Genomic DNA, 57,671 nt, shown 5'->3' on the forward strand with positions numbered 1-57,671 from the left:
CCAGGAAGACATGGACATTGTTTCATTAACATCCGGTAAGAAGAATTTCGCGAGACATGTGAGCTACATGGGAATCGATGGACAATTAACCATCAATGAACCTACTGCTGTCCATAATGAACATGTACATAAAGGCAAAAATGGCCCTAACAACCTGAGGACCATGAGTGAGGTCCGTGCCATTGGGGATTACTTCGTTGCTGTTGGTATGAGACGGCAGGTTTATAGCAGAAAGATCATGAATGGGAAATGGACCCGGCTGGATGCAGGAGTGATATTGGAAGAAGATTCCCTGGAGATCGCAGGCTTTTTAAGTGTTGATGGTATTGATGATAATGAAATCTATGCTGTTGGTTATCGCGGAGAAATCTGGATGCGTCAGGCAAAACAATGGCAGCAAATTGATAGCCCTGTAAATACCCGCCTGGAATGTGTGCGTTGCGGAGCCGATGGTACTGTGTTAATCTGTGGCGATAATGGGATAGTGCTGAAAGGAAGAGGTACACAATGGAAGGTGATTCAGACAAATGAAACAGGGACATTCAAAAGCGCTACACAATTCAGAGGCCAATGGTATGTAGCTGATGAAGAAGGTCATCTGTATATAGTGATGGACGATGGGCTTCATCCTGAACCTGGTTTTGAGAAACTGGGTGTTACCAGTGGTGTCATAGACTCAAATGAAAACACCCTGCTCTCAGTTGGAGAAGAAGATATTGTGTTATTTGATGGCAAAAAATGGCAGCGACTGAAGCATCCACCTTTTAAGTAAAAATCTATAAATAATGAATGAACACACTCCGGCTGAGGAATTCGCCAGCAATTTTCATGGTAATAAGCTCCCTGATGAGTTATCCCTGTTATTTGAATTTGAACAGGAACATGGCACTGAAAGCTATTCGGAATGTTTTTATCTTGACAGCGATGGAGAGTCAGCTCTTTCTTCCTGGTCAACAGATAAGGGTTTTTTAAAGATGCTGATGCCATTTGCTGTTGCAAATGGTTCCGGCTCTGTTTATGCATTTTGGGATGAGGGAAAAGGTAAATCCTTAAAAGAAATGCCTGTTGTGGTATTCGGTGATGAAGGCGGGGTTCATGTTGTGGGAAAGAATATCCTTGAATTAATGCAATTGCTGACATACGATACAGAAATCTCTGTATATCATGATGAAGCCTATTTTTATAAAGATGAAGAGGAGTATCAGGAAAGCGAGTATGCGGAAGCCTATAAAAACTGGCTGAAGGAAACATTTAATATCAATCCTGTAGATAAGCCCGGTGAAATAATTAAAAGCGCACAGGATGAATTCAAAGCTTTATTTGATGTGTGGTTCGCACAATACTATAATGAATAGTCTACATGACCAACTCTGAGAAAATTCTTGCATTTAAACGCCTGTACGTAGCTGCTTATACATTGTGTGCTAATACCGAAAAGCTTATTTCAGAGAATAAACTGAATGAGCAGGATGTAGATAAGGCCATTACCTGCATGGATGAAATGATAGCCCTGTTACCCATCAGCTTTCCGGTAAATGGGATGGCATTTACGTCCGCTGCGTTAATGATCAATCTTAAAGACCCTGAAGATGAACCCAAAGAAACAATGGTACAGAATGATGGTGGAACGCGATATATCCGTCCGGAGAACATCGTGGTAGTGTATGAGTCAACATTATCGTTGGTATTGGAGGACTGGAAATTTTCACACTGGAATTATATTGTAGTAAACGCTCAGGAAAAAAGCAGCAGAACGAAATATAAACCATTCATGCTTGAACAGGCAGAGAAATGTCTTGCCCTTATCCCGCTTAAAGATACTGATGCTTATGGATCATGGATGGATGATATGATAATAGTTTATTCCAACCAGATCGGCTGGTGTGCCAGTGAAGATGAAGAGGACCCTGTTAAACTGGAAAAAGCGTTGGATATTGTGGCACGTGGCTTTAAACTGTCCAACTGGCGTAAGCATAAATATATAAAAGAGACGATGACGGATCTATTGCTGAAACTTAACAGATATGAAGAAGCATACGTTATTGTTGCCGAAGGGCTTGTAGAAGATGCGGATAACCCTTATTTTCAGCATGTGAAGAATGATGAACGTTATATCCGTTGGGTAGCTGCTGAAACACAGCGAAAAGAAGAAATCCACAACGCATTTCTGAAGGCTGTAAGCGATGAGCAGGCAAAGGAGACGGATCAATTCATTTATCCCGGTCATCCACTGGTACAGCAACATGCCGCTATACTAAATCTGATCAAACAGCGAATGATCGCAATCAGGATGAGGAGGATACATAATAAGATACAAAAGAAGGAGGAGGTTACCGATAGTTATATGGAACGCTTTGAACTTCGCAAATGGTCTCTGCAGGAGCTTGAAGTATTTGAAGAAACAAACGACCTACAATTACCTACGGAGTATAAGATATATCTGATGGAGATCGGTAGTGGTGGAGGAGGGGGGTATTTCAATGTAGATGAAATATCTGGTATTGATTACCTGCGTACAGAAGCTATTGATAACCTGAAAAAACCTTTCCCGATAACAGCCACTAAAATTCATGATGTTGGTAATTCATTAGGTGTTAAAGCCTGGGTATATCCTGATTCTGAAAAATGGAAATCTACGGGACTCTTTCAGGAGGATATGGAAACACTTTTTGGGCTACCGGATAAGGCTGATATAACTGATGGTTGTATGCTTTTAGCCTACAGCAGGGGCCAGAATGAATTATACCTGATAGGGAATGGTGAATTTGAAAATGAAGTATGGGTAGATGCGTTGCAATATGGCGCAGAAGCAAGGGGTTCCTTTGGTGCAGCATCTTCTAAACGACTTAAATTCTTAGAATTTATGGCAGAAAGTCTACTCTCCAGGTGGGTTGGTAATGAAAATGCTTCAGATACGGGTGACTGGATGTAACTGAGGCCCCTCAGGGGACACGCAAATATGAATATTTAAAAATAGCATAGGATGATGGATGAATGGTTCAGAAACAAAATATGGAGTGCCGAAATAAAGACTGCTTTTTTCAACAAGCTACAGCATGCTGAACATAACATGCAGGTAACAGCATTGCAGATTCAGGGAGACATTTTATCCGGAAGTAAAGATGAAGAAACCCAACAAGCTGGTATTGAATTGCTTCAAATGCTAATCACCGGATATCCTGATGAAATCTATATCATTGCTATTGTACAGGGTATGCTGGGAGACTACTATTACCAAAGAAGTGATTTTGAAAATGCAGAGACCTATTTGCAATCAGCAGTGGATTTTCATAGAAAATTCAAACGGATTGGTGTTATTCGCAGAGAAGATCTGTTGCTTGCTGAAACGATCCTGCTTCGTAAGCTGACAGACAGGTTAGAAGAAGCCTTGCAGTTGGTCATTGATTACCCGGATACGGAAGGTAGCTTAAGTGAAGATCATGAACAACATTACTATTATGAATTGCTGGCACATTTGTATTACCAGCTAGGCAGGAAAACAGAAGCAGCTAACTACGCCCATAAAGCCATTGAAATAGCACAAAACATAGAATTGGATTTCATGCTTGGCAAACCTGCCGCGATAGAAAAATGCTATCAGCAGTTACCAGATTTACAACAAATAACAAAATATTAAAGACTATGACACAAACATTCAAACAAAGATTTTGGAAATTCGGAAGATGGTTTATCGGATTATTCTTCCTGATGTTAATATTCAGGCTTATATACGGATACGTTGCCACAGATGTAAAATCCGGCAATGACTATTCAAATAACTTTTTCAGTAGCGTAGGAAACTTAAGAAAAAACTATGCATCTGAGAAACAAATGATGAAACAGGATGTGGCACAACAGGCTAATATAGCTTCTTCTCAGAAATATGAGAAAACAGCCACCGTTGTATCAAAGACATCGCAGTTTGAAAAGGACCTGGATAGCATAAAAAAGATTACAGCCAACTTTGAAGGAGTAATTCAATATGAACAAAATACCGGCAATAAGGGAAACCGTCAGATTCAGTTATTGATTGGTATTAACCCGGAAAAATTCGATAGCTTCTATACAAAGATTCAGAACATTGCCCTGGTGAAATCAACTGAAATCACAAAGATTGATAAAACAAATGAATACAGACAATTAAATGCAAGGAAAGCTTCTCTGGAAAAGAATCTGGCTTCATTAAATGAATTGAAATCCAGAAGCGGAGCCATTGGAGACTATGTCACCCTGCATGATAAAATCCTGGAAATAGAAACACAGATGCAGGAGTTGGGAGTTGAATTAGGAAATTTTGATACGGAGAATGAATTTTGTTCAGTTAGGTTTTCCCTGTATGAAGGTGCACCTGAAAAGAAAATTAGTTTTGCCAGCAGAATGAAAGTAGCATTGGAATGGACTATAAAATATTATGCTGTTTTGACGATAACATTATTGGGATTAGCAGTTACAATATTTATTTTGTTATTAATTGTTGATAAATTGAAATTACTAAAACTGATAGCAGAAAAATAAGTGTCTAATGGAATTCGCTTTTCCTATTGAATCTTTCCTTCAGATAAAAGAAGATGTAATTTCAAATCGTAAAGATCTTGAAAAGGAGAAATCTTTGTGGCTATCGGTTAGAAGATCAATAAGGGAAGAAGATGTAAAACTATTGGACAAGCAGTTTAAATCAACATTCGAGGAGCTGGGGCAACTTTTCCTGAATGCTGATTTAACCGGACTGGAAAATATCCTCGCATCTCTTCAGACCCTTGTTCAAAAAGGTGCTTCTGCTGAACTCCTGGGAAATGATGAATTAGGCACCTACAATCTCGCCATGCTGATTAAGGGTATTGCAATGATAACAATTAGCTCCAGTCTGGAGCTAATTTGTAAAATCATAAGAATAACAATAGTAGCAGAAGCAGATCTGAAAGCACAAAAGGCATACGCAGGTAATGGGGGATCTATCAGTATAGAATGGATCTGTTTATATCTGGCGGTGGGGATAGGACGCGAATACTATACCCTTAATCCGAATCAATATGACTGTTATTATAGGATATTTTGCTGGGTTATTGAAGACCAGCAGGAAATAGACACTGATAACCCCTTTTCCGTTTTCCTTATTAACCTGAGAGAGGCTCCTGAAGTGTTGGATATACAGGAGAAGATCATATTAAGAATGATTTATCTGAAGTTATCTCCATTTCCTCATGGAAAAATATCCTGGTTTAACCGTATAAATTTAAAATGGATCAGTATTCTTTTTCCATATGAAAACGATTATATAAAACCTTATTTAAAGGCTGTAAAAAAGGATCTGAATGAAGAAGCAGTTAAAGGCCTTATCAATAGTTGTACAAGCAGCAATGCCGGCAGGAAATACTTTAAAACATACTTTTCTCTTCATCCCCACTGGTTATTGGAATTTATCATTCAATCGGTACCTGCAACAATTTTTGATCTGGTAAGAAGAAATGAGAAAGACCTGCTGATACCATTTTTGAAACATTTCAAATCGGCAATGATCAATCTGAAAGATGAAAACGGAAATACTTTATTGCATCAGGCAGCTGCTGGCAGAGGTTTGATGGAAAATATCGTCCAGCTTTTATTACAGACAAAATTGTCTCCTCATACAATTAATAACGAAGGACTTACCCCATTAGGAATCGCATTGAAGAATAACAGAACAGATTTAATCCGTTTGTTAACAAATTAATTTAGGTATTAATAAAGGTATCCTGATACAGCCTTTTTTTCTTATATTTTCCGAAAAAAGGATGGTCAAAAATAAAAGACGTGATGGATTTGAAGGCGAAAAGCTTATCAGTTTGCCAGAGGCTGTCTGTACCAACCTGATAAAGAACTACCCTGCTACCAGCCAGATTTACATCACGCATATAGGGTATTTCCCGAAGGCTACCTTCCATCACCGCCAGCGACGGAACGGTTGCCGGGATAACATCCTCATCTACTGCATGAGAGGCAAAGGATGGTATACCATAGGCAGTAATCATTACCTAGTAGGCCCTAACCAGTTCGTAATTATACCCGCCACCAGTGAATATCTGCGTTATGGTGCCGATGAAGAAGACCCCTGGACCATCTATTGGGTACATTTCAGCGGAAAGGACATGGGCAGCTTTAACGCGTCTTTCGGGATCGGATTGACGGATGGCCCGCGGCAGATCCCTTTAAATGAAAAAGGACTGGAGATTTGGGATAATATGTACCAAAGCCTAGCGATGGGATATAGCACTGAAAACCTGTGTAATGCCAACTTCTTACTGTATCATTTTCTGGCTACGTTCCTGTATCCTGCTAAACATAAGCAATCGGAAGAAAATTATATCACCCAGTCTATTCTGCATATGCGCAGTGAATTGCATGGGAAACTGACCGTGGAAGAAATGGCAGCCAGACATAAACTGTCAGCATCCTATTTTTCTACCCAGTTCCGCAAGGCAACAGGCATGCCGCCAATAGATTATTTCATTCACCTTAAAATCCAGAAAGCATGTCAGTTACTGTATAAGGATAATATAAAAGTAAAGGAGGTGGCAGAAGCAATAGGTTATGAAGACCCTTATTATTTCTCCCGGCTTTTTAAAAAGTATATGAATGTATCACCGGAACAGTATAAGGCGATGAGAGAAAAATAATAGGATAATCCATTATAATGAAAGAATAGCCCATTTTGGATATACCCACCTAGCCCTAATTTTATACCGTTATGAAGAAACAATTCCAGGCCACTTAGAAGCAACCAAAATCTAATATTCATTTACTGATCCAAATTTCCACGAGTATGAAAAGCAGCAAGCTATGTTGTAATGCATTATGCATTACGTTATTGCTCTTATTCACCTGTATCCGTATCTATGCACAAACACCATCCAAAATTACTGTTATCGGAACGGTCACCGATTCCCTTGGTAATTTAATTCCGGGTGCCAGCGTTGTTGTTGAGAATAAACGAAATACAGGTGCTTCCACGAATGAAAACGGACAATTCATTTTAGATGTATCTCCCGGTACCAGATTGCTTATAACAGCAATAGGGTTTCAGTCCGCTAGTGTACTGATAAAGTCCGCAGACACAAAAATCAGTGTTGTACTGAAGGAAAAGAACTCCAGACTGGAAGAGGTGGTGATCACCGCTTTTGGTAAGAAGCAGCGAAAGGAAGCCGTAGTTGGCTCCGTTACCAGCGTACAACCTGAGAACCTAAAAATCCCTTCCAGTAACCTGACCACCGCCCTTGCCGGACAGGTAGCCGGTATTGTCGCCTACCAGCGAAGCGGGCAACCAGGGCAGGACAATGCTACTTTCTTTATCAGAGGCGTTACCACATTTGGTTATAAGCAGGACCCGCTGATACTGGTTGACAACGTAGAACTGACTTCTAATGACCTGGCACGCCTGCAGGTAGATGATATCGCCAGCTTCTCCATTTTAAAAGATGCCAGCGCTACTTCTTTATATGGTGCCAGGGGAGCTAACGGTGTTATCCTCGTTACCACTAAAGAAGGTAAGGTAGGAAAGGCAAAGATTAGTGCCCGTGTTGAAAACGGTATCTCCCAGCCCACAAAACGTTTAGAGATCGCTGACCCTATTACTTACATGAAACTGTACAATGAAGCGATTACCACAAGGAATCCGCTGCAACCACCATTGTTCAGTCAGAATAAGATCTTAAATACAGAGCAGACATTGAAAAATGCGCCTGGAAGTAATCCTTATGTATACCCGGCGGTAGACTGGATGAAACTGATGTTCAAAGACCGCACTACTACCCAGCGTGCGAACCTCAGCGTAAGCGGTGGGGGAGGTGTAGCCCGTTATTATGTAGCAGGTTCTTATAACGTCGATAATGGGATTTTAAAGGAGAGCGGGGCTAACAGCTTTCATAACAATGTGAAGTTTCAGAACTACCAGTTAAGGTCTAATGTGAATATAGATGTGACACCTACCACAGAACTGATCGTTAGACTGTCTGGTAACTTCAATGATTATAACGGGCCTATTACAAATGATGCATCTTTTGCAACAGATTTGTATAGTCAGGCCATGCATACCAGTCCGGTGTTATTCCCGGCACTCTATGCACCAGACGAAGCCAATATATACACAAAACATATCCTGTTCGGGAACTCCAATGAGGGAGGCACGGCTACAGGGGTAGGGTATACCAATCCGCTGGCCAATATGCTGAAAGGATACAAGCGTTTTTCCGAATCCAGGCTATCCGCACAATTTGAAGTAAACCAGAAATTAAGCTTCGTAGTGCCGGGTTTAACTTTCCGGGGATTGTTCAGCACCAACCGGTATGCCTATTTCGATAATCAGATGGCCTACCAGCCGTTTTTTTACAATATTGGCACCTACGACCAGCTAACGGATAAATACACCTTAAAATGGCTTAATCCGCAAACTACAGGGGGTGGGGTAGCAACAGAATACCTGGTGTATTATCCCGGGTATAAAAACATGAACACCTTTCTGTATTTGCAGGGTATCCTGGAATATAGCGGGGACTTTGGCAAACATAATGTAAGCAGTTCCCTGGTAGCTACCCGTCAGCAGACACTCTACGCCAATGCACTGGACCCGAATACACAGTTGCCCAGTTTACAGTATTCATTACCCTACCGCAACCTCGGGCTGGCAGGCCGTGCTACCTACTCGTACAACAGGCGTTATTTCCTGGAATTCAGCTTTGGGTATAACGGGTCGGAACGCTTTTCTGCAAACCATCGTTATGGATTCTTTCCCACCCTGGGCGCTTCATGGGTGGTATCAAACGAGCCATTCTGGAAAGGAATGACAGGTTTTGTAGACAGGTTAAAAATAAGAGGCAGTTATGGGCTGGCGGGTAATGATGCTATTGGTTCCCAACGCTTCTTTTACATGTCTGATGTAAATCTGAATGCAGGTTATCCTACTTACTTTGGTACCAATAACGGATATATCCGTAATGGGGTGTATATCAATAATTACGCTAATCCTGATGTTACGTGGGAGACTTCCAAACAAACCAACATCGGACTGGAAGTTACCTTGTTTAAGAACCTGAACATCATTGCAGAGATTTACAAACAGCATCGTGAGAATATCCTGATGAACAGGGCCTCTATTCCATCTACGATGGGACTGGAAGCCGGTATTGCGGCCAACCTTGGTTCCGCTTCTTCAAAAGGGCTTGATCTGGAAATAAATTATAAGCAGAATTTTGGGGAGCATCTGTGGGTATCTGCAAGAGGTAACCTCACCGCAACCGAAAATAAGTATGAACGTTATGAAGAGCCGGTATATGCCGAAGCATGGCGGTACAGGGCCGGAAAACCTATCAATCAGAACTTCGGATACATAGCAGAAAGACTTTTCGTAGATGATAAAGAAGCCGCTGTTTCTCCACGGCAGATTTTTTCTACCAATGGTATTGCACCCATAGGCGGAGATATCAAATACAGGGATATCAATAGAGACGGACAGATCACAGAAGCGGATAAAGTGCCTATAGGTTTGCCAACCACTCCGCAAATAGTATATGGGTTCGGATTTTCTGCCGGTTACAGGAACTTTGATTTATCTGCCTTTTTCCAGGGTCTGGCACGCACTACCCTGTTTATAGATCCAAGATATGTAAGTCCATTCGTTATACCGCCTTATGGCTCCAACATCAATGGACAATCACAGTTAATGAAAGCCTGGGCAGATGACCATTGGTCTGAAGAAAATCAGAACCTGTATGCGCAGTATCCCCGCTTAGGTACCAGTGCTACTTTAATAGACAATAACCTGCAAACAAGTACCTGGTGGATGCGTGATGGCAGTTTTATCCGCCTGAAATCCCTGGAATTTGGGTACACCTTACCAAAGAGCATCTTGAAGAGAGCCGCTATATCCAATTGCAGGATCTACTTCAGTGGTTTAAACCTCTTCACCTGGAGCCGCTTTAAACTATGGGACCCTGAACTGGGAGGTAATGGATTTGCCTATCCTGTGCAGAAGGTTTTCAATGCGGGATTAAATGTTAACTTCTAAAACTACAACGATGAGAAGTATTTATTTCCTGATATTATTACTCTCTGCTGTTTCCTGTAAGAAATACCTGAATGTAACGCCGGAAAATGTAGGTACACTGGAATATGCTTTCAGAAACAGGAATGAAGCAGAGAATTATCTCTTTACCTGTTATTCCACATTACAATTTATGAGCAATGTGGCAATGAATGCCGGTTTTACAGGTTCCGCAGAAATTATATATCCCAACAACCTGAGTGAGCATCCTGTATTTGAAGGAGGCTTTAATATGATACGTGGTACACAAAACGTGATCTCTCCTTCACTGAATTACTGGGATGGAGAAAACGGTGGCGTATCATTGTATGTAGCTATCCGCAGATGTAATATTTTCCTGGATAATATAGACCTGCCGGTAGATCTTTCCGCTACGGAAAAAAAGAGATGGATTGCGGAGGCGAAATTCATGAAAGCCTACTATCATTTTTATTTAGCCAGGATGTACGGCTCTATTCCTGTAATCAGGAAAAACCTGCCCGTGAATGCTTCTACAGAAGCAGTGAGAGTGAAAAGAGAGCCAGTCGATTCCGTGTTTAATTATATCGTACAACTGCTGGATGAAGCAATCCCTGATCTGCCGCCTTCTATCGAAAACCAGGTGAAAGAATTAGGACGTATTACCAGTGTGGCAGCCATGTCCGTAAAGGCAGAGGTATTGGCTACAGCGGCTAGTCCGTTATTTAATGGCAATCCTGATTATGCAGGATTTAAGGACAAAGACGGAACAGCATTGTTTCCTGCAAGTTATGATGCACAGAAATGGCAAAAGGCTGCTGATGCCTGTAAGGCGGCTATATTAGCCAGCGAAGAACAGGGACTTCATTTGTATACGTTCATTGTGCCTGCCAATATCAGTAAGTTGTCTGATTCACTAAAACAATTATTAACTATCCAAAATGCTGTTACGGAGAAATGGGATGTAAACCCTGAACTCATCTGGGCCTTGAATCCAACGTTTGGGTATCAATCATGCTGCATACCCCGTATGACTTCCAAATCCGTTGCAAACGTAACTTCTGCATCTTCGAATTTTGCGGTACCGGAGTCTGTAGCAGAGTTGTTCTATACCCGTAACGGTGTGCCTATCAACGAAGATAAAACATGGGATTATGCAGGACGTTATGGTCTGCGCAGCGGAGATCCTGCTAATAAATATTATATCCGGGAAGGGTATGAGACCATTAAAGCCCACTTTAACCGGGAACCCCGCTTTTATGCCAGTATAGGCTTTGATGGAGGGATCTGGTTTGGAAATGGTGTACTGGACCAGGAGAATGCATTGTCCGTACAGGCGAAAGGCAACACTTCTTTTGCAGGACCTAAAGACCTGATCAGGATTAACATTACCGGCAACTGGCCCAAGAAGCTGGTGCATTACCAGACTGTTTTTGATGACGGATTACAGGAAGTCGCTTATCACTTGCCTTTGATCCGGCTGGCGGGCTTGTATTTATTATACGCGGAAACCCTGAATGAAGTAAATGGTCCTACCGCAGAAGTATTCCAGTATATAGACCGTGTAAGGCAAAGAGCCGGCTTGCAGGGAATACAGGATGCATGGAGTAACTATTCCCGGTCGCCGGGTAAGCCATCCACTAAAGATGGTTTACGACAGATCATTCATCAGGAGCGTAGAATAGAATTGTGTTTTGAAGCACAGAGCGGATGGGATTTACGCAGATGGAAAGAATTGCAGGGGGTGTTAAGTAGCCCATTACAGGGATGGAGTATTTACGAAACCAGTTCTGCTAATTATTACCGCTTACAAACGCAGCTGGTGCCGTCTTATGGAATCAGGGAATACCTCTGGCCTGTAAAGGATATAGACCTTACCATCAACCCTAATCTGGTGCAGTCTTTATACTGGTAACTATTAAAAAATACAATTATGAAGAAGCTATATAGTTGTGCATGCCTGTTGTTGCTTTTCTCTTGTTCTAAACTGGAGAATTACAATGGTGTGGTGTCTACAGATAAATCAAAGCCGGGTATAGTAACAAATATTAAGGTGATCAACTTTAATGGTGGTGCATACATTACTTACAGCCTGCCGTCATCTGCTAATATCCTCTATGTACTGGCGGATTATAAAGTGAATGGTACACTTAGCAGGCAAACTAAATCAAGTTATTATTCAGATACTATTGTGGTGAATGGTTTTGCAGATAGTAAAGAATATGAAGTAACACTGCATGTGGTGAGCCGTGCGAACGTTATGTCTGATGCCGTAATAGCGAAAGTATATCCGGATACTCCTGTGTATAAAATGATCTTTCCTACAGTAAGTGTAACACCCGACTTTGGCGGTGTAAATATAAAGGCGCTGAATAAATTCAAACAACCTGTAGGCGTAATACTGGTGGAGACAGATCCTGTTACCAATCGCTACGAGATCAGAGACCAGTATTATACCAAGTCTGATACGATTGATTATTCGGTAAGAGGGATGGATACCTTACCCAGGAACTTTGGGATTTATATCCAGGACCAGTGGGGGAATATCTCTGATACACTGAAACAGACACTCAGCCCTATTTTCGAAACACAGCTGGATAAGAACAAATTCTTTGTAGACAAGCTGGCTACAGATGCCAAAATAGGATATGGCTGGGAACTACCCTATATGTGGGATGGTAATACAGATGGTGGTAGTACCGGCTGGCATACACTGCCCGGTAGTACTTTCCCTATCACGGCTACTTTTGGATTAGGCGTATCCGCGAAACTAAGCCGGTTTGCATTGTGGCAACGTACAGGAGATTATACTTACAGTCATGGTAATCCACGGGACTTTACCATCTGGGGATCCGAGAAAGATAATCCGGCAGATGTGCAGTTGCCGGTAACTTCCGCACAGGGAGATATGGCGGGTGACTGGATCAATATGGGTAACTATCATTATCCTGATCCACCTTCCGGCGCCAGACCAGGCGCTGTAACAGACGAAGATAAAGCCTTTGCGGCGGCAGGTGTAAACTTCAATATTCCGTTGGCTAATCCCCGGGTCAAGTTTATCCGCTTTGCAGTAGCTGATACCTGGTCGGGAGGAGATTTTGCACACGTAATAGAAATTACTTTCTGGGGTAACCCGTATTAAAATATGCAACTATGAGATTATTCATTTTAGCAGGTCTTATTTGCATGATGGGATGCAGCAAGAAGGCTACTGATTATCGCTCTTTTTTAAACGGTGGGGAGATTGTATATCCCGGCACTGTTTCAAATATCAAAGTCTCTCCGGGTAACGGACGTATACAGATCCGCTGGCAACCCAGTCCGGACCCCAGTGTGAAGAAGTATATTGTTTTTTGGAATAATGGTATTGATTCTTCTGTTATACCAGCTACTACAAGCAACCCGGGAGATACCGTAAAGTGTATCATCAGTAACCTGGGCGAATACACGTATAGTTTTTTAATTTATTCTTATGATTCAGCAGGCAATCGCTCTATTGCTTCTGCAATCAATAATGTAAAAGTCTATGGCAATAGTTATCTGAGTAGTCTGTATAACCGGCCTTATGATGTTATAGAACCTGGTGTATATAATTCACCTACTGCTGTTACATTGAAATTTGGTATACCGGATACCATCAACGTTACCACTGAAATCCGTTACACAGATGCAAATGGAATAACGCAACAGCAATGGTTATCTCCGGATAGTACGTCTATCAGTATTGGTAGTTATCAGCCAGGGTCTGTTATTTATTATAAGTCGGGGTACATACCTGTGCGCGGCGCCATAGATACTTTCTTCGTAACTTATTATGATTCTCTTCCTAATATCCCCGTATTATGTAATAAGTCATTGTTCAGCGCTTTGCAATTGCCGAATGATGTGGGAACCTATGAAGGTCAGACAGGATTGGATAAACTATGGGATGGAAGCGTAGGGCCACAATCTTACCCTAACATATTCCATAGTGATGGTAATCACTCTTTACCACATCATTTCACATTTGATATGGGACAGCTGTATAACGAGTTAACACATGTGGAAATCACAGGAAGAAATTGCTGTAACAACCCGGACCATTTTGAAGTATGGGGTATTGCAGATATCACGAATGCGGCTACAACATTACCAGGTAATGATGCTGGCTGGAAGGATGAAGCAGTAGCAAAGGGCTGGACATTATTACAGGACGTTACAAGAACAGATGATGGCATAGCGCCTTTTAAAATTAACCTGAGGGCGGGTATTCCGGCAGTAAGGTATATCAGGATCAGGGTGCTGCATGTAACAAGTGGAGATAGCAATTATAGCAACATCAGTGAATTGTCTTTCTGGGCAAGGCCATAAAATATATTATCAGGTCTCAAACATATAAATCATGAAACAATTAGTAGTCGTATTCTTTTTATGCCTCTCACATGCAATGGCACAACAAAAAATGGTAGACCCGGCGATTAAAACACCGGCCCGGGTAATGGATGACTTTATGAGCAAACGCTTTGGAATGTTTATCCACTGGGGGCCTGTAACACTACGGGGAACAGAAATAGGCTGGAGCAGAAACAACGAAGTACAGGAGGCCGATTATGATAGCCTGTACCGGGAGTTTAACCCCGTGTTATTTAATGCAGAAACATGGGTAAAAACAGCAAAGGATGCAGGAATGAAATACCTGACCATCACCTCTAAACACCATGATGGTTTTTGTTTATGGCCAACTGCTTACTCCTCTTATAACATTATGAACACTCCTTTTAAAAGGGATGTAGTAGGAGAACTGGCAGCTGCCTGTAAAAAATATAACATCAAATTCTGTATCTATTTCACGGTACTCGACTGGCACGATAAAGATTATGCTATTCATAATCCTCACAAGTCAGTGATTGATCCGGATGCTGATATGAACAAATTTGTAGCAAGGATGAAAAATGAATTGAAAGAGATCATTACAAAATATCATCCTTACATGCTCTGGTTTGATGGTAACTGGGAAAGCCCATGGAAACAGGATTATGCAGTAGATGTATACACTTATCTTAAAAAATTAGATCCCAATGTGATTATCAACAACCGTTTAAGCACCAGCAAACTACAGGATACATTGATCTCCGTAAGAGCGGGGGATTATAACACACCTGAACAACGGATAGGAGAAATGGATATGACACAACCATGGGAATCCTGTATGACAATCGCGAACCAGTGGGCATGGAAACCTAACGATCAGATGAAGTCCTTGAAAGAGTGTATACAAACATTGGCAAAATCTTCCGGTGGAAACGGGAACCTGCTCTTTAATGTAGGGCCTATGCCGGATGGACGTATAGAAGCGCGTCAGGTAACACGGTTAAAGGAAATGGGAGCCTGGTTGAATAAGTATGGAGAAAGCATTTATAACACCAAAGGTGGGCCTTATAAACCCAATGCTGCCTATGCAGCAACACGTAAAGGAAATAAGATTTACCTGCATGTGTTTGAAGCTAAACAAACACTTACGTTACCTGCTATTCCCGGGCTTAAGATAGAAAAAGCATATTTATTGAAAGGAGCTGCAATAGTATATAAGCAGGATGCAAATGCAGTAACAATTGATTTGCCAGCTCAGTTACCTGATGTAAATGATACGGTGATTGTATTGGAATTAAATGGAACTACAACAGACATACCGGTAATATGATTAAAGAAATAAAAGTAAGAGATGCGCGGTTCCCGCTTGCAAAAGGGGCTGGCAGTGATGCAATTCACCGGGATCCGGTGTATTCTTATGCTGTTACAGAACTAAAAGATGATAGTGGACTTACCGGAACCGGACTGGCTTTTACATTGGGAGAAGGGAATGATCTTGTTTGTAAAGCCGCGCAGTTTTATGCAGAAAGGCTAAAGGGGATGGATATAGAAGACCTGATGTTTGATTTCGGGAGGGTGTTTAATGAATTGTCCAATGAGCAGCAGTTCCGCTGGCTGGGGCCTCATAAAGGAGTGGTTCACCTGGCGCTGGCATCCGTGACGAATGCCTGTTATGATCTGTGGGCAAAAAAGAGAGGTGTACCACTCTGGAAATTGCTGATAGATCTTTCTCCCGAAGAGATAATAAGTACACTGGATTTTTCATACCTGGAAGATGAGTTGACAAAAGAACAGGCATTGCAGTTAATGAAAGATAATAGTACCGGCCGTACAGCAAGAGAAAGTATTATCAACAGTGGTTATCCGGGTTATGATACTTCAATTGGCTGGTTTAATTATTCAGATGAAAAGGTAAGAGAGAATACAAAGGTCGCTGTAGCCAATGGGTTTAATGCCATGAAGCTGAAGGTAGGTTCTGCGGATGCGACTCGGGATATCCGCCGGGCACATATTGTAAGAGAAGCCGCAGGAGATGATGTAAAGGTGATGTTAGATGCTAATCAGCAATGGACGCTGCCACAGGCTATGAAGATCTGTAAGCAGTTGCAGACGATGAACCCATATTGGATAGAAGAACCTACACATCCTGATGATATACTGGGCCATAAAACATTGGCAGATGCCATTGCGCCTACAAAGCTGGCGCTGGGAGAACATGTACCTAACCGGATTATTTTTAAGAACTACCTGCAAACAGGTTGTGCCGGTTTTATGCAGGTAGATGCTGTGCGGGTAGGAGGTGTGAGCGAGTTTATCACCATCAGTTTACTATGCCGTAAGTTTGGTGTTCCGGTAGTGCCACATGTAGGAGATATGGGGCAGTTGCATCAGCACCTGGTATTGTTTAATCACATTGCTTTAGGACATGAAGCCTTGTTTTTAGAACATATCCCGCATTTGCAGCAACATTTTATAAACCCGGTGAAAATAGAAAACGGGGTGTATATAACACCACAGGAAGCAGGCAGTAGCTGCGATCTAAAATTATAATTATGATTAAATCATTGGACCTTACTGTAAGTATCCTCTATATCATTGGTATTGTAGGTATCGGCTTATGGTCTGGTATTAAACACCGGAGAAAGAATAAAGGCAATGCTGCCAGCGAATATTTCCTGGCAGGGAAAACGCTGCGCTGGCCGATGATAGGACTGGCACTCTTTGCTACCAATATCTCTTGTGTACATCTGGTAAGTCTTGCACAAAGCGGATTTGACACCGGCCTGCTGAATGGTAACTTTGAATGGATGGCCGCTTTTACTTTAATCCTGCTGGCATTGTTTTTTGCTCCCTTTTACATTAAATCCGGGGTAGCGACCCTGCCAGATTTCCTGGAGAAAAGATATGACAGGGCCAGTCGTGACTGGCTGGCCATTGTATCAGTAGTCTCCGCCATCATCATTCATATTGCATTCTCCCTGCTGGCAGGTGGTATTGTACTGCATACTTTGTTTGGCGTGGATATGTACACCAGTGTGATCATTATCTCCTTACTAACAGCATTATATACCATTGTAGGTGGTTTGACAGCCGTGGTTGTCACAGAGTCTATCCAGACGATAGTGCTCTTAACAGGTGCAGTAGTCATCAGTATTGCGGCGTATCATAAGATGGGTGGCTGGCAACCTATGGTGGATGTATTACAGCAGCATAATCAAATGAATAAGCTGTCAATGATGCGTCCACATGGAGATGAGAGTGGCATGCCCTGGTACGCTGTATTCCTGGGTTACCCGGTACTGGGTATCTGGTACTGGTGTGCTGACCAGACAATCGTGCAGCGGGTATTAGGTGCAAAAGATGAGAATCATGCAAGGGTAGGGCCACTGTTCTGCGGGTTTATCAAGATACTGCCGGTATTCATCTTTGTATTGCCCGGATTGTTTGCCTACACATTATCACAAACAGGTTTGCTGGATGTGAGTTCGTTAAGAACTGCCACAGGGATTAACAGTAAAGGAATTTATACATTGATGATTACACAATTATTACCTACAGGTTTGATAGGAGTATTGGTAGCTGCGTTATTATCCGGCCTTATGAGCCAGGTATCAGGTGCATTGAACTCTATTTCAACGATGGCCAGTTATGATATTTATCAGCGGTATTATCCAGATACTACAGATAAACAACTGGTCATAGCAGGTAAGATATCCGCCGGTATTGCGCTGGTACTATCTCTTGCATTAATGCCTTTGTTAAATAGCTATGAGAGCCTGTTCAATGGCCTGAACGATATTATTGCACATATCGCACCACCTATTACCTGTGTATTCCTGCTGGGTGTTTTCTGGAAGAAAGCTTCTGCAGTATCTGCGAAATATACACTGTGGATAGGTTCTGCACTGGGAGTAGTAGTATTCATCATTAATAAGCTGTATCAGGATACTATTATCGGGCATATTCCTTTTATGATGATGGCGTTTTACCTGTTCTGTATTTGTGCCGTAATGCAAATAGTTTTCTCTTATGCTTATCCGGTAAAGCATACCGCAGAGAGTAGCACTTTATACTGGAAAACTCCCTGGGAACCTTTGCAAAGCCAGGGTTGGAAAGGGCTATTAAATTATAAGTTTTTATCCGTATTACTATTGCTGGTAATGGGTGTATTATTTTGGTTGTTCCGTTAAAAAGGAAGCGTATGAAAAAGTTACTGATCGGCTGTTTATGTATAGCAGCCTGTAATAGTCAGCCTGTGAAACGGTACGGTATGATAACAGGTTTAAAGCCTGATAAAATAAACGAGTATAAACAATTACATGCTGCGGCATGGCCGGGTGTATTAAAGAAGATAAATGAAGTGAATATCAGGAACTATTCTATCTATCTTAAAAAGATAGATGATAAATACTACCTGTTCAGCTACTTTGAATATACCGGAAATAACTTTGACGCAGACATGAAAAAGATGGCGGCCGACAGCACAACGGTAAGATGGTGGAGCTTAACCGCTCCAATGCAGATACCGTTGCCGGAAGCCGCCGCGGAAAAGCAGACCTGGACCAGTATGGAAGAGGTATTTCATTATTAATGTAAAACGATTGTATGGGTCTCTTAAGTGATAAGATTATTATTCTTACGGGTGGTTCTATGGGTATTGGTTTTGAGTGTGCGAAGAAATATGCAGAAGCTGGTGCTGTAGTTGTGGTACTGTCTAATGACAACGATTCTCTGGCAGATGCCATGAAGGAATTAGGTGTAAAGCATCATAGTATTGTATGTGATGTGTCTGTAGGGGAAGACGTTAAGAAAGCTGTTGAAGAAACGTTACAAAGGTTTGGGCGTATTGATGCTATTCATAATAATGCAGGTATTGCAGCGCCATCCAGACCGTTACATCTTACAGAAGAAGATGAGTGGGACAGATTGTTTGATGTAAATGTTAAAAGTATCTACCTGACTACAAAATATGGACTGGAAGCATTGAAATTAACGCAGGGAAGTATCTTGAATACAAGTAGCCTGGTAGCAGAAATTGGGCAGGAGAATCACGCGGCTTATACCGGTACAAAAGGAGCAGTAAATAGTCTGACAAAATCAATGGCGCTGGATTATGCACAGTTCAATATACGTGTGAATGCGCTTGCACCGGCAGCAGTATGGACACCTTTACTGCGGGAGTGGAATAGTGAGCAGGACAGTGAATCTATGGAAGAATACCTGGCGCAGATTCATCCATTAGGGTATTGCCCCGAAGGTGATGTAATTGCAGATGCAGGTGTGTTTTTGTTATCTGATAAAGCAAGGTTTATTACCGGCTGTATTTTACCTGTCACAGGAGGAGCAGAGCTTGGATACAGACGTCTTCATCATTAAGCCTGTTTATTCCTGTTCCTGTATTCCGTAGGAGATACGCCCATTAAGCGGGAGAACATCCGTGAAAAATAATATGGGTCTTCAACACCTGCATGCTGTGCAATCTCTTTGACGGTCATAGTGGTGAATAATAAATACTGGCAGGCCTTCTGTACTTTCAGATGGTTGAAATACTCTATGGGAGAATAACCCGTTTTTTCCCGGAAGATAGCAGAGAAATGAGAAACCGAAAGATTCGCAAAGTTAGCCAGTTCATTCAATGTTAGTACCGTATGGATCTTTTGCTGCATCAGCGCAATCGTTAGTGCAATCACATCATCTTCCGGTTTATTCTCTACATAATTAAATTTATCCTCGTATAATAAAGAAGAAAGGAAATGATAAAAGATCATGTTCACATAGCGGAGATTATCTCCGCTATATCCTTTTTCAAGATTGGAATAAATTTCCTCAAATAATTTTATGCGATTCTCATTATAGGTAAGATGAGGTTTATAATTTCTTGATTTCTGCAGGATGAGTTCTACGATGTAAGCAGCTATCTCCCCCTTAAAATGAATCCAGTAAATAGTCCATGGGTCGTTGGTGTTAGCAGAATAACGATGTGGAGTATTAGCCGGTATAGTGATGAATTGTGAGGGGGAGATCTCTATCCTTTTTTTATCTATCTCTATCCAGCCACTCCCTTCCACACAATAGATAATGATATGTTGTCCTACCCCGGCAGGACGTTGTATATAATGCCCTTTCGCTTTAGGGTAGTAGCCGATATCAGTAATATACACCTGTTGGGTGATCTTGTCTTTGGTGAGGAAGTCGGCCATAATCTTTTTGGGCAGTACGATCAGCTGCTGTCCGTCGAAGCCCTGCCGCTTTCTGAGTACTTTATCTTTCATCATGGAACGATCTTTTTCTAAAGATCATAAAATAATCCATCATTATCATAAAAATCACTATTCCGGGGGTGAATGCTAAACACGAGATTTGTTCTAATTCCACGATTAAAAATGAATGTTATGAAAAAACTGGTATCCCTGTATATCTTGTTGATGGCTGTATGTATGCAGTTACCGGCACAAAATAAGCCGGTTAGCGGTAAGGTACTGGATGCATCGACTAAAAATCCACTTCCTTTTGTCACCATTACCAATGTTACTAACAAAAGCGCTTCCCTGAAAACGGATGTAAGCGGTAATTTCTCTGTAAATGCTACCGGTAAGACTGTCCTCGTATTTAGTTTTGTAGGCTACAAGCCCCGCACAGTTACACTCACACCTGGCGACACTGCTTTTACTGTTAATCTGGAAAAGGATATCTCCGGACTTAGTGAAGTAGTGGTTATTGGTTATGGTCAGCAGAAAAAGTCAGATATCACCAGCGCTGTTGCCAGTTTATCCGGTAAAGAGTTAAGCGAACTACCCGTGACTTCCATTAACAGCGCTTTGCAGGCCCGGGTACCGGGAGTGCAGATCAGGAGTGCCGGATATGAACCGGGCGCAGGAACTTCTATTAAGATAAGAGGGATTAACTCTATTACACAGGGGGGCGGACCTATTTATGTTGTAGATGGAGTAATTGTAACCGGCGACATCCGGGAAATTAACCCTTATGATATTGAATCAGTAGATATCCTGAAGGATGCTTCTGCTGCCGCTATTTATGGCTCCAGGGCTTCAGAAGGAGTGGTGATCATTACCACTAAGAAGGCAAAGAGTGGCAGAGCATCTATTGATTATAATGGCTACTACGGCGTACAGAAGATTAACCGTACATATGATTTCGTAGACGGTAAAACCTATGCCGATCTTAGAAGACTGGCCTGGAGTGATGAAGATCCTACCGCATGGCCTATGAATGATCCGGCTACAGATAAGAAGATCTTTAGTGCGGTAGAGTTGAAAAGTCTGGCTGAGGGGAAAACCTATAACTGGGCAGATGCTATTACACAAACGGCGCCCATGCAAAGCCACACATTAAGTATTTCCAATGGTATTGGAAAGAATAAGATTTATCTGAGTGGAAATTACCTGGATCAGAGTGGGATCATCAAAGGATCTGAACTAAAGAGATATTCCCTGAAAGCCAATATGGAATCATCTGTAACGGAAAAGGTATCTATCGGTTTAAATACTAATTTCTCTCACCTGGATAATAATGTAGTCAGCAATGAGGCATATTATAATGCTATCAGCATGAGCCCACTGCGCCCTATCTATGATTCAACGGGTAAACCAATGGTAGATATAGATCCTAATACAGGAACTATTACAGTTACGAATCCACTGGCCCTTACCAATGAAGCAGTATTTAAGAAAATAGATGACCGTTTAATAGGCAATGTATATCTGGATTATAAAGTCATTCCCAGTCTTACCTTCCGTTCTAATGTAGGAGCTGATATTTACAAGAACCAGCAGTTTGAATACTATCCGCGTTCTACAGGAGCCGGATATCTGCTGAAAGGAGTGGCTAAAGTGCAGAACTTTGGATACAGGGATTTCTTATGGGAAAATACACTGACCTATGACTATAACCTTTCAGAAAAGCATTCCCTCAATATACTTTCCGGATTCACTTTCCAGAAGAGAAGACAGGAATGGAATTTTGAACAGGCATCTGGTTTCCCTACAGATGAACTGACATATAAAAATATGAGCCTCGCTAACAGAAGAGATTTAATCCAGAGTGATTATTTCAACTGGGCAACCAGTTCTGTATTAGGCAGGGTAATCTATAAATTCAAGCAACGGTATATTTTAAACCTCACGGCCCGTTACGATGGTTCTTCCCGCTTTGGTGCACAACACAGATACGGCTTCTTCCCATCTATCAGTGGTGCCTGGCGTTTGATAGACGAACCGTTTATAGGTGTGAAATTCAAATCAAGAGTAAACGATGCTAAAATCCGTATCAGTTACGGGGTAATAGGCAACCAGGATATCTCTTACGATAATGTGTTTGCAAGGCTGAATTCGGCCAGTTATCCCTTTAATGGTACAAGTCAGTCAACCGGTTACCAATTGGGCAGTAATCAGGGTAATGATGCCTTAAAATGGGAAAGTCAGTACCAGTTCAACACAGGGTTTGACTTAGCCATGTTTAGTTCCAGGGTACAGCTGACAGTTGACTTCTATAATAAGGATGTACATAATCTGTTGTTACAGCGAAACCTGGCATTATCCCAGGGCTATGATACCAAGATGATTAATGTGGCGTCCCTGAATACAAAAGGAATTGATATCGGTATTAAGTTATCGCCGGTGAAAACACCCAACTTCGACTGGCAGGTGGACCTGAATTTCTCTAAGTATAAATCGAAAGTAACATCACTCTTACCAGGTCGTGACTCTTTGAGTCCTTATCTGAAAGTAGGAGAAGCGCCGAACAGTTTAATAGTTGATTACGTATTTGATGGGATCTATAATAAGGGCGATGATTTCAAACTGAACCCTACCGGTAAACCCGGAGATGTGCGGGTAAAAGATTTAAATAATGATGGTATTATTAATCAGTACGACCGTGCCATTGTAGGGCGCACTACACCTAAGGGCTGGGGTGGTATCTGGAACTACTTCCGTTATAAGAGAATTTCCCTGACCGTATTCGCCAGTTATATGTATGGGCACGATATCTACAATAAAGCCTATACCGATTACCTGTATTCCAATGGCCGTAATGTGATCCTGAAAGAAGGATTGAATTACTGGACACCGGAGAACACGCATACGAATATTCCCCGTCCCAATGCATTTGGTAGTTCTACACGTACCCTGCCTTCAGGCTCTTCCAGTTATGCGGTGCAGAAAGGAGATTTTATCCGTATCAGGAATATCACAGTAGCGTATGATTTTTCTCCTGCGTTACTGTCAAGGATTAAGATAAAATCAATGGGTGTGTATGGTCAGGTATTAGAGCCTTTCCTGTTTACAAAGTATAAGGGGATAGATCCGGAGATTGATGCCGGTAGTTACGACATCTATCCAAGATTCCGTACTATTCTCTTTGGTGTGAAAATCGGTTTATAACTTTAAAACTACAACGTATGTTTTCTCATAAGGTCCGTTTGATCTGTCTTATTATACTTTTATCCGGTTGTAGTAAGCAGCTGGATATTAAACCGGAAGTATTCATTTCTCCTGAACAGCTCTACAAAGACGAAGCAGGAGTAGTAGCCGGTGTAACCGGCATATATCGCCAGTTGCTGATACTGAAACGTTCTGATTACGCTATCATAGGTATGGTTGGCACAGATGAAGGAAAGACCACCATCTTTGTGCCTACCTGGGGGCCTTACTGGCAAGGCTTCTCCGCAGTAAACAGTTATTCTCCTTTGATGACCGGACAGAATGATGTGGTGCAGGGTTTCTGGTCTGTTTCCTACAAGGGTATTACCAATGCTAATCTGGCTATTAAATATATTACAAAGGCTCCTGTAAATGAAGCGCTGAAGAATCGTTGTATAGGAGAAGCAAAATTCCTGCGGGCTTTATTCTACTTTTACCTGGTGCAGTTGTTTGATGGTGTTCCTTTACCTACAGACGCTGATAACCCTGATGCAGATCGTGATGGTTACCCACGTAGTAAAGCAGAAGATGTATACAAGCTGATAATAGAAGACTTACAATTCGCTGCCACTAATCTCAATAGCAAAGGAGCTGGCGGCCAGGACCCGGGAAGAGCTACTAAAGAAGCAGCTATTGCTTTGTTAGGTAAGGTATATCTTACCCGCAAAGACTACGCAAATGCAAAGGCTACATTAGCCCCTTTGTTAACAGCTACGAATGTTAGCCTGATGACTAAATACGCGGATCTGTATGTGGAAACCAATGAAAACAATATAGAGTCGCTGTTTGAAATCCAGTTTTCAAATGAAAATGATAACACCAGTAATATGGCCAATAACACTGGTTGCTGGCAGATCAATTCTCCTGGTCTGAGTGGCGCTGGCGGACATGTAATCATTCCTACAGATTATTACTATCAAAGTTTTTCTGATGATGACCTTCGGAAGGATGCAACTTTCCGTACAGTGTTTTATGATTCCAATGGCAACCTGGTAGATTATTCCTGGTGGGCAGATGTAGGCAAACCACATGTAAAGAAATTTGATATCACGAAAGGTATTTCTGTGAGTGGATCGCTTTCTTCCCGCAATATGTATTACCTGCGTTATGCGGATGTTATCCTGATGTATGCAGAGGCGGAGAATGAGTTGAATGGGAGTGCTGCAGCGGTAGAAAATCTGAATAAGATCCGTCATCGTGCAGGACTGGCAGATTGGTCGGGTAGTGTGGCCCAGTCGGATTTACGTTCAGAAATTATGATGGAAAGAATGCGGGAACTGGGCTTTGAAGGCTGGCGTTGGTTTGATCTGAAAAGAACAGGTACTTTATTAGATTCAACGAAGGCACATAATATTGATGCTGCTCCGAATATGCTGCCTAAGCATTTGTTATACCCTATACCTGCAAAAGAATTTGAGAATAATCCTGCCCTTAAGCCGGCGGATCAAAACGAAGGATATTAATGAGAACATTGTCTTTTATCTGCCTCTGTGTTTGCCTGTTTTTTAATGTACAGGCGCAGGATAGTACGGTACTATCTGGTAGCCTGGTGCGTGTTGTGGTAAATAATAATACCGGGAAAGTAAGTTATTACTTTTCCACTGGCGCAAAGCTGGAGAATACTATTGCTACTATCGATGAACACAGTAGTGGATATATAAGCAGCGGTAGTTTCAAAAATCATTACACTACCATACACGCTATAACAGATAGCTTTGGTACAGGTAAACAACTGGATATTGAACATACAGATGCTCAGATAAAATTCCGTCTGGTACAACATATCAGGGTATATAATCAGCATTTATTAATAAATGTAGAAGCAATAGGTACTGATCTGGAAACAAGGGATATTTCCCCTTTATCAGTACCTGGTAATTTAACCATGCCAGGTAACGATCTGCGAATCCTGGATGTACCCTTCGATAACGACGAATGGACAAGGGTAAATACTATAAAATGGCCTGGTGCCAAAGGCACCACTTACGAATTCTCTTCTATCTACGATATACATACAATGTCTGGAATAGTATTCGGTAGCATTACACATGATTTTTGGAAAACGGGTATTGTATATGGAGATTCTTTAAAAATCTATGGTGGCATAGCTACCCCGGATAAAGACGGTACACATGACCATGCTCCGCATGGTACAATGAAAGGGAACACACTAAGTTCTCCGCTGATTTATCTGTCAGCTACAAATGATATCCGCACCGCATTTACCGATTACGGAAAAGCAAATACGATCATAGCCGGGAAATTAACCTGGAAAGGGTATGCCCCCGTATACTGGAACAGCTTTGGCGTAGAAGGCGTATTAGGTTATTCCAAAGTAATGATGCCAACAGGTGTCATTAAGATCGCTGATTTTATCCATACCCTGGATAACTTTAATAAATACGCAAAACCTGTATTAAGCATAGACTCTTATGACCAGGGAATTTATACTACTGATTTACTGGCCTCACTAGGTCGCTACGGTAAAAAGAGAAATGAGCAGATGGGATTTTATTTTATCCCTTTCGCCATATGGACATGGAAGAACTCCATAGACCAGCAAATGATAGGCAATACATTATTGCAGGATATGGTATTAAGAGATAAAGACAGGCATCCTGTCTTATACAAAGACGGCGACTGGGGGGCTTATGCTATCGACCCCACTCATCCGGCTACAAGACAATACATCATCACGCAGTTACAAAAAGCAAAAGCTATTAATGCTACTTTTATCAAAATAGATTTCTTAACCGCAGGTGCATTAGAATCTACTTCCAGATATAATAAGTCTGTAAGATCTGGTATGCAGGCATACAATGCTGGTATGAAGATGTTAAAAGGACTAGTAGATTCTATCATGGGGCCTGATATCTTTATTACCCAGGCAATATCACCAATGTTCCCGCACCAGTACGCACATACCCGTTTCATTTCTACAGATGTCTACTCTCATTTAAGAGACGACGAACCAGGCTTCCCTCACTATGGCAGTACAGAAGCCTCTCTGTCCGCAGGCTCTCATCTATGGTGGGTACAAGGCACATTATGGCCATACACCAATTTGGATGTAGCCGTGATGAAACGTTTCCAGCAGAACCCGGATTTATCAGAACAGGAAGTGAAAGTAAGAATATACGCCATGATGGCGATGGGTAGTATCCTCGGTGATGGATCTGATTTCAGAGATAAACTGGCAGTAGAACGGGCAAAGAAATACCTGAATAACGCAGACGTATGCCAGTTCTTCAGTAACCCGAAAGCATTCACACCTTTGCGTATGTCTGACGGAGAAGGAATGGACCAGCAGATGAGCTTTTATTTAAAAGGAGATACTACAATGGTAGGCTTATTTAACTTTGATACAAAACTGCCTTTTAAAGAAGTAATCGTGTTAAAAGATCTTGGTTTGAGTGAAGGGAAGTATCTGATGAAAGATTTCTTAACAGGAGATCTATTGGGTGAAATAACTGATACAATGTCTATAACGGTGCCTGTAAAGGATGCCATCATGATAAAACTTGTAAAAATATGGAAGTAATAGCCTGGATAGAAAAGGTGTCGATACCTACGTATAAAGTTGGTAAGCCTGAAAAGAATCCGATGTTCCTGGAGAAGAGAGTATACCAGGGAAGTAGCGGGGTAGTATACCCGCATCCGGTCATAGAGCAGATTGCGGATGAGAAAACAGAGGTGGAATATACCGCTGTTTTCCTGGAAAACGAATACCTGAAGATTATGATTCTGCCCGAGATAGGCGGTAGGATACAAAGAGCGTACGATAAAATAAGGAAACGTGATTTTGTCTATTATAACCAGGTGATTAAACCCGCATTGGTAGGACTGGCAGGTCCATGGATCTCCGGAGGAATAGAGTTCAACTGGCCGCAGCATCACCGGCCCAGCACTTTCGAGTCCGTAGATTATACAATAGAAGAAAATGCAGACGGAAGTAAAACAGTATGGGTAAATGAGACAGAGATTATGTTCCGTACTAAAGGTATGGCAGGGTTTACTTTATATCCCGATAAAGCTTATTTAGAGATTAAAGGAAAATTGTTTAACCGTACACCTTTCCCTCAGACATTTTTATGGTGGGCCAATCCTGCTGTAAAAGTGAATGAACATTATCAATCCGTTTTCCCGCCGGATGTATATGCCGTATTTGATCACGGTAAAAGAGATGTATCAGATTTTCCTATAGCTACAGGTACCTATTACAAAGTGAATTATGCACCAGGAACAGATATCTCCCGTTATGATACTATTCCTGTTCCTACTTCGTACATGGCTATCCGTTCCCAATATGATTTCATGGGTTGTTATGAACATGATACACAAGCAGGAATGCTGCATGTAGCAGACCATCATTTATCTCCCGGTAAAAAACAATGGACCTGGGGCAATGGAGACTTCGGATATGCATGGGACAGGAATCTGACAGATGAAGATGGGCCTTACATTGAGTTAATGACCGGCGTATTTACAGATAATCAGCCAGATTTCTCCTGGTTACAGCCGAATGAAGGCAAAACTTTCGAACAGTATTTCATGCCTTACGCAGGTATTGGTATGGTGAAGAATGCAACGAAAGAGGCCATGATTAATGTCTCAGTTTCAGATAAGGAGATGGTGATAAAGGTGTATGCTACTGCAAGATATGAAGGTGCAGTAATACAGGTATTGCAAAAAGATAAAATAGTAAAAGAGTATAAAGTAAATCTTTCACCTGCAGATATCTTCGAAGTTACTTTCTTAGGTGAAGCAGATAAAGTAATTGTAACAGATAACAAAGGCTCCATACTGGTATCCTGGCAGCCAGAAAAGCCTACAGATAAAGCGATTCCCGCTGCTGCTACACCGGCTAAACTACCTGCTGAAATAACACAGGTAGAAGATCTGTATCTAAACGGACTGCATTTAGAACAATACAGACACGCAACCTTCAACCCGATAGACTATTATGAAGAGGGCTTAAGAAGAAGTCCCGGTGATATCCGCTGTAACAACGCAATGGGATTATTACACCTGAGACGTGGCCAGTTCAAAAAATCACTTCCCTTTTTCAGAACAGCAATTGAAACATTAACCAGCAGAAACCCCAATCCTTACGATGGGGAAGTATATTACAACTTAGGGCTAGCCTTATTTTATCAGAACGACTTAGACGAAGCATATGACTCTTTTTATAAAGCTACCTGGAATGACGCCTGGCAGCACAGCAGTTTCTTAATGCTGACAAGAATTGCCTGCGCCAAAGGAAAGTTTAAAGAAGCATTAGCATTAATAGAAAAATCATTAATCAGAAATTATCACAGTCACACCGCCCGTCACTTAAAAGCAATATTGCTAAGAAAGAACGTTGAGGAAACAGAAAAGAGAACCCAGTTTATAAAGGAATCAATATCTATAGATTCCTTTAATTATGGTTGTTTATTCGAATGGTATCTCATAGAAAAAGATATAACCATACTGAATAAAATGAATACGCTCATGCGTGGCGCCTTGAATAATTACCTCGAATCATCATTAGACTATGCACAGGCAGGGTTATATACAGAAGCTGCTGAAATATTAGATTATTGCCCATCTACCAATCCTTTAATAAACTACTATAAAGGCTGGTTTGCATTGAAAAACGGTGAAACTGATAAAGCTCTTGCATTATATAAACAGGCTGCCATACAAAACCCCGACAGATGTTTTCCAAATAAAATAGAAGAAGTATTGATTTTAGAAAATGCAATACTCTTAAATCCAACAGACGCACACGCACATTATTACCTGGGAAATTTCTGGTATGATAAAAGACAATACCCGGAAGCAATCGCCAACTGGGAAGCCGCTGTAAACCTGAATAACACTTTCGCTACCCCTTATCGTAATCTGTCATTAGCCTATTACAATAAGTTAAATGAAAAAGAGAAAGCCATAGAATTCATGGAAAAGGCTTTTGCTTTAGACAGGACAGATTCCCGCATTTTAATGGAGCTGGATCAGTTGTATAAGATTACAGGTAAAGGATTTAAAGAGAGATTGGATTTACTGGAAACACATGCTGCTTTAGTAGAAGAGAGAGATGACCTCTACCTGGAAAGAATAACATTGTACAATAATCTCAGGCAATTTGAACACGCAAAAACATTATTATCCAAAAGAAAATTCCACCCCTGGGAAGGTGGAGAAGGACGTGTAGTAGGACAGTACATTCTATGTTATACACAATTGGCTAAACAGGCTATCCAGCAAAAAGAGTTCGAAAAAGCACTGGAATTACTGATAGCAGTATCTACCTATCCTGATAATCTGGGAGAAGGTAAGTTGTATGGTGCCCAGGAGAATGATATCCATTATTTACTGGGTTGTGTATATGAAGGATTAAACCAGACTGATAAAGCAGGAGAATACTTTATCGCGGCTACACGTGGCATTAGCCAGCCAGTGCAGGCTATTTACTATAACGATCCTCAGCCCGATAAAATCGTATACCAGGCTTTAGCATGGCAAAAATTAGGAGAGCCTGAAAAGGCAACAGAAATCTTCAACAGGTTCATCCTGTTTGGAGAGCAACACATGTTTGACGCAGTATTTATTGACTACTTCGCTGTATCACTACCGGACATGCTGGTGTTTGACATGGACATTAATTTACGTAATACTATTCATTGTAAATACCTGGTAGGACTGGGGTATTCAGGTCTTGGAGATACTATACAAGGCCGTAAATACCTGGATGACGTGCTGCAGTTAGATGTTAACCACCAGGGAGCAGTTTTTAACCCATTGATAAAGGAATAGCCAATGTTATCTGTTTTGAGTAAGAGTTATGGAAAAGACTTATACCTGATCACTTTAAAAAATGATCAGATTGTTGTTAATATTACGAACCTGGGTTGTACGGTTACAGCTATCTATACACCTGATAGCAATGGTGTAATGAAGAACATTGTTGCAGGATTTAGTGACCTGGCATTTTATGAACAGAATGATGCGTATTTTGGTTGTGTAGTAGGGCGTTATGCTAATCGTATTGCAGGAGGGAAGTTTACATTAGCCGGGCAACCGGTGCAGCTTTCTGTGAATGATGGTACCAACCATTTACACGGTGGTTTTGAAGGTTTTCATAAAAAAACCTGGTCTGTGGTGACTGAGATCAGAGAGGAAAATCAGGTAGGTGTGGTAATGGAATATTTAAGCAAAGATGGAGAAGAGGGATATCCGGGTAATTTACTGGTACAGGTACGATATACACTGGATAACGCTTGTAAATTAAGTATCCGCTATACCGGTCATACCGATAAACCTACTCCGGTGAATCTCACCAATCATTCTTACTTTAATTTAAGTGGTTTTGAGCAGGCATTGATAACCGGTCATCTTTTAAAGATTAACGCTTCACATTATACCGGTAAGAATAATCATAATGTACCAGATGGCAGTGTGATCGAAGTACGGGGCACAGCCCTGGATTTTCAGCAGGCTAAACGAATAGGGGATGATATTGATCAGTTTCCCGATGACAAAGGATTTGATCATAATTATGTTTTAAATAGTGAAGGAGAGATAACAGAAGCTGCAGTATTATATGAACCGGTAACAGGGCGGGAGTTAAGGGTATTTACAGATCAGCCGGGGATGCAGTTATATACGGCGAACTGGTGGTACGGTGGCTTATACCCTAGACACGGAGCAGTGGCATTGGAAACACAGGCTTTTCCTGACAGCCCGAATCATCCTTCATTTCCCTGTACTATTTTACATCCGGGAGAAGTGTATGAGAAACATACGATTTATGAGTTTGGAGTGAGATCATTAAAATCCAGTTATGAAACAATCTTATAATAATACCTATATCCTTGGGATCTCCTTTATTTCTGCATTGGGAGGTTACCTGTTTGGGTTTGATTTTGCCGTTATTTCAGGGGCATTGCCCTTTTTACAGCAACAGTTTGGTCTGGATGCTTACTGGGAAGGATTTGCGACTGGCAGTCTGGCCCTGGGGGCAATCATCGGTTGCCTGGTGGCCGGAACAATGGCAGACAAATACGGGCGCAAAAAAGGCCTGTTACTGGCAGCCGCGATCTTTGGCATTTCGTCTCTGGCGATGGCATTAGCGCCGGCCCGGGATTTCTTTATAGCCTTCCGGCTGGTAGCAGGGATTGGTGTGGGCATGGCATCTATGTTGTCCCCTATGTACATCGCAGAGGTGGCACCAGCGCATTTACGGGGTCGTATGGTGGCCATTAACCAGCTGACTGTAGTAACAGGTATACTGGTGACTAACCTGGTAAATTATACGTTAAGAAATAATGGGCCAGATGCCTGGAGATGGATGTTTGGGCTGGGTATTATTCCTTCCCTGTTATTCTTCGCAGGAGCCTTATGGCTGCCCGAAAGCCCGCGCTGGCTGGTAAAAGTGGGCAGGTCAGAAGAAGCTGGTATAATACTGGAAAAAATAGGGAATGCAAAGGATGCGCTGGGTATTATCGAGCGGTCAATGAACGAAAAACTAAACGTAGGTCCGGCATTTAATAAGGCCGTATTACCTGCCGTATTTATCGGTATAATCCTGGCTATTTTCCAGCAGTTATGCGGTATTAACGTAGTGTTCAATTACACTCCCAGGATTTTCCAGAGTATAGGCGTTTCACAGGACGGTCAGTTATTACAAACCGTTTTCATCGGAGGGGTAAACCTGGTATTTACGCTGCTGGCGATGGTACTGGTGGATAAGCTGGGCCGCAAACCATTAATGCTGATAGGAGCTGGTGGACTGGCTATTCTGTATATTATCGTGGTAAGGATGCTGGCAGCAGGTTCTGCCAATGTATCCTGGTTCCTGCTGGCGGCCATTGGTACATATGCGATGTCGTTAGCCCCTGTTACCTGGGTACTGATCTCTGAAATATTCCCTAACAAGATCCGTAGCGCCGCCACTTCAATTGCTGTACTATCTCTCTGGGCCGCTTATTTCGTACTGGTATTCACTTTCCCTATCCTTTTTGAAAGGTTGAAGGACAGTACTTTTTATATTTATGCAGTAATCTGTGTACTGGGTTTTATATTTATCTGGAGAAATGTACAAGAAACAAAAGGAAAAACACTAGAAGAACTGGAAGATGTAATTGTGAGGCATTAACGCATAATGCTTAAATTAGAGGTCTATTTGATAAACATTATGGCGCAGACATCTTCAATTACCACACTATTTATAGACATAGGCGGTGTTCTCCTGACTAATGGCTGGGATCGCGCAGCGCGCAAGCTGGCGGCAAGTACTTTCTCTCTGGATCTGGTAGAGCTGGAAGAAAGACATCATCTTACCTTTGATACTTATGAGGAAGGTAAGCTCACGATGGACGAGTATCTTAGCAGGATCGTATTTTACGAAGACCGCAGTTTTACCAGGGAAACATTCAAAGAGTTTATGTTCTCCCGAACGGAGCCTTACAATGAAATGATAGAACTGATCTGCAAGCTGAAAGAAAAACATGGCTTAAAGATCGCTATCGTGAACAATGAAGGACGTGAGTTAAATCAATACAGGATCACCACATTCGGGATCAATAAATTTGTAGATTTTTTTATCTCTTCCTGTTTTGTTCATTTCCGTAAACCGGATGCAGATATCTTCCGCATTGCACTGGATATCGCATTCGTAAAGCCAGAGGAAGTATTGTATATAGAAGACCGTGCGATGTTCGTATCCGTGGCTGAAAACCTCGGTATTAACGGACTATTGCATGTGGATTATGCTTCTACAAAAGAGAAACTGGCCAGTCATGGCCTCACATTATAAACTACTCAATAAGCTCCGTTAGGAGCGACGTGTTTGTAGCAATATTTATATCCTCTTTAATAGACTCCGTAGGAGTCCCCTAATATTCACAATTAAGGGACTCCTGCGGAGTCTGTATTTTATTGTTTAAAAGTATCTGTTATAGCTGTTTTCGAACGATACTGCGGGAGAGTTTGTCTGCTTCAATATTGTAATTGAGTTCGCCATCGTTCTTCTGATGGGCTTTAATCTTTATAAATTCAACGGGAGGATCAACAATGAGATCGAGGAATAATTTAACGAGATCTGCATTACGTATATCCGTTCCTTTCTTAGTAGAAAAGGAACGGGCGGAGAGTTTTTCTTTTCTGTCTGCCAGTGTAACAACATACTGGCTGTCTGAAATAATACGTATTGCCGTAACGGCTGTATAATGTTCTTTTACATGCTGGATGGCTTTGATCACAGCTGTGAGTTCCATCCTGTTATGTGTGGTATCTGTTGCTTCACCGGTAAGCACAACTTTCTCTTCATCAATAAAAATAATCGCAGCCCAGCCCCCGTTGAGGTGCTGGGTATGACAACTTCCATCTGTATATATAGTTGCGATCCTGTCCATGGAAGCAATTATGCTACCACGGCCTTACTAACTTTGCGGTATACAAATTCATGGTAGATATGCCTGCGGCAGAATCTTCCCGGAGAATCTGAATTGACGAGCTTAATATAGAGCGCTTTCGGTACTTCGAAATACTCATAACTGCTGCCGTCATGGAAAGTAAGGAGTAAGGTTGTCTTTGTATAAGAGAAGTCCAGGATCATGGACGCAGAGATCGTTTCTGTATACTGAGGTAAGGCAGCCTCAATAGTTTCAGGAGCAATACTTACCAGAAAGTGGTAAGCCTCAATCACTTGTTTGCTTTTTTCTTCAGCTTCCTGCTTTTTAGCATCATCGTCCTGGAATTTGTCAGGATGCCATTCCTTCATTAAATTTCGGTAAATGGTCTTTAATTCCTGTAATTCAGTAGTTTTTGATACTCCAAGCAGCTTCCGGTAATCTATAATTTTCTTCATAAATGTGCAAAGGTAATCGTTTTAACCGCTTTGCAAGCATTTTTAGCTAATCTGACCAAAATATGATCTTTATCAGGGACGTGGTGCTTAGTATTTAGTAGTTTTGACTTATACAAAATATATATATGAATGATTTTATAGCTGCCAGGTCGCAGATGGGGCTTTCGCTGGGCTTTCATATTGTGTTCTCGTGTATTGGAATGGTAATGCCCTTTTTTATGGCAGTGGCGCATTTCTACTGGCTACGCACTAACAACATCGTTTATAAGAATATTACCAAGGCATGGAGTAAGGGGGTGGCTATCTTTTTTGCTACAGGAGCGGTATCCGGTACCGTACTGTCCTTTGAACTGGGGCTGTTATGGCCGGAGTTCATGAAACATGCAGGGCCTATCTTCGGGATGCCCTTTTCGCTGGAAGGAACGGCCTTCTTTATAGAGGCGATCGCCCTGGGCTTTTTCCTGTATGGGTGGGACCGCTTCAATAAATGGTTTCACTGGATAACCGGGGTAGTCGTAGGAATAAGCGGACTGGTATCCGGTATCCTGGTAGTGGCCGCCAATGCATGGATGAACAGTCCTGCAGGATTCGACTTTGTGAATGGGCAATATCTGAATATAGATCCCATCAAAGCCATGTTCAATGATGCCTGGTTCTCACAGGCTTTACATATGTGTATTGCGGCATTTTCTGCCACCGGCTTTGCCGTGGCGGGCATTCATGCCCTGATGATCTTAAAAAAGCAGAACGTTTATTTCCATACGCAGTCATTCAGGATTGCAGCTGTTTTTGCCTGTGTGGCAGCGCTGTTACAACCATTAAGCGGAGATATTTCTGCTAAAGATGTATCCAAACGTCAGCCGGCAAAACTGGCTGCCATGGAGGCCCATTTTCATACAGAGCCTGCCTCTTCACTGGTAATAGGAGGGATTCCTGATGTAGAAGCACAGAAAGTGAACTATGGCCTGCAGATCCCCGGTTTATTAAGCCTCATGGTGCATGGGGATTTTAAAACACCGGTAGATGGGTTAGATAAAATTCCTGTAGAAAATCAGCCACCTGTATCAATTACGCATTATGCTTTCCAGATAATGGTAGGGCTGGGGATGGTCATGTTGCTGATTGCTGTTTGTTATTTCATTGCTATCCTGAAGAAAAAAAGCTGGTTATCACGACAATGGTTACTACGTATGTTCGTCATTGCCACTCCAATGGGATTCATTGCAGTTGAAGCAGGATGGACAGTCACAGAAGTCGGACGGCAACCCTGGATCATCAATGGTATCATGCGTACTGCCGATGCGGTTACGCCAATGCCCGGCATTGTCTATTCTTTTTATATTTTCACTGCTATGTATATCTCCCTGTCGCTGATCGTTACATTCCTGTTATACAGGCAGATCAAAATGGTAGATAAGATTTATGATGTTAAAAACCAGGCCGTATGATTTACGTAGTGATTGTTTATTTATGGGCTGCCATACTGTTGTATATTTTGCTGGGTGGTGCTGATTTTGGGGCGGGGATCATAGAATTATTTACATCTGAGAAAAATAAACAGCATACCCGTACAACCATGTACAAGGCCATTGCCCCTATATGGGAGGCAAATCATATGTGGCTGATCATCGCGATAGTAGTATTGTTTGTAGGCTTTCCGGATATCTACACAACTATCTCCACCCATTTACATATTCCATTGGTGATTATGTTATTCGGTATTATCGCGAGGGGAACAGCATTTACCTTCAGGAATTATGATGCGGTCATTGATAATATGCAGAAGGTATATAACAAGATCTTCGTGTATTCCAGTTTTATCACACCGTTCTTTTTAGGTGTGATAGCTGCCAGTGCTGTATCCGGAAGAATAGACCCGGATGCGCATGACTTTTTATCTGCCTATGTATTCAGCTGGCTGAACTGGTTTTCCGTAGCAGTAGGCTTTTTCACCGTAGCCATCTGTGGATTCCTGGCAGCTATTTTTATTATAGGAGAAACAGAAGATGAACATAACCGCAAACGGTTTATCCGCAAGGCTAAACAGATGAATATAGCAGCAGTGGTATTTGGAGCGATAGTATTTCTGGTGGCACATTCTGAAGGTATACCACTGGATAACTGGTTGTTTGGTAATGCTGTGGGAATTATTGCCATTACAGCGGCGTCTTTATCGCTGGTATTGCTGTGGTATTTACTGCTTAAAAAAGGAAAGGTCATCATTATTCGTGTACTGGCAGGGTTCCAGGTAACGATGATCTTACTGGCAATTACACTCCGGCATTATCCCAATATTGTGATTATGAAAGGAGGAAGATATTTATCACTGATGGAACATGCTGGTCAGGATAAGGCGATCTATTCATTGGGGATGGCCTTGTTGCTGGGTAGTATCCTTATTCTTCCCGCATTGTTTTACCTGTTATATAGTTTCAATAAGAATACCGGTAAATGGCATGAATAAAAGGCCGCCCTGCAATATTGCAGAACGGCCCTATCGATAAAACCAAATCCTGTTAATAGTAAAGATCTACAATACCATTAGGCGTACCGTTGGTGACAACTGTAGCATGCTGACCACAATCGGTCACTGCATTGGCTACACTCCATGAAAGAGATGACTGTGCGCCGCCTACTAACAGTTGAATACCGCTGAACCTTGTTTTGGTGGTATTAGGATAATCAGAACATACTGTTACACCATATACTTCCAGTGACTCGGCTGCCCAGTAGAGTTTCTGGATATTGTTAACCGTGAGTGTGATAGAAGAATACCCGCTAAAAGCAGATGTGTAATTATAGTTACTGCCGGTAGTACCGGTCTGGGTCATGATACCTGTTAAGCTGGTGCCTGCGCTTACACGTACCAGGTTGCTGAACAGTGCGGTACCATTGGAACCATCTACATACCAGTTGGCAATAGCCCAGTAATTACCACCACCAGCTGCTGAAGGGCCCCATTGCAGAACAGGTTGCAGGATGTAGGAAGAGTTTTGCAGACCAGGGAAAAGGAAGATCGTTTGTCCATGTGATGTGGATGGAGCTGGTGGCACTACAAACGTACTGCTGAAAGATGTAATCGGAGTGGAAGAGGTGTTTGTCCAGTAAGTGTAGCTGATCCAGCCGGAAGCCAGTGGTAATACCTTGCGTCCTTCAGGAATGGTGACGTTGGTAGGATAGTCTGGCAGATTACCGGCTTTTTTCTCAATAGCGCCGAAGTCCTGGATTACTTTACCGGCAGCATCTACTTTGCTGAGTCTTTCGCCGTTCACAGTGAGTTGTTCACCGGGCGCTACACGTCCTACTTTGGAAGCCGGGCGCCAGCCGCCAGGTGTAAGTACTAAGTCTTTGCTCTGTGCATCTACAGGGGCGGTTACTGTAGCGGGAGGTGTTATGTCTTTAGTGGCTTTTTGTTGTTCTTTACCGCATGCGGAAAAGATGAATACGCTGACTACCGCCAGGTACATTACATACTTGTTTTTCATGTCTGAAGGGGATTTTAGGTTATTAGAGGGTAATTGAATAGGGTGAACGTACGTTACTCTTAACAGATCTTTAACTAAATTACTACTAACGATTGCAATGGGACGGCATTCTCTTTTTTTAAGGGGTTTTTAAGGTAGGCTCCTTCCACTCTCCTTCCTGTCTCCGTCCACTCTCCGTCCTGTCTCCTTCCTCTCTGAAGCATCAATTGGGCATAAAAAAGCAGGGCTAACTGTTAAGTTAGCCCTGCGAACATTGTATAAAGATAAGCAAGCTTAATCTATACGTTTAACGTTAACGGCGTTCATACCTTTCTTTCCTTCCTGTAACTCAAACTCAACGCGGTCATCAGCCTGGATCTCATGAACGAGACCATTTACGTGTACAAAAGTTTCTTTATTTGATTCATCATGTTTAATGAAACCAAATCCTTTTGTCTCGTTGAAGAACTTTACAGTTCCGATTAATTTTGTACTCATTTAAAATTGTATTATTATAATGTGCAGTGAAGGTAGCTTTAATAAACCCGGCCACCAAATATAATTAGAAATCAATCATTTATTATTTCTGGATTTTCAGATACAAATCAAAATAATCACTCACTTTCTGCATGAGGTGAATCCTGTCATAACCGCGCACATTATGCTCATAACCCGGATAAACGAAATAGTCTACCTGTGCCTTTTTATCTACCGCTGCCTTTAAAAATTTAATTGAATGTTGCCATACAACGGTGCTGTCTATAGTACCATGTATCAATAAAAGCTTCCCTTTCAGGTTTCCGGCTTTAGTGAGTAGATTGGCATTTTCGTACCCTTCAGGGTTCTCCTGAGGGGTATCCATGTAGCGCTCGGTATACATCACTTCATACATTTTCCAGTCCATTACAGGGCCTCCTGCCACGCCACAGGCAAAAACGCCTGGTTTACGCAACATGAATGAGGTAGTCATGAAACCCCCGAAGCTCCATCCATGTATGCCCATGCGGGTACTGTCTACAAAAGAACGGGATTTCAGGAATTCCACGCCTTTTAGCTGGTCATCCATCTCTACAGTACCCAATTGTCTGAAAGTGGCATGTTCAAATTTAACCCCACGGTTGCTGCTGCCTCTTCCATCCATCGTAAATACTATATAACCGTGTTGCGCCATGTATTCGTACCAGAGATTGCCACTGAAAGGAAAACTATTGGAGAGCAGTTGCACACCGGGGCCATTATATAAGTAAACGATCACCGGGTATTGTTTGGTAGAGTCGAATCCGGTAGGATAGATCAATTTGCCATATAAAGGGGTATTATCGTTCGCTTTTAAGGTGATTTGTTCTATTCTGGGCCTTTCATATTCCGCCAGAGGATCAGGCGATTTTAACAGGGTTTCTTTCCATTTTTTGTCGGTGCTGTAGACTTCTATATTACGGGGAGTGGTAGCATTGGACCAGCGGTCGGTGACATAGTTACCACTACTGCTCACTTTCACTGTATGAACGCCCGCACTGTTATCTAATAATGCCAGTTTCCCGTTTTCATAATTTACACTGTACAGGTGTTTCTCCATAGGAGACTCTTTGGCCGCAATGATATACAGTGTCTTTTTAGCAGCATTGAAGCCGGAGATATCATTCACTACCCAGTCGCCTTTTGTTACCTGGTTCAGTAACTTACCACCGGTATTATAGCGGTACAGGTGCATGAACCCATCCCGCTGTGACCACCAGATAAACTGATCATTATTATCCGGCAGGAAGTACAGGGCATGTTGCGGATGTACATACTGAGGGTCCGTTTCTTCAAACAATGTTTTTACAAGTTTGCCTGTTTGCGCGTCGTATTTATTTAACCACAGATGATCCTGTTCACGGTTAAGTATAGCAATAAAGATATACTGTTCATCAGGGCTCCAGGTAACACAGGTGAGGTAATGATCTTTAGGAGTGCCCGTTTCCAGGAATATTGTTTGTCCTGTTTTAGGATTATATACACCCAGTGTTACTTCATGAGAGGTACGGCCGGCAAAAGGATACTTTGTATAATGTACAGTGGCCGGTACCTGGTCCCATTGTATCAGCGGGTAATCTTCTACCATACGCTGGTCCATGCGATAAAAAGCAAGGTAGTTACCTTTGGGAGAGAAGAAGATCCCACGGTCTATACCGAATTCCTGACGATGTACAGACTGTCCGTTTACAATACCACCATCCGTATCATTTGTGATAGCATGTGTTTTACCGCTGGCATCGAGCAGGAAAAGGTTATTATCTTTTGTATAGGCAATTTGTCTTGTCTGTTTATTTACATCTTCATTCTCAGCTCCTTCCGGCAGCTCTCTCCATAGCCTCGTGCCCCATCCCCGTTCTCCTCTGGAGACCATGAAATACTGGGTGCCTTTTGCTAACAGGAATGTTTTATTATCCAGCCAGTCAACCACTGGCATGTTTCTAAAGATATACCTGTTCTGTAATTGCTCATTCAGCTCATTTAACCGCAGGATAGTATCTGTCGTCAATCCCGGGAGATACTGTTTAATCAGTATTTCTCCCTTTACTACACTGGAAAGGGATTCTTCTCCCGGAATCCAGCTAAGTTGTTTGATATCGGCAGGTGCGAGGTTGGTATATATTCCCAGGGTAGCTTCTGCTATGGTGTATTGTTTTTGCTGGGCATATCCTGCAAGAGGTAATGCCAGCAAGATAAAAATGGACTTTATCCGCATAACTGATGTATAAGAGTGTGCTAATCTAAAACAAATTCTATTTCTCAAAAGGGAATGTTTCAATCGCTTTCCATGGCCCTTTTAAATACAGCCAGGTGTTAATACCAGTCGCTTTGATCTCAAAAGGAATAAAATCTTCCTGTAGCTTTTTAAATAATCGTTGTGATTTAAAAGCAGTGGCTTTATTCTGTATCGTAATATGCGGCCATAATACCTGCTGATCTTTGCTGTTCAGCCAGGGCATAAATGTCTCCTGCATTTTTGCATGCAGTTGCAACAGTTCTTCTGATTGTAAACTGTATGCGACACCGTTACCCAGGTAACGTAATTCACATACCTGTAAAGAGATCGTTGTATGATGAGAAAATTCCAGCAGTTGCTCCCTGATGAATGGTTCATCAGAAGGCAGGTGATGGAACAAAGTAATATGTGCGTGCAGGTAATTTACATGAGCAGGGAAATGTGTGGCCCGCAACGCGTTAAAATACTGTTGGTGTTCATCCTCAAGACGGAGTGTAACGATGAGGGGAGGCTCATTTTCTTTTTTTACCATTACCTAACCATAATAAGGCATCTATAATAAATTTATCCTGTATCTCATTAGCAAAGGTAAAGGATAATTCCTTATTGGTATGGTGTTCATAATCGATATCATTATGCCCCATATTCACATACAGCATCCTGTATTTTTTGTTCGTCCAGGCAACAGGGTAGTATCCGCTATGCCATATTTCATGCAGTTTGGGGCCTGTTCCAAGAGGAAAACTGGTAGAATCAATAGAGAGTAATATATCAATATCCGGATTTTTTCTCAGATCATTTGACCACCTGTACCACTCATTGGGAGCAGACTTGAACGTTACAGGCAAATTCTTCACCGCTGGATGTGCAGGGTCTTCAACTCTGAGTATTGCAGATGTAGGTCTCCAGGTATTACTCCCATAAGAGCCGGATCCCAGGAACTCATTATGATACCAATCCCAGTTCTGAGGATAATCTGAAGGCGTGAGTGCGAAGCCAGCGAAGTGGAAACCCATCCAGGCGCCACCATTTTCCATATATTTCTGAAAGGCAACTCTTTGTTCCTCTTTATCCGGCCGGGTATCTAAAAACAGTACTACCTGATATTTAGCAAGAAACGCAGTATTCAGGTTATTCCAGTTATTAGTTGAATCATAGGTGAAGTGGTACTTCTTTGCCATGGCAGGAAACCATTTATTAGCTTCATGTACATAGCTGATATGTGCCTGGTCTTCTTTAGCTGTATAGAAGGCTATTACTTTGAATTGTGCATGAGAGATGCCTGCACAGAAAATAAGGGTTATAAGGAGAAAAAGATGTTTGCCTGTTTTCATGAATGATACCACAATTTGATTTTAAGATAGCTCTTTTTTGCAATCCTTTACTACACTATATTCTGATCATTTTCCTGATATCAGGAAAATGATCAGAATCCAATACTGTAGGGCCTTTGTCTAATTTTAGTGACCAGATATAATTTTTATCCCGGGAAACAATTACACGTTCTTTTAAATTATATGTGACCATCAGAACTGATTATGTATCTTGCAGAATAATCTTCCTTATTTTATTTGACGCATTCAGACAATTCACTTTTTCATCGCGTACTATTAGAGAATGAGATTAATTTGGTACGAGCTGCAGCTGATGGAGATCAGAATGCTTACGGCCAGTTATACACTTATTATTACCCCAATCTACAGGTAGCCATTACTTTTATTACTAAAAACAGAGATGAAACAGATGAGATCCTGCAGGAGACTTTCCTGAAGATCTGGAGAGCCCGTGAGAAGCTCCTGCTGGTAAGATCTTTTGAAGATTATGCCTTTAAAATTGCTAAAAACGGGCTGTTTGATCTATTGAGACGACAAAAAGTACATCTGAAGGCAATGGACGCTATCAGCAAAAGAGAAATGATAACAGAGGGGGGAGATAACCAGCTGGTATATAAAGAATTTCATGATATAGCTACTCGGGCCATCAACGGCTTAGACCCCCAGAAACGGGAAATCTTCCTGTTACGTACCGAAGAAGGCCTCAGTTTTGAAGAAATAGCGGAAAGGTGTGGTATCGCCGTAGTCACCGCTAAAAAACATTTTTACGCCGCATTCCATGCCTTAAAAGAGCTCCTGAAAGAGCATGGTGGCCTCTTTTCCTTCCTTTTTATCCTCTGGACCAGGGGCAAATAATTATTTTTTTCAAATGACCGTATACGAATTGCCAGGCAGTTCGTCTGTAGTATATATTCCCCTGTATGAACGAAGAACAGAAACTGTTATTATTAAATAAATATATGGATGGAACGCTGACCAGCGAAGAAGAACTTGCGTTCTTTGACTGGTATGCAGAAGCCGGTACCAGTGAATTCCATCATTTATTACAACAGGTATCAAAAGGGACCATTTATGAGGCTCCCAGACCGGAGTTCTTACAGGAACTGGACAGAAAGCTGAGACAAGAAGGAAAAGTGAGGAAAATGCGTACCTGGTGGTGGGCAGCGGCAGCTGTATTATTACTGGCCGGCAGCAGTACCTGGCTGGTATTCAAACACCCGGCAAATAAGGAGATAGCAGTAGTAAAGGATATCGCTCCCGGTAAGACAGGCGCCATTCTTACACTCGCAAACGGAGATGTAATTGAACTGGACAGCCTGAAGAATGGGATCATCGCTACCCAGCAGGGTACCAGCCTGAGCCTGCAGAACGGCACCCTGTCTTATAATGCAAAAGACGCCGCTGAGGCAAGTTATAATACCATAAGAACACCTAAAGCAAGACAATTCCAGGTAGTATTACCGGATGGATCTAAAGTATGGATGAATGCGGAGAGCTCATTAAAATACCCTACCGCATTTATAAAAGACAGAACCGTAGAGATAAGCGGAGAAGCATATTTTGAAGTAGCGAAGAATGCGGCATTACCATTTAAAGTGAAGATAGGGGACAATGCCACTATAGAAGTCCTGGGCACACGTTTTAACCTCAATGCATACAGTGACGAACAAAGCATCAATACCACCCTGCTGGAGGGAAGTGTAAAAGTAAACAAGGGGACACAATCAATCATATTAAAGCCTGGACAACAGGCAGCAGTGAACGAAACATTAACAGTGAATAATGATGTAAATACAGATCAGGTCATTGCCTGGAAAACAGGGATTTTCAACTTTGACGGATTGGGTATTGAGGCCGTTATGCGGCAATTGTCCAGATGGTATGACATCGAAGTAATATATGAACAGGGGATACCCTCTACTAAGTTCTATGGGGAAATAGGACGAAACCTGAACCTCTCGCAGGTATTGGAGGGATTAAAATTGTCAGGAGTGCATTTCAGGATCGAGAATGGTAAGCGTTTAGTCGTATTACCATAAAACATTTGCGGAATTGTTTTTTAATGATACGGTGTTACAAAAGGAAACCGCTCTGAGGTGAGATTCAGAGCGGCTCATAGCCTGGTAAAACCGAATAGACAATTATTTTAGGGACAACTGTTTTTTCAATCAACCAAACCAAGTGCAAGGTATGCAAAAAAACGCTTTTTGTAACCGGTCCAACAATGCCATGTCCAGTAGTGGGTGGAATGGCAGCCGGTTTTCAGCCAAAATCTTGTTAGTAATGAAACTAACCACCTTCTTCCTGTTTATTGCATTAGTGGGGGTCAATGCAAAAGGGACATCGCAATCAGTCACGCTTTCAGGCAGGAATATCCCGCTTGAAAAAACATTTGCTACCATCCGTACACAAACGGGGTACCTTATTTTCTGTGACCGTAACCTTCTTAAAGATGCGCAAGCAGTAACCGTGTCCGCAGCAGATATGCCGCTGAAAGAGTTCCTGGATATCATCTTCAGTAATCAATCCCTGCAATACCTGATTCAGCAGCAAACGATCTTTGTGAGCAGGAAGTCATTGCCAGCTATCCTGGAAGAATTAAGACCTGTGCCAGTACAGGGACATGTTACTGACGGGCAGGGTGGTCCTTTAGAAGGCGCTACCATCAAACTGAAAGGTTCCACCACAAGGTCTGTCATCACAGACGGAAAAGGATACTTCAACATAACGCTGAATGTAGGAGACGTACTCGTGATCTCTTATGTAGGATTTAAAACACAGGAGCTGAAGATTACTAACAGCACAGACCTGAACATTATGCTGCAGCCAGCTCCTATTGCAATGGACGAAGTGACAGTGAATGTATCTACCGGTTATCAGACCATCTCTGCAGAAAGAGCTACCGGATCCTATGGTGTGGTAACTGCAAAAGAGTTGAAAGAAGTACCTTCTAATAACCTGATGGAACGTCTGGAAGGTAAAGTACCGGGTGTACGCTTTGATATCCGGAACAACTCTATACAAATCCGCAGCGTTAATACATTTACTAGCAACACGGCGCCTCTCATTGTTATAGATGGTTTTCCAATGATTGCAACCGGTGATGCGCAGAAGCTTACTTCCGTCCCTCTTTCTACGATGGCCAACGGTGCAGTATTATCTACCTTCAACCCCGACGATATTGAACAGATCACATTCCTGAAAGATGCAGTCGCTACCTCCGTATGGGGTGCCAGAGGCGCTAACGGGGTTATTGTGATACAAACCAAGCATGGCAAAAAAGGAGCTCCTGTGATAAGCATTTCATCAACGGTGAGTATTTCTAAACCGGCTTCTCTCTCAAAGCTCAACTGGATGAGCAGTGCACAGTATGCCGACCTGGAAACAGAAATGGTGAACAAAGGTTTTTATACAGATCCGAAGGCCTCTCCTTATTATAATCCACTGTATACGACTAATTCAAGTGATGTGGTAGAATGGTTGTTTAAAGTACAGAGAGGGACGGCGACGCAGGCTGAAGCCGATGCTGCTATTGCACAGATCTCTGCCCGCAGCAACTATTCTCAGATAGAAAAGTACCTGTTACAGACAGCCGTAACGCAGCAACATAACTTATCAGTATCCGGTGGTGGAGAGAATAATACTTATTATATCTCGGGTAACCTTAATAAAGATGTGCCTATTTACAGGAGTAACAAATCCCGGAATGTAATCCTGACTGCCAATTTCACTAATGATCTGTTTAACGGAAGAGTGAAATTGAGAACAGGGTTTAATTATCAGTACGCAGCAAGCACAATCAACTTATCAGCACTGGATGCATTGACCAATTCCAGCACCTCACTGCGGCCTTACGATATGCTGGTGGATGCTGATGGTAACCACATACAAAGAAATATCAATTTTCGTCCTGAAGTAGCAGATAGTTTTGTGAAAAAGGGATATCTTCCTTTTACCTATAACGCTATTGATGAACTGAATTATTCCAATACAAAAACTGCTTCCAATCAGATCCGCCTGAATATGGGTGTGAATACTAAAATCACGAACTGGATGGACCTGGACTTGTCTGGTACTTACCAACGTAATATCAATAATTCATACACTATTAACGATGTGAATAGTTACACAGGCCGGATTTTTATAAACACGGCTACTACTATCTCTACAACTACAGGTAAGCCGGTATATAATATTCCTTATGGAGGGACTTATCTTTTATCTGATGCAAGTGCGTATGATTACAGTTTGCGTGGACAGCTGAACTTTTCACACAACCTTGCACCAGACCATCATATAAGCGGGTTGTTTGGAACAGAGATAAGGGAAACGTACAATAAGTCTTATGGTAGTACACGGTATGGTTATGATCCGGATGCAAATAGCTTTGGTACTGTGAACCCTACTACACCGTATATGACTATGTTTGGCTATACTACTACACTTGGTAATCCATTAACAGGTATAAGCGAACAAAGGAATCGTTACCTGTCGTATTACGGCAATGCGGCCTATGTGTATAAGAACCGCTATAACTTAAGTGGTAGTGCCCGTTTTGATGATTATACACTGCTGGGTATTTCACGCAGTAAAAGAGCAAAACCTTTCTGGTCTGCCGGATTTAAATGGAATGTACAACAGGAAGAGTTTATGCAGAGCTTTTCCTGGCTGAATGGTCTGGACGTACGTCTGACGTATGGGACAGGAGGTGCGGTTCCACTGGGGGGCTATAATACGGCTGTTATATCACTGAATGCCACTGACCCTAATACACAGTTACCAATTGCTTCTATTACCAATCCTGCCAATCAGCAGCTGGGATGGGAGACTACACGCACGCTCAATGAAGGGATTGATCTGCGCACATTGAATAATCGTTTGATGATCAGTGCCGATGTTTACCAGAAAAAGAGCAGCGGTATACTGGCTATTCTCCCGTTCAATCCTACCTACGGATGGTCTTCCCTCAGTTATAATACCGGTAAAATGAAGAGCAGTGGCTATGAGTTTGGTATTACCGGGAAGTTGCTGGATAAAAAAGACTGGACTGTTACTTCTACTTTCAATTTCTCCTATAATAAAACGAAGGTTACAGATAACCGTTATAATACTGCTACCGCGGCTTCTCTTGTGCAGGGTGGTTTTACTGCGCTTAACAATTATCCTGTGGGCGCTACTTTTGTTTACAGATCTGCTGGTCTGGACCCTGCTACCGGTCAGACCCAGATCTATGACAGAGATAAAAATATTATTAAGAGTACAACCAATCTTACTTCTGCATTTGATATCAATGACCTGAAATATGTAGGTGTGAAAATAGCGCCTTACCAGGGTGGATTCTTTAACACTTTTCGTTACAAGAACTTTGATCTGGGCGTGCAGATGACCTATTACCTGGGACATGTATTTTTAAAACCTGCGATCACAAATTATCCCACTTATACCGGTTTCTCAGGTACGTTAGGACGTCAGATTGATCTTGCATACAGATGGAAACAAACAGGTGATGAGGCATTTACGGATGTACCAGGACTTACCAACGTTAATTCCAATAGTATCACACGTTACAGATTTTCGGATAAGCTGGTGAGAAGTGCTGATAATATACGCTTACAACAGATCTCTCTGGGATATCATTTCCCTGCATCAATGCTTCCTAAAAGAGTGTTCAGGAGTTTATCTGTCAGTGGAAATGTCCGCAACCTCGGTATGATCTGGGTAAAAAACAAAGAGAAGCTGGACCCGGAATACCTCAATGCGAATTCCAACTATTACAGCATGCCTCCGGTAACCAGCTATTTATTTAACATCAACGCATCATTCTAATGAAAAGAGCAATATATTTTTTGATGGTGATCGTGTTAACAACAGGTTGCCGTAAATATGTAGAAGTAGATCAGATAGGGAACCGTGTGTTAAAGTACACAAAAGATTATCGTGCATTGCTTGATAATTCTTCCGTACTCGAGGGCGGATTTGGTTTGCCTGTTTATTCCAATGATGATACCCGTTTCATCGATACGACGAAGCAGATAGCCATGATCGATATTAACAGGAATGCGTATTCCTGGCAGGCTCAGTATTGGTCAGATACACAAGGGGATGGAGACTGGGAAAGATTGTACAAATCCATTTATGTATGTAATGAAGCAATAGAAGGGGTGATGACAAGTGAAAGTGGCACGGATGCATTAAAGAAACAGTTATACGCGGAAGCTTTAGTACATCGTGCATATGCTTACTGGTGCCTGGTGAATATCTATGCTAAACAATATGACAGCACCACTGCTGCTTCAGATCTGGGTGTACCGTTATTACTCACTCCGGATTTGTTCGCGAGTCTCAAACGGGCCTCAGTTGCTACTGTGTATAATCAGATCATTACAGACCTGTTAGCTTCGGCAGATGATCTGCCATCCTTGCCGGATTATAATACCCGTCCGTCTAAAGCCGGGGTATACGCATTACTGGCCAGGACTTACCTGTGCAAACGTGATTTTTCCAATGCCCGTACCTATGCAGATATGGCGCTGTCTTTACAAAGTGGTTTGCTGGACCTGCCCACCTATGTAGGGAATACGGCTGCTATCCCTTACCGGATAGCAGATCCGGAAGTGATCTTTTCCAAGATCAATAATGGAAATTATACAGGGATACAGCTGGATACTGCTCTGCTAAGTCTCTTAGGCACAAAAGATGCCCGCTATACTTTGTTTGTAAAACCAGGAGGCAATTTTTCTCCGACATTTGTCGGTTATGGTTACTGGAGATACAGGTACAGCAAAGAAGGCATTTACTTCTGCCAGGGACCTTCTGTGCCTGAAATGATGCTGGTGAAAGCGGAATGTGCAGCGCGTGCAAATGATGCAACTACAGCGATTGGTATACTGAATACCCTCAGACAGAAACGTTTCGCAGCGGCTGATTATACAGACCTTACTGTAAGCACAGCTTCTGATGCACTGCTAAGTGTAGTCGCAGAAAGAAGACGTGAGTTTTTTGGTACAGGACTAAGATGGTTTGATCAGAAGAGATATAATAAAGATGTTGCGTTACAGGTAACGGTTACCCGCACACTGAATCACCAGGACTATACATTAGAACCCAATAGTAACAGGTATGTGTTCCCGATAGGGACGAAGTATATCCTGTTAAACCCGGAGATAGAACAAAATCCTTAACCAACCATAACAAAGATACCGGAAGGCATTTTAAATGCCTCCGGTACTCTCTTTAAAAACAATTACAATGAAGCATACATGGATCAGTATACTGGCTATACTGCTTGGCCTAAGCCATGCGGTATACAGCCAGGCAGACAGCAGCAGCCGGTTAAAAGAATTTGGTATTCCGGTGGCAGGAGATACAATGCATATTCACTATGTTAAGACAGGAGGCCCGTTAGAACAGAAAGATAATATTTCTGCCCTGGTGTATATGTTCAATGACTATAAATGGGTAGTAGATGATATTGTATTGAAAGATGGTATAGGCGCCTATAAATTACCGGAGAATTGTGCGTTTGTTGCCTTATTGTTTTATACAGGAGAGAATGGGAATGTGACAGCATCTGATAATAACAATGATTATGGTTATGTTGCCACTACCGTAAGTAAAGACGGGAAATATGTACCGGGTGGACAACTTGCATGGGGTATTTTCCGTAAACCATCTTTTGGTAAAGCCCCTCGTTACTTTGATAAATTTGAGATCAGTAATGATGCTTTGGAAATGTGGGTAAGAAAAGAAATGAAAGATTTCCTGCCTAATATGCCTAAATATTTCGATAGCTACCTGGCTATGTTGAAATTACAGACAGGGGATGAGTACCCGGAGAAAGCACAACGTAGCATGGAACGACTTTCTAAAGATCCCTCTCTGAAGGAAGAAAATTATATGACTTTCCGGGAAGTATATCGTTCTCAGTTCAAAGATGAACATAAAGCAGATTCCATAAAGAATATTATTCTGGAGAAATTCCCTCATGGGCAGACAGCCAGACTCGCACATTATTTCGAAGCATATAACATGCCCCTGGATGAAAAGAAACTGACTGCACTGGAAAACTTCCTGCACAATTTTCCTATTAAAGATGCAGATGGAAAACAGGCATTCATTTATTACAATGTTTACAGGGAATTAGGTGCTGCTTATTTTGCATCTAAACAGAATGATAAGTTATTCGCGCTGATACCAGATATGAATTTTGCTACGCTGAATGAAAATTATCGCTCGGATATTGTTGGCCTCTTCGTTGTTAACAGATTACCGGTAGAGAAGCTCTATCCTGTTGCCAGGGCACTGATGGATGCCATGATAAAGAAAAGAAATGACTTATCCTATATAGAAGACGTACGTTATACCCCCCTACAGGCCGATGAAATAGCGGGTGTGCAGATGGACAATAAATTATCAATTCATATCCGCCTGCTCACTAAAATGGGTAAGTACACAGAGGCTTTGCCTTACCTGGATTTGCTGACGGAAAAAGGCAGGTATACAGACGCCACCCTGAATGAAGCACGTATTACTATCCTGGAAAATACAGGTGGTAAAAAGATGGTCCTTTCAATGCTGGAAATGGGTATCAGAGCTAATGCGGCTACACCAGCTATGATCAGCAAATTGAAAGAATTGCATGGTGATAGTACCAATTTCGATGCTTACCTGGAATCACTGAAAGCAGCAGATGATGTGAAAAGAACAAAAGATGAGCTGAAAGCGAAACTAATCAGAGAGAAGTTTACTGCGTTTAAACTGGAAAATATGACCGGGAAGACTGTCAGCTCTGCAGACTGGAAAGATAAGATCGTTGTGATCGACTTCTGGGCTACCTGGTGTTTTCCCTGCAAGATGGCCTTTCCGGGAATGCAGCTGGCGGTAGACAAATATGCGAAAGACCCGTCTGTGGGGTTCTATTTTATAGCCACCATGGAAAGATCCAGGACTTACAAGGAAGATATTAAAAAGTATATACAGTCATCCGGTTATCGTTTTGAAGTATTATACGATGAGCATGTATTTAAAAGTCTGACCCCGTTTTTTCAGTCATCCGGCATACCAAGAAAGATCATTGTAAAGAATGGATATATCCGATACACCTCTGAAGGATATGAGGGTAGCCCCAGCAAACTGGCAGATGAAATATCTTATGTTATTGAGATCTTAAAAGCAGAGAAGTAATGAAGAATCTTTTTTCAGGAGTGACGAAATACCTTTTTACAGGAGTGATGATAGGATGTACTTTACCAGTGTTTTCCCAAAAGAAAACACTGGATACATCCGCTTATGAACAATGGCGATATTTAGCAGTCCCCTCCATCTCATACGACGGCGAATGGGTAATGTACCATTATCCGGAAGGGGATACGAAGTATTTGAAGAACACACATAACGGGAAGGAGATACAGCTGGATAATATTGGAGGAGCTGATTTCTTCGATTATGGCAAATGGCTGAAGTACACCACAAAAAAGGATTCAATGATCCTGATGCGGTTAAATGATGGGAAGAGAATTGTGTGGGATAAGTCTTCTTATATCAATTGTGGTACTGCATCTCCCAATGTTATCTATGGTAACAACAAACTGGTAATCTGGAATGTAGAAACAAATGATAGTACGATCATTGAACATCAGGGAAAATACACCCTGTATGCCCAATCTATCATTTATATACGGAATAAAAAGTTACTGGCCGGCCCCTTGAAAGGTAAACAGAATGTATTATTCACAGGTGATATAACAGATTATTCTTTTGATCCTGAAAAGGAGACAGGTACTTTTTTATCAGATAATAGATTATATACTTTTTCTGTAAAGAAAGGTGTTCCTCAGCAGATACTGAACTTTAATGAAATTGAAGCGCCTGCCGGTTATCGTATAGACGCCCGCGCATATGAGATTACAGGTGAAACGAAAGCGTTCCTGCCGGATCTCATTCCTTTACACCGTGTTGAACCTAAGGCAGCAGGAAGGCCTGCTAATACAGGATTTGACCTGGAGCTATGGACATGGAACGAGCCGGTAACACAACGAAAACAACGCAGAGGTGTATATAATAAAACCGCATTGGACGAGCCGGCATTTATCTACCATATTGATACAAAGAAATGGGTAGAGGTAAGAGTAGAGAACACAAGTGGATTTTTGCTGACGCCAGATGCTGATAATTATAACTACGTTTTACAAACAGACCCTAAGCCTTATGTTTATACGGTAGACTGGCGCTACAATAACAACGATGATATTTACATGGTGAATGTTCATACAGGAGCGCGTACACTTATTGCTAAGGATTGTTATGCGAATCCACAATGGAGCCCTGATGGTAAATATGCGGTGATCTATAATGCTGTACAAAAGGAATGGCAGGTGCTGGATACAGCTACCCGTCAGTTCGTTAATATCTCAGATCAGATTGGTTATCCTGTACATGAGGAAGATTTTGATATGCCTAAACCAGCACCTGCGTACGGCCTTGCCGGATGGGCGGAAGGTGGCAGCAGCGTGGTGATGTACGACCGTTATGATCTGTGGGTAATAGACCTTAGCGGTAAGAAGAAAGCTTATTCTGTTACCAATGGTTATGGCAGACAGCATGGTATAAGGTTCCGTTTGTTATCGGCTGAATATAATGAACACCTGGATATCACGAAACCACTACTGTTCCGCAGCTTTAATGAGCATACCAAAGCAAAAGGAGTATACCGGCTGGCAAACCATAAGGTGGAAGCACTGGTAGATAACCCTGCTTATTCTGTGAAAGTGGTAGCGATGGCAGGAGATGGAAAGTCGTGTGTTTTTACGAAGGAGAATTATAATACCTATGCAGACCTTTGGTGGGGAAGCAGTGATTTTACCCGGCAACAGCGGCTGACAGATATTAATCCTCAGCAAAAGGATTATAATTGGGGATCTGCAAAAGTGGTACAATGGAAGAATTATGAAGGCAAGGAGAATCAGGGGGTGTTGTATTTACCTGAGAATTATGATTCCACGAAGAAGTACCCGATGATCGTGGACTTTTATGAAACACATACAGAAGAATTGCATGAATATTTTACACCTATGTACAGTACCTGTACGATCAATATTCCTACTTATGTGAGCAACGGATATGTTGTATTCCGCCCTGATGTACATTTTACTGTAGGAGAACCGGGTGAAAGTGCTTATAACGCTGTTGTCAGCGGTACTTCGGCCATGATAGAAAGAGGGATAGCAGATAAGGCGCATATTGGTTTGCAGGGGCATAGCTTCTCTGGTTATGAAGTAGCTTACCTTGTAACGCGTACGAATATATTTAAATGTGCTAACCCGGGTGCCGCGGTGGCAAACCTTACCTATAACTATTCTGCTATCAGGGGTAACGGAGCCCCCTGCCTGTTTAAATACGAAGTAGAGCAGGGACGTATAGGTAAGAATCTATGGGAAGGTAAAGACCTGTACCTTAAAAACTCTCCCATCTTTAATGCAGATAAGATCCAGACACCTTTGCTGATTTTCCATAATGATAAAGATGGTGCAGTAGCATTTACCCAGGGATTAGATCTTTTCATGGCTATGCGCAGACTTGCAAAGCCTGCCTGGTTGCTGAATTATAAAGGAGAAGGGCATACGCTGGATGGATTGCCTGCACAGAAAGACTGGACTCTCCGTATGGGACAATTCTTTGACCATTACCTAAAAGATAAACCTATACCTAAGTGGATGAAAGAAGGAATTAGTGTGGATGAACGGAATGCTGATCAGAAATATGATTATTGAGTGTGCCATATCCTATGCCAGAAGTCTGTCCTAACCGGTGATGGATGACCTATGAAAGAGGCTGCCCATTGCGGGCAGCCTTAACTTTTACCGGTATTTATACCAGGAACCCGTATTAAATAATAATACTGTTTCGTCTTCTGTTATCCAGCCGCTTTCTACAAGCTTTTTACAACCTATATAAGTAGCGCTGCCTTCCGGAGATAATAATACTCCTTCGGCCCTGGCTACTTCAACAATACCATCTTCCATTTCCTGTTCAGATACAGTCAGGGCAGTACCATTACTTTGCTCCAGTACTTCCATCATCAGGTCTTTGGCAAAGGGAGCAGGTACTGCCAGGCCATATGCAATAGTAGGCTGAGCAGGGGTGCTTTGAGTATGTTCAAACAGCCGCACCATCGGCGCGCAATTCTCAGACTGCACAATCACCATCCGCGGCAATGGGCCACTAATCCATCCCAGCTGCTGCATCTCATGAAAAGCTTTCCACATGCCAATAAGCCCCGTACCCCCACCAGTAGGGTAAATGATCACATCCGGTAATTTCCAGTTCAACTGCTCCGCTATTTCATACCCCATCGTTTTCTTCCCTTCCAAACGGTAAGGCTCTTTCAGCGTAGACATATCAAACCCACGGGTTTCAGCCACCAGCTGCCTGGCCAGTTTACCACAATCATCTATAAGGCCATCAACAAGGATCAGCTCTGCCCCATAAATACGGCATTCTTCCTGCAAAGTAGCAGGCGTATGCCGGGGCATTACAACCGTCGCTTTGATACCCGCTTTGGCAGAATAAGCGCTTAAAGCGCCCCCTGCATTACCGGCAGTAGGGATGATACAATGTGTAATCCCCAGCTCTTTGGCTTTAGACACCGCCACACTAATCCCCCTGGCTTTGAAGGAACCGGTAGGGTTCACGCTTTCGTCTTTTAAAAGCAGGTAGTTACGCTGACTAAGTGCAGATAACTCAGAAATAGGTGTCCAGCCTTCACCCAGGCTCACAATATTGTGTTTATCAAATACCGGTAATAGTTTCGCGTACCGCCATATTGTTCGTTCAGCACTGTGCAGGAGATGGCTTTTAGGCAGATCCAGGTCATAATTGGTCAGTAAAGGCTGATTACAGCAGGTAGCGAAAGACTGTCGTTCTTCTATATTGTACAATTGATGGCAATGGGGACATTGTAATGATGTTGACAGTGAGATAGCATTCAGGGTTTTCATGGGGCACTAATGAGTGTTACTACCTAAAGTTAAGATTTTACGCTGCATGTCCGTTGCAACTAAATATTAAGTTAACATAAAGGGGGGAGTAAATATATAGAGATATAATAATACATTTACACTCATATTTCCAATTTTGTCATGTATATCGATATGTATAATCGCATTGTAGCTGTAATCATTTGTTTGTTTTTTGTTATAGAAGTGAATGCCCAGGATACTCCGGCTATCAAAAAAAATAGTTTAAGAGCTGTGGAAATCATTTATCAGGCCAATACACATACCCCCGTTTCTTATCAGAATATCAGTGGCAAAATACTGGATGCAAAGAATACAGGGCAGGAGCCTTCCTTTTTATTATCAGAAACACCCGCTATTACCGTGTATTCCGACGCCGGCAATTCTCAGGGATATTCTTATTACAGACTAAGAGGAATGGACCAGACAAGGGTAAATACCACCCTGGATGGCATGCCACTGAATGAACCGGAAGACCAGGGCGCCTACTTCTCCAATTATCCTGATATCCTGAATTCCATCAGTAAAATCCAGATTCAAAGAGGAGTAGGGACCTCCAAAAACGGTACTTCCAGTTATGCCGGCAGCATACAGTTATTCTCCCCCGATCTCACAGATTCAGTTAAGACCACCTTCGGTATCGGATACGGATCATACAACAGCTTCAGGGTATTCGGAGAATACCAGACCGGTATCAAAAACAGGAAATCACTTTATGTACGTGCCTCGCAGATATACACAGACGGTTATAAATATCACTCTTCCAATAACTCACAGTCAGTGTTCATCAGTGGTGGATTATACTATGATAAAACCACCTGGAAGATCAACATCATGGCCGGGCATCAGCAGAATGATATGGCCTGGCTGGGCGTGGCAGATTCGCTGATACAAAAAGACCGCAGGACGAACGCTAATTCAAACGAAAGAGACAACTTCACCCAGGGATTAATACAGTTGCAAAACAGCTGGCAGATAAGCCCCCGCTCTGTTCTCAATTCAAGCGTTTATTATACTGCACTCAAAGGGAACTATGATTTTGATGTAAACAATTACATGGGAATCCCTTCAGACGGGAATTTATTCAACTATGCCTTTCAATCTAACTTTACAGGGCTATTTACCAACTACTCTTTAACTGTCAATCATCTGACCTGGACAACAGGTATTCATGGCAACCTGTACAACCGTCAGCATCTGGGTAGTGATAAGGCACTGGGAGAACTATATAAGAATAAGGGCTATAAGAATGAGTTAAGCACATTCAGCAAAATAGAATACAATCTTCATCGCTTTAACCTGTTCGCAGATCTGCAATACCGCTATACTTCATTTGATTACAAAGGCAGCGTGGCATTTCAGAAACTCGACTGGCAATTCCTGAATCCCAAAGCAGGTATCAGTGTTGATGTAGACAAGCACACCAACCTGTATTACAGCATCGGCAGAACCAGTAGGGAACCAACAAGGAACGATATGTTTGGGGGTAATGATGACCTTACCGCAGATAGTACCGGACAAGCCATACTGTTCAACAAAAAGGCAGAATCTGTTACAGATCATGAACTGGGAATCAGGTTACATGGGCAGCATCTATCCATGCAGTTTAACGGGTATTATATGAATTTCAACAATGAGATCGTGTTAAACGGAAAGTTTGGGCCTAATGGATTACTACTGACAGATAACGTGAAGAGCAGTTACAGAACAGGACTTGAATTATCCCTGAATTATCAGCTCTGTAAACATTTCCTTTTAACCAATAACTCTTCTTTTAATTACAGTCGTATTAAAGAACAGTCAACCACTTTCAGTCCGATATTAACACCTGCGCTGATCATTAACCAGGAAATAGCATACGAAAAGAATCATTTTGGTATAGCTGTATCAGGCAGGTATCAGGGTAAATCATTCATTGATTTTGCCAATGATGTATCACTTGATCAATACGTACTGATAAATGCAAGAGCGCATTATACGATCAGCCATTATGAAGTGTCATTTTTTCTGAATAATATTACCAATGCTAAGTACATTAATAACGGGTATGTAGAAGCAGATGGAACGAGGAAGTATTTTGTACAGGCACCCACTAATTTTTATATCGCATTTAAATATAGTTTTTAATGCAGTTTTTCCAGATAGAAAATATAGCTTTTCATGTAATGGGATATCCGCTCAGTTATATTGAGCTGATAGGAACATTGTTTGGACTGATCACTGTATACTATGCATATAAAGCAGATATTCTGACCTGGCCAACAGGCATTATCAATGAACTCTTCATGTTTGTATTATTCTACCAGGTGCAGTTATATGCAGATATGTTTCTGCAGGTATATTTCATAACCGTTACCATCTTTGGCTGGTATAAATGGAAGAGTAATACAGCAAATGTACCCATCACATCCGTAGGGAAAACAGGCATTAAATTAA

At 42.0% G+C, this 57,671-nt stretch carries 42 protein-coding genes (2 of these 42 cut by a window edge); 33 read left to right on the forward strand and 9 right to left on the reverse strand.

The genetic code is table 11. The features are described 5' to 3' along the window. From BMW86_RS20530 to BMW86_RS20605, 16 genes are all read left to right on the forward strand, one after another. Positions 1–772: the 3' portion of a beta propeller repeat protein gene (locus tag BMW86_RS20530; protein WP_089783823.1), read on the forward strand. Its footprint begins 152 nt before the window's first position; 772 of the gene's 924 nt are visible here — the last part of the coding sequence; its start codon lies beyond the left edge, outside the window; it ends in the stop codon at positions 770–772. A 13-nt stretch (positions 773–785) separates the two neighbouring features. Beyond that, a complete protein-coding gene (locus tag BMW86_RS20535) occupies positions 786–1,355 on the forward strand; it encodes a hypothetical protein (protein WP_089783824.1) in 570 nt (189 codons plus the stop codon). A 5-nt stretch (positions 1,356–1,360) separates the two neighbouring features. Further along, positions 1,361–2,932, forward strand: a complete 1,572-nt coding sequence (locus BMW86_RS20540) for a hypothetical protein (RefSeq protein ID WP_089783825.1) — start codon at positions 1,361–1,363, stop codon at positions 2,930–2,932. 51 nt (positions 2,933–2,983) lie between these two features. Further along, a complete protein-coding gene (locus BMW86_RS20545; protein WP_089783826.1) occupies positions 2,984–3,637 on the forward strand; it encodes a tetratricopeptide repeat protein in 654 nt (217 codons plus the stop codon). 5 nt (positions 3,638–3,642) lie between these two features. Then, positions 3,643–4,515, forward strand: a complete 873-nt coding sequence (locus BMW86_RS20550) for a DUF4349 domain-containing protein (protein ID WP_089783827.1) — start codon at positions 3,643–3,645, stop codon at positions 4,513–4,515. A gap of 7 nt (positions 4,516–4,522) precedes the next feature. After that, positions 4,523–5,710 carry an ankyrin repeat domain-containing protein gene (locus BMW86_RS20555; protein WP_089783828.1) on the forward strand — a complete coding sequence of 396 codons (1,188 nt, stop codon included), beginning with the start codon at positions 4,523–4,525 and terminating at the stop codon, positions 5,708–5,710. A 61-nt stretch (positions 5,711–5,771) separates the two neighbouring features. Then, the gene (locus BMW86_RS20560) at positions 5,772–6,653 is read left to right on the forward strand and encodes an AraC family transcriptional regulator (protein WP_089783829.1); all 882 of its coding nucleotides are present in this window, start codon (positions 5,772–5,774) and stop codon (positions 6,651–6,653) included. 146 nt (positions 6,654–6,799) lie between these two features. After that, on the forward strand, positions 6,800–10,036 hold the full coding sequence (locus BMW86_RS20565) for a SusC/RagA family TonB-linked outer membrane protein (protein ID WP_089783830.1): 3,237 nt from the start codon (positions 6,800–6,802) through the stop codon (positions 10,034–10,036). Between the two features lie 10 nt (positions 10,037–10,046). Continuing rightward, a complete protein-coding gene (locus tag BMW86_RS20570) occupies positions 10,047–11,945 on the forward strand; it encodes a RagB/SusD family nutrient uptake outer membrane protein (protein ID WP_089785717.1) in 1,899 nt (632 codons plus the stop codon). 18 nt (positions 11,946–11,963) lie between these two features. Continuing rightward, positions 11,964–13,172: a DUF5000 domain-containing lipoprotein gene (locus BMW86_RS20575; RefSeq protein ID WP_089783831.1), complete on the forward strand. Its 1,209-nt coding sequence runs from the start codon at positions 11,964–11,966 to the stop codon at positions 13,170–13,172. Between the two features lie 11 nt (positions 13,173–13,183). Beyond that, the gene (locus BMW86_RS20580) at positions 13,184–14,380 is read left to right on the forward strand and encodes a DUF4998 domain-containing protein (RefSeq protein ID WP_089783832.1); all 1,197 of its coding nucleotides are present in this window, start codon (positions 13,184–13,186) and stop codon (positions 14,378–14,380) included. Between the two features lie 31 nt (positions 14,381–14,411). Then, positions 14,412–15,710 (forward strand): alpha-L-fucosidase, encoded by a 1,299-nt coding sequence (locus BMW86_RS20585; protein ID WP_089783833.1) that lies wholly within the window; start codon positions 14,412–14,414, stop codon positions 15,708–15,710. Continuing rightward, complete coding sequence (locus tag BMW86_RS20590) at positions 15,707–16,930, forward strand: enolase C-terminal domain-like protein (protein WP_089783834.1); 1,224 nt, start codon at positions 15,707–15,709, stop codon at positions 16,928–16,930. The genes BMW86_RS20585 and BMW86_RS20590 overlap by 4 nt, the downstream gene beginning before the upstream one ends. Before the next feature lie 2 nt (positions 16,931–16,932). Next, the gene (locus BMW86_RS20595; RefSeq protein WP_089783835.1) at positions 16,933–18,570 is read left to right on the forward strand and encodes a sodium:solute symporter; all 1,638 of its coding nucleotides are present in this window, start codon (positions 16,933–16,935) and stop codon (positions 18,568–18,570) included. Between the two features lie 11 nt (positions 18,571–18,581). After that, positions 18,582–18,971 carry an L-rhamnose mutarotase gene (locus tag BMW86_RS20600; protein ID WP_218149201.1) on the forward strand — a complete coding sequence of 130 codons (390 nt, stop codon included), beginning with the start codon at positions 18,582–18,584 and terminating at the stop codon, positions 18,969–18,971. Positions 18,972–18,985: 14 nt separating this feature from the next. Further along, positions 18,986–19,756: an SDR family NAD(P)-dependent oxidoreductase gene (locus BMW86_RS20605; protein ID WP_089783836.1), complete on the forward strand. Its 771-nt coding sequence runs from the start codon at positions 18,986–18,988 to the stop codon at positions 19,754–19,756. On the opposite strand, the gene BMW86_RS20610 is transcribed toward BMW86_RS20605, so the two are convergent. Further along, positions 19,753–20,655 (reverse strand): AraC family transcriptional regulator, encoded by a 903-nt coding sequence (locus BMW86_RS20610; RefSeq protein WP_255372972.1) that lies wholly within the window; start codon positions 20,653–20,655, stop codon positions 19,753–19,755. The genes BMW86_RS20605 and BMW86_RS20610 overlap by 4 nt on opposite strands. Positions 20,656–20,772: 117 nt before the next feature. Between BMW86_RS20610 and BMW86_RS20615 the strand changes: the two genes are divergently transcribed. Genes BMW86_RS20615 through BMW86_RS20645 form a run of 7 tightly spaced genes read left to right on the forward strand, consistent with a single transcriptional unit; the run spans position 20,773 to position 33,619 of the window. Further along, positions 20,773–23,781: a SusC/RagA family TonB-linked outer membrane protein gene (locus tag BMW86_RS20615; RefSeq protein ID WP_177189335.1), complete on the forward strand. Its 3,009-nt coding sequence runs from the start codon at positions 20,773–20,775 to the stop codon at positions 23,779–23,781. 17 nt (positions 23,782–23,798) lie between these two features. After that, a complete protein-coding gene (locus tag BMW86_RS20620) occupies positions 23,799–25,283 on the forward strand; it encodes a RagB/SusD family nutrient uptake outer membrane protein (RefSeq protein ID WP_089783838.1) in 1,485 nt (494 codons plus the stop codon). Further along, a complete protein-coding gene (locus tag BMW86_RS20625) occupies positions 25,283–27,361 on the forward strand; it encodes an alpha-amylase family protein (RefSeq protein WP_089783839.1) in 2,079 nt (692 codons plus the stop codon). Before BMW86_RS20620 ends, BMW86_RS20625 begins: the two co-directional genes overlap by 1 nt. Beyond that, on the forward strand, positions 27,352–30,618 hold the full coding sequence (locus tag BMW86_RS20630; RefSeq protein ID WP_089783840.1) for a DUF5107 domain-containing protein: 3,267 nt from the start codon (positions 27,352–27,354) through the stop codon (positions 30,616–30,618). The genes BMW86_RS20625 and BMW86_RS20630 overlap by 10 nt, the downstream gene beginning before the upstream one ends. 3 nt (positions 30,619–30,621) lie before the next feature. After that, positions 30,622–31,662, forward strand: coding sequence for an aldose epimerase family protein (locus tag BMW86_RS20635; RefSeq protein ID WP_089783841.1), 1,041 nt, complete (start codon positions 30,622–30,624; stop codon positions 31,660–31,662). Further along, on the forward strand, positions 31,646–32,959 hold the full coding sequence (locus BMW86_RS20640; RefSeq protein ID WP_089783842.1) for a sugar porter family MFS transporter: 1,314 nt from the start codon (positions 31,646–31,648) through the stop codon (positions 32,957–32,959). The genes BMW86_RS20635 and BMW86_RS20640 overlap by 17 nt, the downstream gene beginning before the upstream one ends. A 39-nt stretch (positions 32,960–32,998) precedes the next feature. Beyond that, complete coding sequence (locus BMW86_RS20645; RefSeq protein WP_089783843.1) at positions 32,999–33,619, forward strand: HAD family hydrolase; 621 nt, start codon at positions 32,999–33,001, stop codon at positions 33,617–33,619. A 139-nt stretch (positions 33,620–33,758) separates the two neighbouring features. Here the strand turns inward: BMW86_RS20645 and BMW86_RS20650 are convergent, their stop codons facing one another. Both BMW86_RS20650 and BMW86_RS20655 read right to left on the reverse strand, forming a co-directional pair. Next, a complete protein-coding gene (locus tag BMW86_RS20650) occupies positions 33,759–34,217 on the reverse strand; it encodes a ribonuclease H family protein (RefSeq protein WP_089783844.1) in 459 nt (152 codons plus the stop codon). A gap of 8 nt (positions 34,218–34,225) precedes the next feature. Continuing rightward, positions 34,226–34,672: a KTSC domain-containing protein gene (locus BMW86_RS20655; RefSeq protein ID WP_089783845.1), complete on the reverse strand. Its 447-nt coding sequence runs from the start codon at positions 34,670–34,672 to the stop codon at positions 34,226–34,228. Positions 34,673–34,797: 125 nt separating this feature from the next. Between BMW86_RS20655 and BMW86_RS20660 the strand changes: the two genes are divergently transcribed. Next, a complete protein-coding gene (locus BMW86_RS20660) occupies positions 34,798–36,120 on the forward strand; it encodes a cytochrome ubiquinol oxidase subunit I (protein ID WP_089783846.1) in 1,323 nt (440 codons plus the stop codon). Beyond that, entirely contained in the window at positions 36,117–37,136 is a 1,020-nt protein-coding gene (locus BMW86_RS20665) for a cytochrome d ubiquinol oxidase subunit II (RefSeq protein WP_089783847.1), read from the forward strand. Before BMW86_RS20660 ends, BMW86_RS20665 begins: the two co-directional genes overlap by 4 nt. Before the next feature lie 52 nt (positions 37,137–37,188). Here BMW86_RS20665 and BMW86_RS20670 read toward each other — a convergent pair whose 3' ends face one another. From BMW86_RS20670 to BMW86_RS20690, 5 genes are all read right to left on the reverse strand, one after another. Continuing rightward, entirely contained in the window at positions 37,189–38,157 is a 969-nt protein-coding gene (locus BMW86_RS20670; RefSeq protein WP_089783848.1) for a hypothetical protein, read from the reverse strand. Between the two features lie 273 nt (positions 38,158–38,430). Next, a complete protein-coding gene (locus tag BMW86_RS20675) occupies positions 38,431–38,634 on the reverse strand; it encodes a cold-shock protein (RefSeq protein ID WP_089783849.1) in 204 nt (67 codons plus the stop codon). Between the two features lie 82 nt (positions 38,635–38,716). Next, complete coding sequence (locus BMW86_RS20680) at positions 38,717–40,867, reverse strand: S9 family peptidase (protein ID WP_089783850.1); 2,151 nt, start codon at positions 40,865–40,867, stop codon at positions 38,717–38,719. 37 nt (positions 40,868–40,904) lie between these two features. Then, positions 40,905–41,420 (reverse strand): 2'-5' RNA ligase family protein, encoded by a 516-nt coding sequence (locus BMW86_RS20685; protein WP_089783851.1) that lies wholly within the window; start codon positions 41,418–41,420, stop codon positions 40,905–40,907. Further along, complete coding sequence (locus BMW86_RS20690; protein ID WP_089783852.1) at positions 41,401–42,222, reverse strand: ThuA domain-containing protein; 822 nt, start codon at positions 42,220–42,222, stop codon at positions 41,401–41,403. Before BMW86_RS20690 ends, BMW86_RS20685 begins: the two co-directional genes overlap by 20 nt. A 294-nt stretch (positions 42,223–42,516) precedes the next feature. On the opposite strand from BMW86_RS20690, the gene BMW86_RS20695 reads away from it, so the two are divergent. The 6 genes from BMW86_RS20695 (at position 42,517) to BMW86_RS20720 (ending at position 53,990) form a co-directional block, all read left to right on the forward strand. Next, complete coding sequence (locus BMW86_RS20695) at positions 42,517–43,077, forward strand: RNA polymerase sigma factor (RefSeq protein WP_177189336.1); 561 nt, start codon at positions 42,517–42,519, stop codon at positions 43,075–43,077. 65 nt (positions 43,078–43,142) lie between these two features. Continuing rightward, positions 43,143–44,261: a FecR family protein gene (locus BMW86_RS20700; protein ID WP_089783854.1), complete on the forward strand. Its 1,119-nt coding sequence runs from the start codon at positions 43,143–43,145 to the stop codon at positions 44,259–44,261. A gap of 151 nt (positions 44,262–44,412) precedes the next feature. After that, entirely contained in the window at positions 44,413–48,048 is a 3,636-nt protein-coding gene (locus BMW86_RS20705; RefSeq protein WP_089783855.1) for a SusC/RagA family TonB-linked outer membrane protein, read from the forward strand. Further along, positions 48,048–49,403, forward strand: a complete 1,356-nt coding sequence (locus BMW86_RS20710) for a RagB/SusD family nutrient uptake outer membrane protein (RefSeq protein WP_089783856.1) — start codon at positions 48,048–48,050, stop codon at positions 49,401–49,403. The genes BMW86_RS20705 and BMW86_RS20710 overlap by 1 nt, the downstream gene beginning before the upstream one ends. 67 nt (positions 49,404–49,470) lie before the next feature. Then, positions 49,471–51,405, forward strand: coding sequence for a TlpA family protein disulfide reductase (locus BMW86_RS20715; RefSeq protein WP_177189337.1), 1,935 nt, complete (start codon positions 49,471–49,473; stop codon positions 51,403–51,405). Continuing rightward, complete coding sequence (locus BMW86_RS20720) at positions 51,405–53,990, forward strand: S9 family peptidase (RefSeq protein WP_089783858.1); 2,586 nt, start codon at positions 51,405–51,407, stop codon at positions 53,988–53,990. The genes BMW86_RS20715 and BMW86_RS20720 overlap by 1 nt, the downstream gene beginning before the upstream one ends. A gap of 87 nt (positions 53,991–54,077) precedes the next feature. Here BMW86_RS20720 and BMW86_RS20725 read toward each other — a convergent pair whose 3' ends face one another. Beyond that, positions 54,078–55,217 carry a threonine synthase gene (locus tag BMW86_RS20725; protein WP_089783859.1) on the reverse strand — a complete coding sequence of 380 codons (1,140 nt, stop codon included), beginning with the start codon at positions 55,215–55,217 and terminating at the stop codon, positions 54,078–54,080. 153 nt (positions 55,218–55,370) lie between these two features. On the opposite strand from BMW86_RS20725, the gene BMW86_RS20730 reads away from it, so the two are divergent. After that, positions 55,371–57,362, forward strand: coding sequence for a TonB-dependent receptor (locus BMW86_RS20730; RefSeq protein WP_089785723.1), 1,992 nt, complete (start codon positions 55,371–55,373; stop codon positions 57,360–57,362). After that, positions 57,362–57,671 carry the 5' end (the start) of a nicotinamide riboside transporter PnuC gene (gene pnuC, locus BMW86_RS20735; RefSeq protein ID WP_089783860.1) on the forward strand. It continues 320 nt past the right edge of the window, so the window shows 310 of its 630 coding nt (coding positions 1–310); its start codon is at positions 57,362–57,364; the stop codon falls past the right edge of the window. The genes BMW86_RS20730 and pnuC overlap by 1 nt, the downstream gene beginning before the upstream one ends.

Origin of the sequence: Chitinophaga sp. YR573 (assembly GCF_900110995.1) — a bacterium.
Classification (GTDB): domain Bacteria; phylum Bacteroidota; class Bacteroidia; order Chitinophagales; family Chitinophagaceae; genus Chitinophaga.

Bases quoted from the DNA above. Each gene is read 5' to 3' on its own strand.
- BMW86_RS20535 (WP_089783824.1), top strand. From the start codon at position 786: ATGAATGAACACACTCCGGCTGAGGAATTCGCCAGCAATTTTCATGGT.
- BMW86_RS20540 (WP_089783825.1), top strand. From the start codon at position 1,361: ATGACCAACTCTGAGAAAATTCTTGCATTTAAACGCCTGTACGTAGCT.
- BMW86_RS20545 (WP_089783826.1), top strand. From the start codon at position 2,984: ATGATGGATGAATGGTTCAGAAACAAAATATGGAGTGCCGAAATAAAG.
- BMW86_RS20550 (WP_089783827.1), top strand. From the start codon at position 3,643: ATGACACAAACATTCAAACAAAGATTTTGGAAATTCGGAAGATGGTTT.
- BMW86_RS20555 (WP_089783828.1), top strand. From the start codon at position 4,523: ATGGAATTCGCTTTTCCTATTGAATCTTTCCTTCAGATAAAAGAAGAT.
- BMW86_RS20560 (WP_089783829.1), top strand. From the start codon at position 5,772: ATGGTCAAAAATAAAAGACGTGATGGATTTGAAGGCGAAAAGCTTATC.
- BMW86_RS20565 (WP_089783830.1), top strand. From the start codon at position 6,800: ATGAAAAGCAGCAAGCTATGTTGTAATGCATTATGCATTACGTTATTG.
- BMW86_RS20570 (WP_089785717.1), top strand. From the start codon at position 10,047: ATGAGAAGTATTTATTTCCTGATATTATTACTCTCTGCTGTTTCCTGT.
- BMW86_RS20575 (WP_089783831.1), top strand. From the start codon at position 11,964: ATGAAGAAGCTATATAGTTGTGCATGCCTGTTGTTGCTTTTCTCTTGT.
- BMW86_RS20580 (WP_089783832.1), top strand. From the start codon at position 13,184: ATGAGATTATTCATTTTAGCAGGTCTTATTTGCATGATGGGATGCAGC.
- BMW86_RS20585 (WP_089783833.1), top strand. From the start codon at position 14,412: ATGAAACAATTAGTAGTCGTATTCTTTTTATGCCTCTCACATGCAATG.
- BMW86_RS20590 (WP_089783834.1), top strand. From the start codon at position 15,707: ATGATTAAAGAAATAAAAGTAAGAGATGCGCGGTTCCCGCTTGCAAAA.
- BMW86_RS20595 (WP_089783835.1), top strand. From the start codon at position 16,933: ATGATTAAATCATTGGACCTTACTGTAAGTATCCTCTATATCATTGGT.
- BMW86_RS20600 (WP_218149201.1), top strand. From the start codon at position 18,582: ATGAAAAAGTTACTGATCGGCTGTTTATGTATAGCAGCCTGTAATAGT.
- BMW86_RS20605 (WP_089783836.1), top strand. From the start codon at position 18,986: ATGGGTCTCTTAAGTGATAAGATTATTATTCTTACGGGTGGTTCTATG.
- BMW86_RS20610 (WP_255372972.1), bottom strand. From the start codon at position 20,655: ATGATGAAAGATAAAGTACTCAGAAAGCGGCAGGGCTTCGACGGACAG.
- BMW86_RS20615 (WP_177189335.1), top strand. From the start codon at position 20,773: ATGAAAAAACTGGTATCCCTGTATATCTTGTTGATGGCTGTATGTATG.
- BMW86_RS20620 (WP_089783838.1), top strand. From the start codon at position 23,799: ATGTTTTCTCATAAGGTCCGTTTGATCTGTCTTATTATACTTTTATCC.
- BMW86_RS20625 (WP_089783839.1), top strand. From the start codon at position 25,283: ATGAGAACATTGTCTTTTATCTGCCTCTGTGTTTGCCTGTTTTTTAAT.
- BMW86_RS20630 (WP_089783840.1), top strand. From the start codon at position 27,352: ATGGAAGTAATAGCCTGGATAGAAAAGGTGTCGATACCTACGTATAAA.
- BMW86_RS20635 (WP_089783841.1), top strand. From the start codon at position 30,622: ATGTTATCTGTTTTGAGTAAGAGTTATGGAAAAGACTTATACCTGATC.
- BMW86_RS20640 (WP_089783842.1), top strand. From the start codon at position 31,646: ATGAAACAATCTTATAATAATACCTATATCCTTGGGATCTCCTTTATT.
- BMW86_RS20645 (WP_089783843.1), top strand. From the start codon at position 32,999: ATGGCGCAGACATCTTCAATTACCACACTATTTATAGACATAGGCGGT.
- BMW86_RS20650 (WP_089783844.1), bottom strand. From the start codon at position 34,217: ATGGACAGGATCGCAACTATATATACAGATGGAAGTTGTCATACCCAG.
- BMW86_RS20655 (WP_089783845.1), bottom strand. From the start codon at position 34,672: ATGAAGAAAATTATAGATTACCGGAAGCTGCTTGGAGTATCAAAAACT.
- BMW86_RS20660 (WP_089783846.1), top strand. From the start codon at position 34,798: ATGAATGATTTTATAGCTGCCAGGTCGCAGATGGGGCTTTCGCTGGGC.
- BMW86_RS20665 (WP_089783847.1), top strand. From the start codon at position 36,117: ATGATTTACGTAGTGATTGTTTATTTATGGGCTGCCATACTGTTGTAT.
- BMW86_RS20670 (WP_089783848.1), bottom strand. From the start codon at position 38,157: ATGAAAAACAAGTATGTAATGTACCTGGCGGTAGTCAGCGTATTCATC.
- BMW86_RS20675 (WP_089783849.1), bottom strand. From the start codon at position 38,634: ATGAGTACAAAATTAATCGGAACTGTAAAGTTCTTCAACGAGACAAAA.
- BMW86_RS20680 (WP_089783850.1), bottom strand. From the start codon at position 40,867: ATGCGGATAAAGTCCATTTTTATCTTGCTGGCATTACCTCTTGCAGGA.
- BMW86_RS20685 (WP_089783851.1), bottom strand. From the start codon at position 41,420: ATGGTAAAAAAAGAAAATGAGCCTCCCCTCATCGTTACACTCCGTCTT.
- BMW86_RS20690 (WP_089783852.1), bottom strand. From the start codon at position 42,222: ATGAAAACAGGCAAACATCTTTTTCTCCTTATAACCCTTATTTTCTGT.
- BMW86_RS20700 (WP_089783854.1), top strand. From the start codon at position 43,143: ATGAACGAAGAACAGAAACTGTTATTATTAAATAAATATATGGATGGA.
- BMW86_RS20705 (WP_089783855.1), top strand. From the start codon at position 44,413: ATGCAAAAAAACGCTTTTTGTAACCGGTCCAACAATGCCATGTCCAGT.
- BMW86_RS20710 (WP_089783856.1), top strand. From the start codon at position 48,048: ATGAAAAGAGCAATATATTTTTTGATGGTGATCGTGTTAACAACAGGT.
- BMW86_RS20715 (WP_177189337.1), top strand. From the start codon at position 49,471: ATGAAGCATACATGGATCAGTATACTGGCTATACTGCTTGGCCTAAGC.
- BMW86_RS20720 (WP_089783858.1), top strand. From the start codon at position 51,405: ATGAAGAATCTTTTTTCAGGAGTGACGAAATACCTTTTTACAGGAGTG.
- BMW86_RS20725 (WP_089783859.1), bottom strand. From the start codon at position 55,217: ATGAAAACCCTGAATGCTATCTCACTGTCAACATCATTACAATGTCCC.
- BMW86_RS20730 (WP_089785723.1), top strand. From the start codon at position 55,371: ATGTATAATCGCATTGTAGCTGTAATCATTTGTTTGTTTTTTGTTATA.